Source organism: Succinimonas amylolytica DSM 2873, assembly GCF_000378405.1.
Classification (GTDB): Bacteria; Pseudomonadota; Gammaproteobacteria; order Enterobacterales; family Succinivibrionaceae; genus Succinimonas; species Succinimonas amylolytica.
Map to the genome: position 1 here is coordinate 27957 of NZ_KB899640.1, position 43980 is coordinate 71936.

Below are 43980 nucleotides of genomic sequence, written 5' to 3' on the forward strand. Positions count from 1 at the left end.
AGCAATTTACAACTGTTTTATTTAGCAAAGTACAAAGATAACGGCTCAAGGAAGAATGAGATCCCGATGAATCAGCGTTACACCTTATCACTTAACGAGGCAGGTCAGTATTTCCACATTGGCGTAAAGAGACTGAGACGTCTTGCTGAGTGCAACATCGGTAACTTTTCCGTCAGATGCGGCAACCGTTATCTGATTGTACGTCCTAAGTTTGAAGAGTTTCTCATCAACAATTCCTTTGTTTAACGGAGTTGCTGATGGAGGAACGTAAGCTGGAGGAAAAGGAACTGCTTACCGTTGAGGAGGCCATAATGCTGTTTAATCTCAGCCGGGGGAAATTCAAACGTCTGATCCGGGAGGTTGAACTTAGCTTTGTGGTCCCTTACGGAAAGCAGCAGCGCTTCATTATTCGGGAGGAGCTTATCAGGTATTTAAGTAATGGCGAACAGGAGAATCTAATAAATGCCAAGTTTAAAAATCAGAAGAGACTCGAAGCGTAGAGTTCTCCATACCGGAGAATCTGTCAGAGCAAACGGCAAATACCAGTTTAAATACGTGGTTAACGGTAAGGCCAAATTTCTGTACAGCTGGCGGCTTACCCCGACAGATCCGCAGCCTGCCGGAAAATTGCCGTGTCTATCCCTCCGGGAGCTTGAGAAAAGCATTAACCGGGATTTGGAATCACGGCTTGATCCCTCATGCAGGAATCTCACGGTCAATGAGCTTGTTGAAAGGTATCTTAAGACCAGAACTGGTGTCAGAGAATCGACACGTATCGGTTACAATTTTGTCCGTAATCTGCTTAAGAATGAGGAATTCGGAGACCGGAAGATGTGCGAGGTGAAAACCTCCGATGCCAAGCTTTTCTTAATCAAGCTGCAGTCAGACGGTCGCGGTTCAAGCACGATTAAAACCGTCCGGGGAGTGTTAAGACCTGCTTTTCAGATGGCGGTGGATGACGATTTACTGATGAAGAATCCTTTCGGATTTGAGCTGGTGGGAGTGATTTACAACACTGAAAAAACAAGACTTGCCATCACCAGAGAGCAGATGAACAAGTTTCTTAAATTTATTCATGACGACAACATCTACTGCAAGTACTATGAGGCTATTTACATTCTGTTTCATACCGGAATGCGAATATCGGAATTCTGCGGTCTGACACTAAAGGATATAGATCTGGAAAACCGAATAATCGATATCAATCATCAGGTGCAGAGATTCAGATCCGGCAAATACGACATCTGCCCCACCAAGACCAGTGCCGGAACCCGTAAACTGCCGATGACGGAGGAAGTGTATCAGATGTTTAAGTCCCTGGTGGAAAACCGACCGACAGATCTGCCGGAGGTGATCGTTAAAGGCTATGCCGGATTCCTTATCAGAGACAAGGACGGAATGCCTGAGGTGGCTCTGCACTGGGAGCACAGGTTCCAGCATGCAGTTAAGCGGTATAACGACATCTACAAAATTCAGATGCCGTCAATAACTCCTCATGTATGCCGCCACACTTATTGCAGCAATCAGGCCCGAGCAAGAATGAATCCTAAAACTCTGCAGTACCTCATGGGACATTCTGAAATTTCAGTAACCATGGACGTCTACACTCACCTCGGTCTTGATGATGCCAGGGATGAGATTACTTAAAGAGATGGAGGACGCCAGAAAGGAAATCAATAATATTGAGCGTGATACCATGCGCAGTATGGAGAGTCAGTTCAAGTACATCTAAGGCAATCCGCCACTAATCCTTTTGAGCTCATGACCATTACGGCATGGGCTTTTTTAGTGTCAAACAGAATGGCGTGTTATTCATTAACCTTGTTCTTTTCAATCTTGCCGGTATATTCAATCTGAAATATATTCATTACTCTAGGATCCGGACAGCAGAATGTAACAGCGTTCTCAGGAAGTCCTTCACGGGTAAAGGTCTGCCCATCCTTAAGTTTTGAAATGTACATATTGGCAACAGTCAGCATCCAGGGGCACAGCCTTCCTGCGTCCTTGGCATAATCATAAGTATCACCAACGCGGTGACCATAGTCACACCCACGTTTTCCTCTTTTTTCAACAACAGTGATTTTTATATTTTCATTGTTTTCAGCCATGATTGTTCTCTCAATTCTTTATTTTTGATCTTAAATTCATATCCCTATAAGTCACAGACTATATCAGCAACTTCTACCTAAATCCATCAAAAAAACTCCACTGAAGTTTGGGCTTTTTTCATATCTGCGCATAATTGTGCTAAATCCACATCGATTTAAGGCACTATAAAACTATCAAAAATTAATTTTTAAGCTTAAACTCAATTTTTGCACGAGTCATTTTGGCGCCTAAAATCAACGTTTTTACGACCGATAAGCCTAAAAACTAACCGAGTAGTCAACCTCCGTATTTTGACTACGATTTGACTACTTTTCGTGTACACAAAAGGCAGTATTTTGGATATTTTCGCCATTTCTGTTAATATTGCGAAAGGCAGTTCTGCATAGATTGAGGGCCGGCAAACCTTGCAGACATGGGCAATCTCCGGCAATTCTGGACAAGCAACAATGACAATTCGGGTGCTTTTCGTGTGCTACGGCAATATCTGCCGCAGCACCATGGCTCAGTTTGTTTTTCAGCACCTTGTCAATCAGCTGGGGGGCGGGGCGGATTTCGCTATTGATTCCCGGGCGACAAGCACTGAGGAAACTGGGAACGGCCCGCACAGAGGTACTGTCATGAAAATGAAAGAGCAGGGGATTCCGGTACTTCCTCATGCAGCCAGGCAGATTACCATGGCCGATTATCAGGGGGCGGACATGATTATCGCCATGGATGAAGCCAATGTCAGGAATCTGAACCGGATACTTGGTGGTGATCCTGACGGGAAGGTTTTTAAACTCCTCAGCTTCTGTTCACTTGACAGGGACATCGCGGATCCCTGGTATACCGGGGATTTTGATGCGACCTATGACGATGTTCTCATGGGCTGCCGCGGGCTTGTTTCCCATTTCAAGTCATTGGGGCTTCTTTACTGATCTTTTCGAAGTCTATTGCCGTCATAACGGGGCTCTTTGCTGTAATTTTCCCGGTCAATGCTGGAAATGCGCCGTTGTTTTTTCTGTAAACCGTTATTTTTTCGGAAGTCAGGGGTATTGTTTTTTTTTGTTTCTGCATTCTGAAGAACCGTGTGTGACATATGTCTCTATTTTCTCTTGTTTTCTGTAGTTAAATTTCATATGTGTTTTATTTGGTATACAGGGGCTATTTTCTAATTCTGCGGGCTTAAGCGCTAAGGATCTTGGCAATAACAGTATTTATCAAAATTTCCGGGAGTTTTATGGAAATGTTTTCAGATGTTTGAAAGTATTTTCATTCAAAAATTTGTAAAAATATTTCATCTGCGTGTTGCAAAGTGTGCACAATATCACTATTATGAGAATGTGCTCAGAGAGATGAGCAAAACAAATTTCGGAGGAAAACGAAATGAAAAGACTTTTTAACAGACATTCCGAGACTGAGAATCTCGCTCCGGTTACCCGCAAATACTTCTTCAGCTACATGAAGTAAACAGGGATGGTCAAGTACGGGACCGGTATTTGAAAAGCTCTCGCAGCTTGTGGAACAAAAGCGTTAAGAGGTACCAGATATGAAGAGATTATTTAGCAGAAATATCGCTATTGAAAATTTAGCTCCGGTAACCCGCAGATACTTTTTCAGTTACGCGAAGTAAAAGGGCGGACATAGCTCCGGGGGCTGTAATTCTCCGGATCAGTTTTGAAGGGTTTTGCTAAGAGGTAATCAAAATGAGACTGTTTAGCAGATATGCTGAGGACAAGCGGCTGGCACCAGTAACCTGCAGCTATTGTTTTAGCTACGTCAGGTGGTAATGAGTTCCCGTCAGGAAGTCTTTCAGGTACAGTACACGGAAACCGGTATTCTCAGGAATGCCGGTTTTCGCGTTTAGGGGCCGCCGGGCTTAATAATTGAAAGCTTGTATCAAAATCAGTATGAATATTCCTTGCCCAGGTTTTTCACGGGGTATAATGACGCAGTTTTCTTCTGAATATTGGGAATGCCTCCATGAAAGTTAAATTGATAGCTGCCTGCATTGTTTTTTTAATTCTGTTTGGTTTTATTGTCATTGAATCCTCCATAACTATTGTGGATGAAGGAGAGAAGGGGGTTATTACCACCTTCGGTGAAGTATCCGGAACTGTGGAACCAGGCCTTAATTTTGTGCTGCCGTTTGCCCAGAAGAACCATATTTACAGCACCCGCGTTCAGAAGACCATGTTCGGAGCCGGAAAGGACGTGCTGAGTGCCTATTCCTACGATCAGCAGATTATTGAGTCCTACCGTATTTCAATCACCTGGCAGTATAACGCTGCCAAGATCGTTGATGTGTACAAGCACTTCGGCAAGAATGACGATATCTTCTATACCGTGGTTTCTCCGATAGTGCAGCAGAGCTCCAAGATTCTGTTTGGTCACTATACCTCCCAGACAATCGTGCAGAAGCGCAGTGATCTGAGTCAGGAGCTGGACCACAATATTAAGGATCTTCTGGCCAACTATCCCATTAATGTTCTTTCCGTTCAGATTGAGGATGTGAACTTTTCCAGAGCGTATGAGAGCATAATTGAGCAGACCGCCCAGAAGAAGCAGGAAGTTGAAAAGGCCAAGAACGAGCTTCAGAAGGTGGAAATTGAATCCCAGCAGCTGGTAGCCAAGGCCGAAAGCGAAAACAAGGCCAGAAAGCTTGAGGCTGAAGCCAAGGCCTATGCCATTGAGATTCAGGCCAAGGCCGAGGCTAACGCTATTAAGCTCAAGGCCGAAGCTCTCAAGGCCAATAAGGAACTGGTGGATCTTACTATCGCCGAAAAGTGGAACGGCACTGTGCCGCATACCATTATGGGCGGAAATGATGCATCCAGGGTAGTGCCGATTTTTCGGGTAAATCAGGCTAAGGATTAATAGGCTAGTCCTTTCAGCTGGTATATACGGGCCACCCTTCACGGTGGCCTTGCTGTTTTCGGGCCGGAAATGCAAGAAGATGTCAGGGCGGGAGGAACCTGGCATTGGTATGACAGAAGCTCAGCCGGTAAATATGAACCGGAAAGAACGCTCCACCGGCTTAGTATTCCCCCAGGGTTCCGTGAGGCTGATTCGGAGACTGTCCCTATCTTCGCTGCCGGCCCTCAGTGTTTTTCCGTCTCTTTTTAAAAGCTCCGGATTACGCAGCTCCATTTTCTTCCGGATTTTGCGGAGTGCTGTCTCCGCTGAGTTCGGGAGGAGGTTCTCTGATAATGCCGCAGCTTCTGGCCAGGTTTTCTGCCGCAGTGATACTTGCTGCAACGAAGCCTTTCAGGAACTTTTCAGGACCGATAGCAGCGATGCCGTTTTCCGTTTTCTTCATGACAGCAATGTTTTCGTTATTATGCTCCCGGCCGTTTCTGAGGAGAGAGATTAGCTGGTATAAATGGCCTCTGACGCCGTCCCTGTCATAAATCATGTCCGGATGTCTGTTTGTATACCAGTTGTAAATTATTGTTCCCTTATCATTGTAGGCAAAGTCATTTTCATCCAGATGAAGCTCATTTTCAGCAATGCTCTTGAAGCCTTCGTAAAGGAAGAACAGAGCTCTTACAAGCTCCCGGTGGCTGCCGCGGGAGAGGGCGGTTTTGGCCTTTTCAATGCAGAAGACGGTTCTTTCCTCTGTCAGCCGGTTCTTTTCGATATCGTGGAAGTAGCTTCTGAGATCCCTGTGCAGTAACTGGATGAAGGGGGGACAGGATTCCTCGTTTGCGGGATTCCGGAAGAATTCAATAATGTCCCGGCCGGCCTCGTAGGATTCCCTGAAGCAGCACAGATTCTCATAAAGGGAGCTCTGCCGGGCCTGCTCCGCCAGCTTCGGATGATCTGCGAAGTCGGTTTTTAATATTCTTTCCAAACAGATGGGATCCCGGTTTTCCTTGAACTTGGCAATATCCAGGGCGTCATAGAGCACGGCCGAAACAGCGGAAAGAGATCTCAGATCTCCGGAGAGGAAGCCCTGATCCCCCGGCAGAGACTCCATCATTTTCCGGATTTTACGGAGGATTTCCCCGGCCTTCTCCCGATCCTCCGGAGCTGGCAGATTCTCCAGTTCCTTTTCATTTCTGAAAAGTCTGTTATTGGATAGCAGAACCACTGGGCTGGGATCTCCGGCATCTCCGTACCAGATCTGCCGGAGCCGTACGTTCTTCCGGAGAAATGACAGCATGAAGAGAACAGAGGAAAATATAATGGGAACATAGCGGTAACAGTGGGTGATGTCCAGAAACACGCTGGTGTTTTCGGGAATCTTTTCGCCGATCCTTTCTGCAATCCGCTCCGGTTTTTCCAGAAGATTGTTCAGGAGTACCACCTGAAATTCGAATCCCAGCTCGTTAGCCACAGTCTTTCCTAGTTCGTTGATGGTTTCCTGATCCTCAGGCGGCATTTCAGAAATGGTCTTTTCATTTTCGGAAATTGTATTGCCGTAGCTTCCCAGGATATCCAGAATGTCCTGAAAACTTCCACTAGTGTTTTTAAAGCAGTCCTTCAGGGATTCGGCTGCCAGGTACCAGGCACTGGAGGCCGTACCGGCCAGTACCAGCCGTTTTAGACAGTTCTTGCCTGAAAGGTAACTGGCAAGTCCGGCTCCGGCAAATTTCATGGGCCCGAGAAGAATTTCGGAGCCGTCGTCCTGTTTCATGCGGTATTGCATAAGGTCGTAGCTGTCCCGTCCCACAAAGGATATCAGGGTGCCGGAGCTGGCTGCGGGATCGGTAGCGGAGGCAGTGTCATCGGGAACCACATCAGAAATGAATTCCCTGATGCTGTTCAGAAAGAGAGATCTGTGTTTTTCTGAACTGTTAAGATGATTGACGGAATTAAGCGTGCTCTTGATTCGGGACGCCTTGCTGGGATTTGCGCTGTTCTCCAGAATTCTGACTGTGGTGAGAGAGGCATGAAGATAGTCATTTACGCTGCAGTACATCCTTACCAGCTTTTTCAGATCAGGCTCCTTGCCGCTGCACCATGCCAGTCTTTCCGCTATGAGCCGGCGGAGATCCTGCTGTTCTGTGGTTACGGTCTTCTGAAAATCATGGAATACTTTCCGGGCCCGGCTGTAAAATCCAAGACTTTCGTAGAACATTCCCTCCTCGGCGATGGCGCCTGCCCGGGGGCCGGACATAAGAGAGTTCAGGTTTGAGAGTTCGCCGGAATAGCGGAAGGTGCTCAGCTTTTCGGTGGTTCTGAAGAGTCTGTCGCACAGGGACAGATTCCTCATGTTGAATTTATCAGGAACTATGGATTTTTGCGGTGGCGGCAGTTTTTTGGCCAGCTGTTCAAGAGTGCTGGCCAGCTCTGTCATGGTGTTAAGCATGTCCTTTGCGCTGCTATCGCGTTCTGCAAGATTGCAAAGGGTTCGCAGCCTGAGGGTGGAGAGATCTTTCGGAGTAATTTTCTGAGGCGGGGTGGCAGTTTCCGAGCAGAAGATATTTTTTATAGAAATGCGGACGCCTCCCAGAAGCTGCAGACATTCCAGTGATAAAAATGTAAGTACCGGCAGGAAACGAAGTCCGTTGCTCATGTCGATATGAATGCTGAGCTTTCTTTTGCAGTCATTTTCTCCGATTACCTGGTCCTTGATGGTTCTGATGAACACTGCCTTGTCATGTTCGGTGTTCAGGAATCTGGGAATGACGATGAATTTGACTGTGAGCTTGCCACCGAGTTCCCGGTTAAGGGCGTCTGCCAGTTTTTCAGGATCCTCTGCGGATGAAGATCCGGCCGGAAAGTACCTTCTGGCCTCAGTTTCAGCTGTTTTCAGATCGTCGGAAAACAGCGGTGTATCGGGTATTACTGATTGCAGCCCGGAATTCCGGAACCCCTGTTTGAGATAGTTTCCGGCATATCTCCAGCAGCTCTGCATGGTTCCTGTAAAAACCACGATATCTGGGCAGGATTTCTGTCTGATAAGACGGGCCATAACGGCGCTTCCCGAAAAACTGAAAACCTCCGGGGGCTGGTATTCTGTACAGGCAAGAGTATCGGCATGCGGGTTCCCGCACTCATCAATGAAATTATAGGTGGCAGTGCGGTAGGAGGCGTTTCCCAGAGCGCAAATAAGAATGCTGGTATCCTTCATTGTCTGTCCTTATTTTTGTATGTCAGGCAGTCTGATTAAAAGCTGTATGTACCATAACGGTGACCTGTTCCAAAGTTTCTGAGGGGAACTGGTGCCTGTTCCGCCGGGAGAATGAAAAACGTTCTTAAAATGGAATGACGGTATTTCCAGTGATTGGTGGCAAACTGCAACGCCATACGAAGCCAAGAGTAACTTCAAATCCCAGATAGCGCCATTAGAACCGGGGAGTCACAGCATTAGCCTCCCCGGAAAACAGTATCAGAGAGCTATTTAGATACGTCTGTATGTTTTCAAATTGTAACATTGATATTCTGACTATAACCGGATAAAAGTCTCATTTAAATGAATATGTAGCCTGTTTCAAAATTAAATATCATAACTAATTCATGATTACTAAGATAAGTAATCTGATTTAAAGACTTATATTAAGCCATGAAAATGCGTAAATTTATAGAATAGTTATTAATACCTAAAAAATGAGTCTAAGGATCTTAAATGATGTACCGCATTTCAGTTTTTTGTGATGGAGATCGGGCACCCAGGTAATATTCTCCTTTTTAGGGGATCGGTTTTTTGAAAAAGTGGTAGAATTTTATGTAACAAAGATCTAACTGGAACACTGTCAGGATGTGATGTATTTTTGACACCGGTTGGGCCTTTGTGACATAATGGCCCCCGAACGGAGGAGCCGCAAAGGGGCCAACCCTTTAGCGGTATTGAAACAACTCAAGTACCGGAGCACTTTCCTTTGTAACCAACATCGCCGCAAAGGGGCCAACCCTTTAGCGGTATTGAAACTACAGCAAACTCGGTGATCTCAGGAGGAAGCGGAATTGCCGCAAAGGGGCCAACCCTTTAGCGGTATTGAAACCCTAAAATCGTGAGTGATGTTGAAATTAACCATCTGTCGCCGCAAAGGGGTCAACCCTTTAGCGGTATTGAAACCTAAACCATGAACAGTGTTGAGTTTTGCCGATGAACCGCCGCAAAGGGGTCAACCCTTTAGCGGTATTGAAACCTAAACCATGAACAGTGTTGAGTTTTGCCGATGAACCGCCGCAAAGGGGTCAACCCTTTAGCGGTATTGAAACCTAAACCATGAACAGTGTTGAGTTTTGCCGATGAACCGCCGCAAAGGGGTCAACCCTTTAGCGGTATTGAAACATAGTCGGCAGGATGTTGGAACCGTGATAGAGACGGTGCCGCAAAGCGGCCAACCCTTTAGCGGTATTGAAACCTGGCTGCCCTTTCTAACATAGTCCCGCACGATTTCCGGCCGCAAAGGGGCCACCCCTTAGCGGTAGTGAAACCAGGTTGTCTTGCTTTCGAGCAGATCTGCGGCTTTCGTACGCAATGGGACTACCCCCCTGGCGGTTTAAATGTCTTTAAGGACATGAACGTATGTCAGGTGTTGTATCCTTGTTACTGCCACGTATATCTGCGTAGGGAGACTTGATGTTATACCTGATTTGAAAGCATTAGGCCTGTTCAGGTGCTCCCAGACCTTCTGCATATCAGTCTCAAAGAAGAAATTGGATCTTGCTGCCCTGTCTGTGATTCCTAAAGAATTTCTTCTTTCCTCATCTTTCATGCTAACAGCATCAAAGTAAATGACGGGATCTGTAACCTGTCTGACATAAGAATTGAGTACATTCCCTGAAATCCTGAAATTGATGGCAGTCTGCCGGTTAGCCAGCCCCTGATTCAGCTGGGATCATATGGCGATAATCTTCTCTGCCAGTTTTGGCAAATTTGACAATAAGCTCCAGATATTAAAGATAATCAGTGCATAAAGCATACCCTTCGCGCTTTAATTTAGGATCGGGAAAGACGGTTAAAACAGAAGATGGGAATGCAGTCTGACGGATATGGAGTTTTATTCAGCTGATGTTTGTCTGTTCAGACCGGCAAGGGTACCGGTATCCTTCTGATGAGGAGCTTTCTGCCCATACTGACCGTTATTTTTATGAAATGATGTCAATACCAGAATGAATATTCAATTTTATGCAGAAGCGGAAGGCGAATGCTTTTCCAGAGGAGATGAATTTCCTTTTGTTAAGACAAGGGAAGTTTTCTCTTTATGTTTCAGGAACTTCTGAACTGCAAAAAAATGCAGGGCCTGCATTTTTTTGCAGCAGGGAGAATTTGTCCGGTTCTGATCGGGATCAGTCCTGAATGGGTGTGGACAATGCGGTCTTTTCCACGGTGCAGTTTATTCCGGCCGGGGATCGCCTCCTGGTTTAGATAACACAGCTTTCTGTGCGATAGGTTTTGAGTTTCCCGATTATTTCCAGATTTTCAGGTACAACCTCCGTAATATGCGCCGGCTCGCCGGGAATGAAGATAACCGATTTATCCCGATCCGGAGCGGTGATTTCGGTGATGTCTCTTTTCAGTTCGGCAAGCTCCCGTTCGGTAACCCGGAGACAAAACACCGAGTACTGCACCCGATGCCCGTAGTTTTCCAGATACTTTACAAGACGGCGTCTGATTTTGTCCAGACTGAGGTCATAGGCGACGTAGATGAATCTCTTCATAATCAGTACTCCATTCCGATGTAGCTATTAAGCTCTCCCTTCAGAGTTTTCAGGAGGATCCCTGCCTGCTGATAGATGATTTCCCGCCAGGAGAGCCGTTTTCCCGAATAACGATGTGTGCAGAAGGTGTCCAGGCGACGCTGAAACAGAGTGATAAATTTTTTCCGGGAGCTTTCATTCAGGAGACAGATCTTTTCGTTTCTGTCATTGTATTCTTCGGTGAAATCCGCCACTGTAAACAGCCGGTTTCTGACAATGGAAATTATCAGGGCATCTACCACCGGGGCACGGAATTCTTCCATAAGATCAAGGGCCAGAGCCGGTTTTCCCGAACGTTCGGAATGCAGAAACCCCAGCCATTCGCTGAGTCCGTAAAGCCCTGACGGCGGTGATGACGTTATTAAGCAGAAGGGCATAGCCAAAGGAGAGCAGGGCATTCAGATGATCCCCGGGCGGTCTATGGGATCTGCCGTTCATGATGAGCTCTGTGCCGGTTTCCGAGATTTTCAGGGACAGTGCAGCAAAGTAGAGGCTGGCCGCTTCTCCTTCAATACCCATGAGCTTAGCAGTATTTTCTGCGGTGCTGGAGAGCTTACAGAGCCAGTTCAGACTGATAAGACAGTTTTTTATTTCAGTGGTCTGGCCGTCCCGGCTGATTCTGCGGATCAGTTCCGACTGATTCCGGATTTTGGTTTTGATGAGCGCCCGGGAGATTTCAAGTGCTTTTCCGCATTCTGGGAGACGGTAACCTGATACTTCAGGGCAGTGGCGTTTTTATAGCCGCTGTCGGTTCCGGCGGAGATGGCGTAGCATTTTCCGGTCAGAGATGTCAGGATTACCGGAATGCCGTTTTCGGCCGTAACCTTCAGACAGGGCGTGCTGATACTGATGCCTCCCACTGCAACCAGCATGCTGATTTCAGACAGGGGCTTTTTGGTGTCCGGAAAGGCTTCGCGGCGCACAATCAGACATTTGTCGGAGACGGACACCCGGCTTCCCTGGGTGCAGATAAACAGGGGATACTTTTCATAATCATTTTTGATGTAGAGCCGCCGTTCCTCCGGGGACATATTTTCCAGGCCGGGGATTCCTGGAGTAAGCCCTGCCGGAGCGCACCTTTCCAAAAACTGGCAGCCGGAACAGCGTTCGCAGCATTTTTCCGCCGCCGGAGGGAGCGGTGCCTGCATCATGCTTACGATCCGGGGCGGGAGACTTCGGAATGCAGCCATTTCGCCTGCGGAGAAGCTTTCCAGGTGTGAGAGGCCGGTAAGGGGATCCTGCATGACTCCGGTATGACAGGTTCGGCCATTCTCTTCCATTAGCCAGAGGCAGAATTTCAGAACGGTTTTCTGTTCCTCTGGTGGCACTGTATCCAGGGGAGACAGTCCGGCCACCGGAGTGTCGTTGTAGCTGTGGAGGCGAATCACTCCTTTAAAACGGTGATCAGAGCTTGTAAGTCTGAGTGTTTCGATACAGACCAGGGTATTTCGGGGCCGGGGCCTCATACTGGTGATCCCGGAAATGAGATCTGAAGCCGGATCCAGATTGTCCCCGGGAAAATAAATCACAGGAGGAATCTCCTTTAGCAGCCCGGGGGCCGATCCCCTCCGGAAAGAAGAAAATCCGGCGGCAGCTTTTCCGGTATGCTGTTTCCGGCAAACATCTCCTGGCAGCGGTGCCATAGGATCCGGGGACATTTAACGAAATCGAGAATGGCCCGCCAGGTGAAACGGAAGGAGTTTGCGGGGACAGCAGAGCGGAAGTGGCATTTTCAGTTTGGGGGTGGCTGGAGCTTCAGGCATGTTCATGGCGGGGGACCTCCTGGTTGTTCGGGGAAAAGGCAAATCCGGAAAAAAACAGAACCTCGTATGCTGTTACAGCCGGTCCGGAGTGCTGCCTAAGGATAATTATCGCCGCAAGGCAGCAGCTCCCCGGAATTAATAAGTGCCGGTTCCTGAAATGATAGCAGGCATATCCTGCCCCCGGGGTCTGAGGGGCGGTAATGGCCGCAGCATCTTCCGGCGGAGACTGCTGGCCCCCGGAGGTTTTGAAAAGATAATCCTCCTGGTGTGACTTTCTTAAAGTTATCTTTCCTGAAAATTGGCGACAATCTCCGGAGGGCACTGTCATTCACTTTTTTTCGGCCGCAATGCTGCAGGAAAGCGTAACAGTTCCGCGGAAATTATGCCGGAGGGAGCCAAAAAAGCATGAACAGAGAACAAAAATCCCAAAGAAAGCCTGACAGGAGATTCGTGATCATTTTTATGGCGTTTATGCTGGTGCTGGGCTTCGGAGTCCTGATTGCGGATCGCTGCGACACTGCCAGACTTGTTCCCGGAAAGGGTCTTGAGGAAACGCTGGCCAATATGGGAAACCGGGCTCTTTATAAAAGCGGGCGTTCCGACAAAATTGAGCGGGTAGAGAATATTGTCTGCGAGAAAACCGGTGGCCGTTACCGGAGAGAAAGCTACAGCTGTACTGCCCGGGCCTACCTGGCCGGCGGCAGGATTACGGAAATGTGCATCACGAAGGATTTTGAGTTTGACGCAGTTCCCAAAGGCCGGGGAACCTATAAAAACCGTCTGACACTCAGTGTCAGCATGTGCCGGCTCGGCAGGGCTATCGACGCTGTCAGCACCTTCGAGTATGCCGATTATGACTATGATCTGACCTCCGATACCGTGAAATAGGCCACCGGCCGGCGGGAATATTTTTCCGGCAGGTTTCAGGAAGAGATCCGGAAACAGGCGGCAGGCTCTCTTCCTGCCAGGGAGGAGGCGGTCTTCTTTTATGATAGTGCGGCCCCGTTTCTGCGCGGGGAGAAGCCGCCGGAGCATTTCCCGGGTCATAAGAAAGCCGGAGATACCGTTATGTACCTCCGGCTTTTTCTGGCCTTTAAAGTTTCCGGACGGGGCCCGGAGAACTCAGCGGTCTGCTAGGCCACCCGGTCTCCCGGCTTAACACCGGCATCGGCTGACAGGAGGAAGATATCCTTATTTCCGGAGCCGGCAGAAAGGATCATGCCTTCGGAAATCCCAAAACGCATCTTCCGGGGTGCCAGATTGTAGATCATGATGACAAATCTGCCGATCAGGGCGGCGGGGGCCGGATAGGCGGACTTGATGCCCGAGAATACCTGTCTCTCTTCGCCGTTCCCCAGATCCAGCCGGAACTTCAGCAGCTTGTCGGATTCCGGCACCTCCTCGCAGGAGATTACCCGGGCAGCCCGCAGATCCAGCCTGGCAAAGTCGTCAATGGTTACGGTTTCCGGAGCTGCTTCCCCGGACTGTTCCGCCTTTTTCTCCTTCTTTTCAGACTTCCGGGAAGCGCTGCCCTTGCTTTCCTGGGCACTGAGATCCTTAAGATCCTGAAGAGAGTCGTTAATCATGGCCTCCACGGACTTCATGTCAATGCGTTTGAAGAGAGCCTTGAACGGTGAAATCTCGGTTCCCAGCAAAGCCCGGTCCAGAGAATTCCAGTCCAGATCAGTTTTCAGGAATGCCGCGCTGTCCCGGGCCAGCTTCGGAAGCACCGGAGACAGGTAGGTGATAAGCACCCGGTAGAGGTTCAGGCAGGTGGTGCAGATCCGCTGAAGCTCCGCATCCCGGCCGGCATCCTTGGCCAGTACCCAGGGCTCCTTTTCGTCCACGTAGCGGTTGGCACTGTCGGCCAGGTCCATTACCTTTCTGATAAGGGCGGAGTATTCTCTTGACTGGTATCCGGCGGCGATTTCCTCCTTTGCGGCGGTAAAGGATTCCAGAAGCTCCGGGGCGTCCAGGGTGTCTGCCAGGCGGCCCTGGAACTTCCGGGTAATAAACACGGCAGTACGGGAGGCCAGGTTTACCAGTTTGTTTACCAGGTCGGAGTTGGTGCGGGCCACAAAGTCCGGCAGGTTCAGATCCAGATCGTCGATTTTGCCGTTCATCTTGGAGGCATAGTAGTAGCGGAGACATTCCGGATCAAAATGCTTAAGATAGGTGGCGGCCTTGATGAATGTCCCCTTGGACTTGCTCATCTTGGCTCCGTTGACGGTAACATAGCCGTGCACGTACAGATGATCCGGAACCCGGCAGCCGGCGCCGTGGAGCATGGCCGGCCAGAACAGACTGTGGAAATACAGAATGTCCTTGCCGATAAAGTGCACCATTTCGGAATCGGAATCCTGTTTGAGGAAATCCTCGAAGCAGATGCCCTTTGAGTCCATAAAGTTCTTGAAGGATGCCAGATAGCCTACCGGCGCATCCAGCCAGACGTAGAAGTACTTGTTTTCGGTGCCCGGGATCTGAAACCCGAAATACGGGGCGTCCCGGCTGATATCCCACTGCTGGAGTCCGGAGTCGAACCATTCCTGAAGCTTGTTGGCCATTTCCCGGGGGATGGTGCCGGAGGCGATCCAGTCTTTCAGGAAGGCGTCGAACTGCGGAAGATCAAAGAAATAGTGCTCTGATTCCTGCATTACCGGAGTGGCTCCTGAAATCACCGAGCGGGGATTAATGAGGTCCGCCGGAGAGTAGGTGGCACCGCAGCATTCGCAGTTGTCGCCGTACTGATCCTCTGCGTGGCATTTCGGGCAGGTTCCCTTGACGAAGCGGTCCGGCAGGAACATTTTCTTCTCCGGATCGAAAAGCTGGGAGATTTTCTTAACCTGAATGTACCCCCGATCCCGGAGCGTGGTGTAGAGCTTTTCGGAAATCTCGCGGTTTTCCGGAGAATTGGTGCGGTAGTAATGGTCGTAGCTTATTTCAAAACCGGCGAAATCCCGGCGGTGCTCGTTCTCCATCTCGCCGATAATGTCCTCCGGGGTGCGGCCCAGCTTCTGTGCCTTGATCATAATCGGGGTGCCGTGCTGATCGTCAGCGCAGACAAAATACACCTGGCGTCCCAGCATTCTCTGGAATCTGACATAGATATCCGCCTGGATGTGTTCCAGAATATGACCCAGGTGAATGGACCCGTTGGCATACGGCAATGCGCAGGTTACGAGTAAGGTGTTTGACTGTTCTGTCATTATTTTAAAGCTCCGTTGGCCTTTTCTGTAAAAAGTGTGAGTATTTTAACAGATTGGCCGGAGACAATAAAGGAGAGAAAGGCCGGGAGCCTGAAGACTTCCGGAACCACGGCCCGGTTTTCCCGGCAGCCGGGGATTTCTGGTTTCCTCCGGGGGAAAAGCGGCTGCCGGAGAGGGGAGGGAGCGGCTGATCTAGCGGAATTTGCTCAGGCACTCGTCGAACTGCCGGGCCACGAAGTTCCAGTCTATGTGATTCATAAACCTGGCTACGTAGTCCTGGCGCCGGTTCTGGTAGTCAAGATAGTAGGCATGCTCCCAGATGTCGATGCAGAGCAGGGGGTAGAGAGCTTCATGCAGTGGCGTTCCGGCATTGCTGGTGTTTATGATGCTCATTTTTCTGGTCATGGGATCCATGGCCAGCCAGGTCCATCCGGCGCCGAAGTTTGATACGGCGGATTTCTGGAAGGCATCAAGAAAAATATCTGTGCTCCGGAACTGCCGGGATAGCTCCTCGGATAGCCGGGAGGGGATCAGCGGGGGCTGCGGGATCATGCAGTTGAAGAAAAAATCATGATTGAAGGCCTGGGCGGCGTTGTTGAAGATGGGCCCTACGGCGGTGCTTACGATCTGCCAGATTTCCTTGTCCTGGTAGTAGGTCTTTTCAATAAGCTCGTTGGCGGTTTTGACATAGTTCTGGAAATGCCGGTTGTAGTGAAAATCCATGGTTCTTTCGGAAATGAACGGTTCCAGTGCTGCCAGAGGATACTTGAGTTTCGGAAATGAAAGTGCCATATGTGCCGTTTCCTTATTATAATAATTATTTTGGCTTAATAAGCGGCCCGTATGTCCGGCGGGCCGTAAAGCCGCTTTTTGAGAGAATGCTGCCGCAGCCGGAATATTGCTGTGTGATGACACAGACTGAACCGGGGCTGTTCAGCTGTTTTCAGAATGCACCAGAGTCTTTAATATGGCAAAAGGAGAATTTTCAAAATTTGGATCCGGCTCCGGATTTTTTTGCGGTGTTTCCTCTTTCTTATGTAAGAAACTCATTTTTTTTATCTCATTGGCCACCCGGGCCCGTTCCTGCATATCCGGAGGTAGCGGCCAGCCGCCCAGATCCCGGTAGCGGTTTATGAGCCGGCAGAACAGGTCGGTTTCTATTTCGGCATCGTATTCCGCACCGTGAGCTCTCTTGCCGTCAAATTCCAGTCCCGCGGTTTCCACGGCCACCCGGAGCACGGACTGGCCGGTAAACACCATGGACAGTGTGGCCAGGTCAATGACTGAAAAGGGATGAAAAGGGCATTTTTTGGCGTTGAGCCGTTCCGCGGCCGCCATGATGAAGCCGTGATCAAAGCTGCCGTTCTGTCCTACCAGGATGCAGCGGGTGCAGCCGGCAGTCCGGGCTTTTTTGGAGAGAGTCTTGAACAGAGGCTTCAGAAAGCTTTCCTCGGTAACCGCCTTTCTTTCCGGAGCGTAGGGATCCACCCCCAGAAAATCCAGATTGGACTTTTCCAGGTTTGCTCCCGGAAAGGGCAGGATATTGGCATGATAGCTTTCGTCCCGCACCAGATCTCCGGATTCGGTGAACTTTACGGTACAGGCAGCCACTTCGATCAGGGCATCGGTTTCAGGCCTGAAGCCTGCAGTTTCCACATCCACGATTACGGGATAAAAGCCCCGGAAGCGTTCCGCAAGAGTCATGGAGGATTCGCTGTTTTCTGGGGTTTCCGTGTTATTCTGTGTGCTGGAGGAGTCCATGATGATCCTTAAGAAGTGATGCTGATGACTGGCGCCCGTATGCCCTGGCCGCCAGTTTCCGGCGTGATTTTATCACAGAGACCGGCTTTCATGGTTAATTTTGTTGGAAAAGTGTTCCGGGTTTTCGGCGGCCTTTGGGAAAATGCTTCATTTCTGGCCTGATTTTTGCTTAAATACCGGAAAACAGTATCTGATACTGGTGAATGACGATTTTCCGGCGACGGGGATAATGACAATGAAAACACCTCTGGCATATATTGGCTTTCTCTGCGGGGCTCTGGCAGCCTCTGCCGGTGCTGTGACCTTTGTTAACGGCGATACGGCAAATCCGGTCTGGACTCTGGAAAAGTCTCCGGCAAAATGTCTCCTCTTCCAGAAAATTCCCGGCTGGGGGCGGGTCGAGTTTGCTGTGAGATCCGGCAAGGAGCCCTTTCTGGAGCTTACCCTGTATCCGGTACGGCCATTTTCCCGCAAGGGGATCATGACCTTCCGGGAGGAAGCTCCGGAATGGCGTCCCGGAATCCGGGATCGGGAATACGGTCCGGTGAAGATCTACCGGGATTTTCCGGGCTATCTCCGGGGCGAGCAGGCCTGGTATGCGCTGTCATCCCTGGAAAAGGGGCTTCATGCCGCTTTCGTATACCGGGACGACCGGTATTACCGGGATGAGGACATCCGGGTTCTCCTGAGTCCCTACGAATTCGGAAAGTACAATCTGGAATTTCAGGAATGCCAGACCGGGCTTCTGGACTACGGGCTCCGGGATGTGCGCTACCTTACACTGCACTTTGACGGCAAGTCAGAGAAGCTGACCTCCTACTCGCGGGAGCAGCTTTCCCGGCTCAGGGAATATCTGAAGTCGGATCCCGATATCTGGAAAAGCGTGGTGATTTCGGTATTTACCGACAGCACCGGCACGGATGCGGACAATCAGAAGCTTACCGGGGCCCAGGCCGGGGTGGTTGCGGGATTCCTGAAGGAGGGCGGGATTCCGGCAGAGAAGATTGTTACCCGATCCTTCGGCGAGAGCCATCAGGGGGTTCTTAACGAGATCGAGCCCGACAGGAGAACCAACCGCCGGGTGACTGTAGAGGTCCGGACGGATTACGACAGCTGACTTTTATTCAGGGACTGGCATATAATGCCGGAGCGGGTACCGCTGTTTCCCGTAGGGGGACGGCGGGACTTTTTTCTGGGAATACCCCGGATGAAGCTCCCGCAAAAGCCAGTCAGATAATGATAGTAATGCGGACGCAGACGTCCCGGCCGATGATAACAATATGCTGATAATACTTTTGAAATTCCTGCTGGAGCTGCCGCTCCCGTTCCCTGGCTGTTCCCGGTGCCGCCGAATGCCGTCCCTGCGGAGGATCCCGGCATTCGTTCCGGCGCTCCTGGGGCTGGCTCTCATGCTATTATTTCCAGGTGCGGCCTTTCCGGCCCCGGAGCGGCATTCCCCCGCCGTCTCCGGCAAAACGGTCCGGGATTCCGGCGGTGTCAGCTTTTCTGCTGATGCCAGCGGTTTTGTGCTCCTTTCCAGGGCTGTCCCGGATGCCATTCTGGAAATCCGGTACTATTCCACCTACAACTTTGTCGGCCGCCGTATTGACGGCTATGAGGAGCCGGAAGCTCTCCTGACCCGGGAGGCTGCTGCCAGGCTCCGGGAGGTCAGCGATGAGCTGGTAAAAAAAGGGTACCGGCTGAAGATATTCGATGCCTACCGTCCGCAGAGCGCCGTGGATCATTTTATGAGATGGGCCAAAACCCCGGGGGATGCGGCTATGAAGCCGTATTTTTACCCGGACCTGGACAAGGCGGTGCTGTTCCGGGAGGGGTTTATTGCCGCCCGATCCGGACATACCCGGGGCAGTGCGGTGGATCTGACGCTTTTCGACATGGCGTCCGGGAAAGAGGTGGACATGGGCGGCCGCTTTGACTGGTTCGGAGCGGAAAGCCATCAGGACTTCAGGGGGCTTACCGCAGCCCAGCGTGCCAGCCGGAAGCTGCTTCGTGACGTCATGACTGCCCATGGCTTCAGAGCGATTTCAAAGGAATGGTGGCATTTTTCCCTGCAGAACGAACCCTATCCCCGCACCTACTTTACCTTTCCGGTATCCTCCCGGGCGGTCTCTGCTCCCGGAGGAAGCGCGGAGAATTCCCGAGCATCCTGTGATCCGGATGGCGGCCTCCCGGCAGAAAACAGGGAGCCCCGGCAGTAGCGGCCGTTTCCGGGAGCGTCCTTATTCTGCAGTTTTCGCATACTGTCCCGCACCGCCATATGGTATGATCACTGAAAAGGTCTGTTATGACCGGCAGGGGCGGGAGGCGGCTGTGGGAATCTGGATTGCAATTCTTATTTTTATCATTCTTATAACCCTGGCAGCGCTGTGGCAGATCTGCCGCGGGGTGCTGAGGCTTCTGGCTGCCTTTAAGGGCCGGGAGCGGCTTTCCCGGGGCGCTCTGGCAGGAGCGGTATTTGCCGTGCTCGCAGTATTTGCTGTACTGGCACTTTCTCTCCGTACCATGAATGCGGTCATTATCTTCTGCCATCTGGCGGTGTTCTGGTTTTTGGCAGATCTTCTTTTCGGTCTGGCCGGCACGCTTCTGAAAAGGCGGCCCGGACGTCTTCTCCCGGCAGTCCTGGCCTTTCTGGCTGCTTTTTCGGTGCTGTCCCTTGGCTGGTACCAGGCTCATCATGTGGCGAGAACCGAATACCGTCTGACCACGGACAAGCGGATTCCGGACCTCAGAATGGTGATGCTTGCCGATGTGCACCTGGGAACCACCTTTGACGCCGCAGGGTTTCAGGAGCTTCTTGAGGTCATGGAGCAGGAAAAGCCCGACATGATGCTGATTGTCGGGGATTATGTGGACGAGAGCACTTCCCGGGAGGATATGGAAAAGGCCGCCCAGGCGCTGGGAAAAATCAGGCCGCCCCTGGGGATCTTCTATGTTTTCGGAAATCATGACAGGAGCCCCCGGGCCTTCGGGGCCGCAGAGCTGGCGGCGGGGCTCCGGGAAAACGGGGTAACGGTGCTGGAGGACGAAATTGCGGAACCGGCTCCGGGAGTTCTTATCGCCGGCCGAAAGGATCTTTCGGCAGTACGGCAAAAGGGCGGCTTCAGAATGCCGCTCGGGGATCTCCTTCCGGCGGACAGCCGGGAACGGTATGCTGTGGTCATGGATCATCAGCCGGCCGCCTTTGCCGAAACCGCGGCGGCCGGAGCGGATCTGGCGGTTTCCGGACATACTCACGGCGGACAGCTCTTTCCCTTCAACCGGGCCGGGCTTCTTCTGGGGGTGGTGGATGCGGTTTACGGGCACTCGCGCACTGGCGGGACGGATTTTATTGTGACTTCCGGCATTTCTGACTGGGCGATAAGGTTCAAGACCGGCACGTTTTCGGAATACACGGTAATCAGTGTCTCCGGAAGAAAGGACTGAGTTATTGTGCCATAGAAGAGGAGGCCGGTTTTTGCTGCTGTATTGTTGAAGCCGGTATCAAAAATCGCGGCTCTGATGGTAGCAAAAAGCTATTTTTCTCTTAAAATTTATCCTGAGAATGTAACTGTACATGTCCCGGCGGGCAAGGTCTTTTTTTCCGCCGGAAAACGGAGAATACTATGAGCGGTCCCAAAGACAGTAGAATTTCGCTGGAGGAAATGCGGCGCCGGGAGATGGAGCGCAGAAGACGCGAGGAGCTGGAACGCAAAAGGCGCGAGGCGGAAAGGCGCCGCCTGGAGGAGGAGGCCCGCAGAAAAAGAGTAAAGGATCTCCAGGACAGCATAGCCTGCAGTTCCCGGGAACTGGATACTGCCCTCGGCTGCGGCCGGGAACAGCTTTCCGGGCTTAAGAAAAAAATTGCCGAATTCGGAGTGGCGCCCACTGCGGAATATCAGAAGCTGACCCGGGACGTGGAAGAGGTGGCCCAGGAGATTGTGACGGTCAGGGCCCGGGATGCCGCTACGGAGAACGAACAGCCCCTCCGGGACATTCTGGCGGATTTTCAGAAGGTTTCGGACAAATTCCGCCGGGTCCTGGACGATACGCCCCGGGTGTTGGCCAGCATTACTGCGGCCTATACCGAAAAGCTGACCTCCGAGATTGCCGAACTGGCCGCATCTCTGGCAGAGGAGGAAAAACGGCGCCGGGAGGCCGCAAAGGAGGAACAGATCCGGAAGGCTGAAAGGGAGATCCGGGAACGGGACGAAAAGCTCCGGCAGGAGCGGGAGGCTGCTCTTTCCGAGATTTCTGAAATGGAGACGCTGTTCCGGAAGACCGTATCCGGACGTGAGGCACCGTCAGAGGTTCAGGACGAAATTGATGCCCTGGAAAGCATGCTCCGTGCTGCCGAAAAGGGCGGACACAATGCCGAGTATTTAAGAAGCTTTGCCGCTATCAGCCTGGCGCCCCGGCTCAGCGCCATCGGTAAAAAGCTTGCTGATTACGAGAATCTGAAGCGGGACTACGGCATTCTCAGCGACGAGTACCTGGCAGTCTGTCAGGAAGCCGGAGTGGCGCCGAAGACCTTTCCGGTATCAAAAACCTCCCTGAATTTCATGAAGGCGGAAATTGACGTTATTCAGCAGACGCTGGCCAAGAGGGATGCCGAGCGGTATATCAGCAATGCCATCAACGAGGTGATGGAGGAGATGGGCTACCGCCTCATGGGCGGTCTCCGCGAGCGTCCGGCCGGCATTGTGAAGAGCGGGCTTTACCGCTTCAATGACAGTACTGCGGTAAGTGTAACCTATGATTCCAACGGTGACATGTGCATGGAGCTGGGAGCCCTGGATACGGAGGACCGGGAGCCTGACGTCCAGGAGGCGGCAAGTCTGAAGCGGGATATGGAGAGCTTCTGTGCCGGCTATCGCAGAATCCGGGAGAAGCTGGCCGAGAAGGGGCTTGTTATTCACGAGGGCATCGAGCTCCCTCCGGACACGGAGTATGCTCAGGTATTCAACCTCAGTGACTATGACGTGGCCGATGCGGATTACCGCGAGGCGGAGCAGAACCGGAACCGCAGCATTTCCGTAACCGGCCAGGAAAATGCCCTCAGGCATCTTTCCTATGACGGGGAGCAGTAGCGTATGGCTCGTGTAAAGATTTGTCCCCGGTGCGGCAGGCACAATCCTCCCAGTTCCAGTATCTGTCTCAGCGATGAATGCTCCTGGGATCTTACCGGTATCAGGGCGGAAAATCTCCGGGAGGAGTCTCCCGTACCGGCTCCTGAAACCGGAGCATCCCCTGACAGCGGGGGACAGAAGCCGGAGCCCGCAGTTTCCCGGAATTCCGGACCTGAGGTTTCACCCGCCCCGGAGCCCCGGCCCGCGCCCGGTTCTTCCCTGGCCCCGGAGATCCCCCCGGGAAAGATTTATGTCAGAATCTGTCCCGGCTGCGGTACGGAAAACCGGGCTGTTGCCAAGGTCTGCACTGCCTGCCGCCAGGATATCCGGATGGTCCCGAAAACCCAGGCTGACAGAAAAACGGGGACCGGAACAGCGGACAGCCCCCGGCCCGCCGTGCCGGAAAATACTCTGATAGCCGTCCTGAAATCTCCTGACGGCACCGAGCTTCTGAGAATCGATAGCGATCATCCGGTGCATGTTATCGGCCGCGAGCACACTCTGATGGAGTACCTTGCCGGGCGGGATTACACCAGCAGAAGGCATGCGGAGCTTGTGGTTTCCGGAAAAAGACTGGTCATAAGAGATTTTGGCAAGCCCAACGGCACCTTTATTAACAACGTCAGAATGGCGGCGGAGTCTGCGGAAACCCTGAAGGACGGCGATCGCGTCTCCCTGGGCGGCATCTGGGAGGAGGACTGGAAAAGCTCTCTTGCCGGCTGCTTCACTGTATCCTATCCCGGGAGGAGCTAGGATCTTGTATATCGCCAGACTGCTTTATCCCGTCAGGGTGCTGGGCCCCGGCCGCCGGGTGGGGATCTGGTTTGCCGGCTGCAGCCGGAGGTGCCGGGGCTGCAGCAACCCGGAGCTCTGGGAGCGGGATCCCCGCTTTCTGACCGATAGGGAAACGGTTCTAAGGATGATCGCCGCAGTAAGGGAAATCAGTCCCGTAGACGGCTTTACCCTGACCGGCGGAGATCCCTTTGAGCAGCCGGAGGCCCTCCGGGAACTGCTTCCCGCCCTCCGGGAGATTTCTCCGGACATTCTGGCATATACCGGATACCGCATTTCCGAACTCCGGCGCCGGGGATACCAGGATATTCTGGACAGGATTACGGTGCTTATTGACGGTTCCTACCGGGAGGAGTGGAATACCGGCTGCTTTCTTCGGGGCTCGGACAATCAGGAGATTCATATTCTGGACCGGTCCCGGGCTTCCTTTTACGGGGAATATCTCCGGAACGGCCGGAACGAGGTGCAGAACTTCAGAACCCGGGACGGCTTTATTTCTGTAGGCATTCACCGCCCGGAATATCCCCGGGAGCTTCGGGAGGCTCTCCGGACGCGGGGTGTTACCATTGGAAATCCCGCGGCGGAGGAATCTGCGGCGGGCCGGAAACCGCATTCAGACAACACAAAGGACTAAAAAATGGACAGCAGCGTGCAGCAGTTAGCTTGCCCGAAGTGGCACCGGGAGCTTGGCATCTTCAATCGCATAAAGCCTCTGATAATTCTCGAGGGGAACATTCTGGACAAGTACGTTTACCCGGAAGAGACCGCATACAGCACCAGGGGGGAGATTCTGGACATTAACTCCTATCTCTACGCCTTTTATAAAAATCTGGGCTACCGGCATGTGATTTTCTACAGCCATCTCCGGGGTTTTTTTGCTGATGCCGGTGACAGCGGGAACGCCATGGACGAGTTTGCTGCCCTGATAAGCGCCGATCTGGAAAATGCCGGCAATGTAAAGACTGTTCCGGCGGTGTTTTCCGGACGCTCCCCCACGGCGCCGGAGTACGTCGGACGCGCTCTGGAGCAGGAGGTGGAGTCCGTGGTAATTGTGATGAATTTCGTGTCCCGGTATATCGTGGCTCCGAATTCCATGCAGCAGCCGGACGTGCTCAGCTTTACCCGCCTCCAGGAGGCCGCCCTTATGAGCCGGGACGTGCAGATCGCTGACGGCTCCCGGCTTAAGAATTCCCTGGTGCTTCTGGTGAACAAGGTCAATGATCTTCCGCCCTGGGTCTATCTGGACAATCCTTCGGCCAAGACCATCACCATCAGCACGCCGGACAAGGACGAGCGCTTCAGCTTTATTGACAGCCAGTTCCGCTCCTTCTTCGCGCCGGAGATCTATCGCGAGGATATGGCCGGATACCAGGAGGAGACCGGAGCCGAGGCGCTCAGAAAGCTCAAGCAGCGGTTCACCGGCCTTACCGAAGGCTTTTCGTATACGGCGCTGAACGGTCTTGCGGTGCTGTGCCGCAGGCAGATGTTCCGGATTCCGGATCTCTGCAAGGTTGTGGACCTCTACCGTTTCGGTATTTCCGACAATCCCTGGCAGACCCTGAAGCATGAGGATTTTGCCAATGCGGAGGAGGAATTCCGGAAAAGAGTCAAGGGGCAGGATCTGGCACTTACGAGAACCCTGGATGTGATTAAAAGGGCGATTGTGGGCATGGACGGTCTGCAGCATTCTTCCCACACCAGGCCGAAGGGGGTGCTGTTTTTTGCGGGACCCACCGGTACCGGCAAGACCGAAACCGCCAAAACCCTGGCGCAGAAGCTGTTCGGCGATGAAAGCCGCTGCATCCGGTTTGACATGAGTGAATTCGGCCAGTCCCACAGTGATCAGCGGCTTCTGGGCGCTCCTCCGGGATACGTGGGCTATGAGGCCGGCGGTCAGCTTACCAATGCTGTCAGGGAGAATCCGTTCTCCATTCTGCTTTTTGACGAAATTGAAAAGGCCCATCCTTCGATTCTGGACAAGTTTCTCCAGATACTGGAGGACGGCCGGCTCACCGACGGCCAGGGAAATACGGCGTATTTTTCAGAAAGCGTGATTATCTTCACCAGCAATCTGGGCATCTACGTTCCTGACGGGGAGGGCGGCCGCCGCCAGAATGTTTCTCCCGGGGACTCCTACGAGGAGGTGCAGAAAAAGGTGCGCACGGCTATCGGGAATCATTTCAAGTTTACGCTGAACCGTCCGGAAATTCTGAACCGTATCGGGGAAAATATTGTGGTTTTCGATTTTATAAGACCGGATGTCGCCAGCGATATCCTGGCGGCGCTTCTGGAACGGATTTCTGGAAATCTCAGAAGAAACAGGAAGATAGACCTTGCCATGAGCGAGAAAGCCCTGGCTCAGCTCAATGCCCTGGCGCTGGCCAATCTGGAGAACGGCGGCCGCGGTATCGGCAATGTGGTGGAGTCCTATCTCATTAATCCTCTGTCCCGCTATCTTTTTGACAGCAGGGTTGAGAAAAATGCCGCTATCCGGGTTCTTTCCGTGGCGGAGGGGGCAGTCGGGAGCATTGCGGATACGCCAGCCGTTATTGCCTGCGAGCTTACCAGATACTGATTGAAGGAGTCTTAGAATGAAGGTTTCATGTCAGATAAAAAAGGGGGCCGGCAAGGAGCAGTGCGAGGATCATGCGCTTATTTGCCTGCCTGGCAATATGGAATCCTCCCGGGTTCTGAACGAGTTCCGCGGGGTATTCGAATTTGCCGCACCGTGTCTCCTGGCCGTGGCTGACGGTGTAGGAGGGAATCCCGGGGGCAATGAGGCTTCCGGCTTTGTGCTGCGAGAGCTTCTGCGGCGTTCCGGCGAGGTCAGGGATGACGAAAAGGCGCTGGAGGATCTGGCAAGATCTCTTAACCGGGATCTGGTTTCCCATGCGGCAGGAATTCCGGGAAAGGAGACCATGGCCACCACCTTTACCGCTCTTCTCCTGGATGATACCGGAGCCTGGCACGTTCATACGGGAAACACCCGGCTGGCGGTGATGAGCGGCATGTTTATCCGGCAGATTACCACCGATCATACTACCTGGCAGTGGCTTATGGACTCCGGGAACTTCGAGGCCGCGGATCGCTGCAACCGCTGTGAAATTCAGAGCTGTCTCGGAGCGGGCTCCATAAGATATCTGACACGGCTCAGTATCCGGCATTTCCGGGAGCCTGGCAGCGCCTCCGGGGTCTATATCCTGACATCGGACGGGATTCATGAATATACGGATGCGGATTTTATGGAGGACGTGATGGGGCGGCCGGAAATCTCGGATCTGGAAAGGACGGATCTTATTATGGAGGAAGCCCTGAAAAACGAATCCCCGGATGACAAAACCATACTGATTGTCCGGTGCTAGCGTGGCATAGCAGTACAGACAGGGGGGGCCGGCTCCCTTTTTAATCGCCTGATGTAAAGCAGGTGAAGATGTCCAGAATAAACTCCAGGAGCCCTCCCAGAAAGCACCCGGAGTTGTCATCCAGGGGCTTATGCGGTCTGCGTCTTTTTTTCTGATCCCTTTCCGTACAGTTCATGGAGTCTGTTCCTCCCCTCATTTCCTTTGTAGTGTTTCTGCAGGAGAGTCCGGAGACAGAAAGTCTCAGGGTTCCTGTCCCTGCTTTATCTGTCAGCTAATTCCCGGCGGGTGGTGTTTTTTGCGGGGCCGGAGCTTCCTCCGTTTCGGCTGTGTTCTCCGGGGCCGGCCTGGTCATGCCTTCAATAACCGGGGCATGCAGTCTGAAGCCCAGAAGGTGGCTGATAATCTTCCGCAGGGGGTTCCCGTGGCAGTAGCTGTTGAATTCGGCGGCAGAATCATTGTAAAGCCGGATATTAAAGGCGATTTTGTCCTCCAGGGTTTTTAATTCCCCGGATATTTCGCAGAACGAGGCGGTATTTCTGAGGGCCGGATACCGAACCAGATGCTCATTAAGAACCGTCAGACGGTGCATCACGGTGTTTTCCCGGTTACGGAGCTCGCTGAAGGCTCCGGGATTCCGGAAGTCTCTTTTGAGGTGCTCCACTGCTACTCCGGCCCGGGAGCTTTCCCGTTCAATCTCCTTGAGAAGGCTGTTTTCCTCCGGGGCGTATTCCCGCACCTTTTCTGTCATGGCAGGGATAAGGGTGTAGCGTCTTTTGCTCTGGGCATAAATCTGGGAGAGATGGCTCAGGTATGCGGATTCCAGCCCCTGAAGCCGGGCTTTGACCTTTCTGGTATACCATAGCACCAGGAAGATAATGGCTACGGCCACGGGCAGGGAAATATAGAGATGATTAAACAGGGGCATGCGGCTCTCTCATGATGGGGATTCTGATAAAATCCGGAGTCTTTGCCCCGGGCTTGGCTGTTCGGGGACTCCGGCCGGCATCTTTTGCAAGATCGGGCTGTCAGGGTGCCGACAGGAGCATTATAGGGCTTTATTAATGCCCCCGGGTCCGGATATGGCAAAATTCTGAAGCTTTTCACAAAGTGAGCCGCAAGGAACCGGCAGTACCGGATATTCCCCGAAGCCGGGAAATACCGCCGCTGAGTTCGATAAAATGCCTTGCCGCATAAGGTCTTGAAGCTTGTACAGGCTGGCAGGATTACTTTAATAGTATCAGGTCTTTATTACCGGAAGACATCATGCCGCCTGCAATGCCGTTCTCCTGCGGTTTTTCCCGGCCATTGATCTTGCGGCCATAAACGCCTTTATTGATTGACACGGCAGAACTCTCTCTTCTTCAAAAGGATTTTTACAAAGCCTATATCACGGCACGGTATAACCTCATCTTCTCCCCGGCATACCAGATGCTTGCGGAGTCCTCGGGAAGAAGCGGCGTTTCCTGATCCTGGAAAGGGCATTTTCATAGCCCGGATATTTCGTCAGCTTTTTCAAATAGCACTTTGCTTCCAAAGATCCTGCGGTATAATTCCCGGCGAAATCGGCCAGACTTTGCCTCAGGGATATTTGCGGGGCAGGGGTGTCTCACTGCGTATCCTAAGCCCCCGTTTTAGCTGTCCCCATGAGTCCGGAATTTTCCGATAAAGAAAATATTAAGGCTTGGGGGTAGCCCTGATTTACTGATATGCCCATGGCTTAGTGCGTTTAATATGCAGGGTTGTTTCCTTTTGTGATGTTCAGAATTGCTGTTCGGTTTCTGGCTGTTTTCCTGACGGTTCAGGGCCTTCTGGTTACGCTTTCCGGAGCGGCGGCGGCCGCTCCCCGGCTTCAGGCCGGGGAGAACTCGGAAGAAACCAGCCCCGCTTCCGGCAGTACCCCCGGGGAACGCGAGCCCCGGCCGGAGCTCTCCGCTTCTCAGTTACAGCATACTCCATATCAGGATCTCCCCTCTGATTTCATAACGAAGTGGGAGGCTCTTCTCCACATCAGAAACGGCGTCAATGCTATTGAGTACAGTGATTTCTATCTCACCGGCCGGGGGAATGCCGTTATTGATCCCGAAAGAGAGCTCCGGGCTACGCTGGATTATTTCATTAGAGACCCGGAGGGATCCTGCCGTTACCCCGCCCGCTATTATCTTATCTATCATGATCTTCCGGACAGCCGGGACTGCCCGGATTTTGCGGAATACCGCCGCAATGTCTTTGTTTCGGAGGTGTCGCTGATCCTTGTTTATGAGGACAGCTCAGCCTTTGTGTCCTCCATGGGCCATACCGGGATTTCCATAGCGGGAGATAACGGCGCGGGAAGAACGGTGAAATACGCCGTAACCTTTATGGGGCAGCCCCGGGGGATTGCGGAGATGGTGTTTGAGCCGATGCCGGGGAACTATTTTCTGGCGCCCTTTGCCAAATTCCGGGATTCCTATATTGTCGGAGAAAACCGCTCCGTTAAGGAATACCGGCTTCGGACCACGGAGGAGGAACGGCTCTGGCTTTATCTCCACCTTTTTGAATTAAAGGATCAGAATGTCAGATACCGTTTTACCGTGAATAACTGCGCTAACGGCTCGGAACACCTCCTCCGGGTAATGAGCCGGGATCTTGAGGTGCCGGATTACGGGAGCTTTCTGACTCCGCTGGAATATCTGAGATACCTTAAGGACAGCGGGCTGGTCTCTGAAGAGGAGGCCTATTACACCAGAACGGATCAGTACTATGCGGATCTGGGGCGTCCGGTAAATCCCGAGGAGGCGCCGCCTCTGGTAAGACTGTCCGGAGGCTATGTCTGGTCATCCCTTTACGGGAGCGGCTTCTCTCTTAAACTCATGCCGTTCTTCCGGGAAGTAAGCGAGGATATCTCCGCTTCTCCTGTACTGGAAAACACTGACCTCTTATCGGTAACCCTGAGGAGCTACAGACTGCGGCCTTATATCAGCGAAATAAACTTCACCAATAAGTACCGTTATACGGATATTTTGTCCCCGGCCAGCCTGACTCCGGATCTTATGATCCGCTTTCACGGAGATGTTACTGCCGCCCACGCCGCTCTTTATCCGGATCTGGCCACGGGGCTGGGGGTTTCCGCCGGGAACGGAGGCCTGAGGCCGTTTTACTCCGTAAGAGCTGGTATGCAGATTGATTCCGGAGGTGTTAACCCATATATTCTGAACACCATGGGGGTTCTCTGTACCCATCCGGTTCTGGGCCGCTGGTCGCTTTCCTGGCGTTATGCGCTTTCGGATCACGAGGGCTACCGGGGTTACCGGAGCCGGGTGTCCGGCACGGGGTCAAAACGCCTCACGGACAATCTCTGGCTGGAGCTTTCCGGAAATTACTACCGGCTTTCTGACAATGACAGAAGAGACAAGGGGCGGCGGGGATCCCGAAGGGAGCTTCTGGAGCTTTCGGGAGGAGTAGCTCTGCGGTTTTAATCCGGAAAAGAGCGCCTTCTTTTGAAAATTCCCGGCAGCGCTATTACTCCGCTCCCGCAGCAGTAAAGACTCATCACGAGGGGAAGAAGGAGCACCCCGTTTTCCGAATCATCGGGAATACCGGGAATTGCCGGGGAAGTGTCAGGAAATCCCGGGCCGTGCCTTCTGTTATGCTCCGGGGGACAGGTTTTTAAGCGCTTAAGGGAAAGCCTGACTTTTTCGGAGATACCGGAGGCGGGAGGCCGGACTTCAGCGGCGGGGAGGAAGCCCGGAGGAGAAAATGCCGGAATTCCGGAAGCCTCAAAAAGTCAGGTCTGCAGTGAGCCGCCTTAATGATGAGCTGTGCTGATTAATAACTGATGCACGGCTGTTGACATAACAGAGGCACAGATGGGCAGGGTAATGATGCACAAAACCCCGGCAAAAGCATCTGCCACCGCGTTCGAGCCGCTTTCCCGGGGGGCGGGTTTCTCAGGAACTCTGGTAAGGTAAAGCCGGCAGTTTTTCCTGATGTCTGCTGCGCTCGCCGCTGCGCTGGAGTCCTGATGCGGCGTTATGGCGGGAACCGGACAGTATATTTTTGTCATGTCTAATTCCGGAAGCTCCCTGAGATTTGCAGCGCCGGCAAACATACCCGCCATACTCTGCGCCTCCGCGGTGTCAAGAACCGGCACCTCCGAGACGGAGCTCCCCCGGAACATTTCTGAAAAGTCTCTGACCCGGGCGGTATTATAGGCCGGTACGGTTCTGAGATTCCGGGTGCTTTTGAACATGCACTTCATATCGGTGACTTCGGAGGTATCAAGGTCCGGCGCTGAAACCCCGGAGGCGAAGGAGGCTTCTTCAAACATGCTGATGACTGAAGAAGGGCGGGTTTTCGGAGTAAAGCTGACTTCCCGGCGGAGATCTGCCTTTCTGAACATCTTATCAAGCCTGGCGGCGGCAGGGGCGTCAATGTTCAGGGGAGCATTAATTACCGCCCCCGCAAACATGCCGGTGAGATTCTCCGCTTTTCTGATATCCAGATCCGGGGAGACATTGATAACCGCATCGCTGAAAAAATGGGTGAGATCCAGGTTTTCGGAAACAACTTTGATTTTGCGGTTGATGACGCTCCCCTGAAACATCCTTCCCATGTATGCGAACTCACTGACCGCAAAACCCGGGAGCGGCGTTTCGATAACGCTTTTCGCAAACATCTCCGTCATGACTCTGACCCGGGAGGTGTCCATTTGCGGTAAGGGGGCTTCAATTCTTGCTCCGGCAAACATCCTTTCCATGCTGACGATCCGGGAGGTGTTAAGAGCTTTGGGGAGAGACTTCAGGGTACATCCCTCAAATAACCCGTAAAGAGAGGTAACCTCAGGAGCGAACTCTATGGCAAAGTCTGTCCTCTCGGTAACTCCGCAGATCCGCTGAAAGGGCGAATGATGAGCCTCCGAGCTGTCAAGATTGTAGGCGATGACGAGCTTTTTCAGGGTTCCCTTTTCAACGGAGCGGAGGAGCTCATTATCTGCGTCATTGATGCTGTGAAGCGTCTTTTGGGAAACGGTTGTCTGGGCCGCGTTTTCCATGCGGGCGGCTTTTTCGTAATCCACCATGAATATCCGGTCATTGGGGTACTTCCAGGCATTTCCTGAAATCCTGTCTGCGGAGGCCTGGGTCTTTGCTGTTAAGCTCCGGGGATCCGAAGGATTTACGGCAGGAGATGAACCGTTATTTTCGGAGGTGTCATATTCAAAGGCGCTTGGCTTTTTGTCGGAATGAGCGGAGACAGAACAGGATGAGACCGCTGTCAGCATGAGACCGGACAGGACCGCCAGGGCGAGTTTTTTAACAAGAGGTTTTCTGGTGATGCGTGAGTTAATTGTCATAATCGGTAATTCCTGAAACGGAGTTCTTTAAATGCCGGGTTAACTGCCCCGGCAGAGCTTTGCTGCCAGTATCTCCTGAATGCCCGGGAGAAAAAAAGGGCAAAGCGCAGAAGAGCGTAATGCGGTCAATGAGCATAATGACTGATATCGTATGCTACGGTGGAAACCAGCGGTGCGGCAGTGGTCGATCCCAGAACGCACAGCGGCAGGAGGAGCGCGCAGGGAAGGAATAACAGAATATTCGAGCCCGCGGAACTTTCCTGTTTGATGTTTTCTCCTTCATTTGGCATTTCGGTGAGGAGCTTTCGGCAGCTTTCCTTTTTGCTGTCTCCTGAGCCTTCAGATCCGCTGTCCCCGGGCTGAGAGGTTTCTTCACCGCATTTTACCCCGCTGAGATCAAAATCCGGAAGCTCTCTGATGTTCGGGGCTCCGGCCAGCATCGCCTCCATGTTTGTTGCCTGGGAGGTGCTGAAGAGCGGTATCTCCTTAACGCTGCTTTCCCGGAACATTTCTGAAAAGTCTCTGACCCTGGAGGTGTCGTAAAGAGGAACTCTTTCCAGATCCGCGGTATTCCGGAACATGGCCTGCATGCTGGTAACCCGCGAGGTATTAAGATTCGGTGCTCCCCGGGACATAAAGCTTGCCCCCGCGAACATGGCAGTCATTTTAACGGCATTTCCGGTATCCAGCTCCGGGAACGGGGTCTTTATCTCGGTCCGGGCGAACATCCGGCTCATATCGGTGATCCGGGAGGTGTCCAGATTTTTGGGGAGAGCGCTAAGTCGGCATCCTTCAAAAAGGCCGTAGAGAGAGGTAACCTCCTTCGCAAACACGATTTCAAAATCCATGCGATCCGTTACCTGGCAGATCCGGGCAAAGGGGGAGCGCTTTTCCGGCGCGGGGCCGAGGTCATAGGCAATTACCAGCTTTTTAAGGGTATGCTTTTCGATGGAGTAGAGGAGATCCTTTCCGGTGTCGTTAAAGCCGGTGAGAGTTTTTTCAGAAAGGGCGGCCGGTAGATTCCCCGCCCGGATCTCCCTGAAGTAGCCCAGCATAAAGTCCGTTTCGGAGTCTTTCATGTATTCCGGGGCTTTATTGTCAGATTTGCTCTGAGAGTCGCCTGCGGTATCGTATTGAAAGGCGCTTTTCTGGTTATGATAGTCTTTGGCGGAGGTAGAGCAGGAGCATAGGGCGGCCAGTATCAGACCGGACAGCAGTGCGAGAGACAGCTTTCGCAGAAATATTGGAACAGGCTTCATTTTGAATTGTTAAAACTTTGTTAAAAAGTAATAAAATTGTAAACAAACTTATGCCAAAAACCTTAGGCTGTCAATGCTTTTTGCTGTTTCGGAAAAGCGGCGCAAGCTATCAGCGTTTTGTTTTCGTTACTATTCATCAGCCTGCTTTCAGGTTTTATCTGTTGTACCGTATATGCCATAGATCACCTCTTTTGGGTGTCCAGTTTTTTGTTCGCCTCCCCTTTAACTCCGGGGACTTTTTTGGCCCCTTGCTTATCTAATGGGCGTGAAAGGGCGATTTTGACGAAACGAAAAGAAAAAAAATTTTCCGAAGGCCGAGAAGCGAACAAAATGAGGGGGAGTCTGAAAAGGTCAGGGAATCAGCAACATGAATTCCAGAGAGCGATCTGGTGAAGCGTATATATTTTTGGTGGCTTATGGAAAATTTATGCTTTAATCCATATCAAAGAGTAAGATGCCGGCGGTTGACGATCAAGCAGGTTGTGGGATAATGACGATGACAGAGCCTTTCTGCGCTTAAATCACTCTGTGAACAGCAGACCAGAGAAAGGCCTTTTCAGAGGTGATGGTCAGATTCAAAGGTGGAACGGTATTTTGAAGTATATTGGTATCGGAACTGAATTTTTTCATGAACTTATTGAAAATGACTGCTATTACGTAGATAAGACTCCGCTCATCAGAACCGTGTTTAAGGAATCAGCTACCAATGCCTTTCTCATTATGAGACCAAGACGTTTCGGCAAAACCCTAACCATGTCTACCTTCTATGACTTTCTGTCTCTGAATACCGACAATCCCGGCGATGTATCACTTCAGGAAAAATGGTTCAAAGACACCAAAATCTTTGAGGATAAGGAATTCTGCAGCAAGTACATGGGGAAGTTTCCGGTAATCTTTATTTCCCTGAAGGCAGTTTCCGGTAATGATTTTATCGGAGCCTATGAACAGTTTGGCAGTATTATTTTCAATCTGTACAATTCTTTCAATTATTTGGCAGACAGTCCAAAACTCAGCGATACGGAAATCAGAACTTTTAAAGACGTGGCTGATAATGAGGATTATATCTGTGATATCAAAAACAAAAACAAAATTAAGAATTCATTAAGCAATCTGCTGATGTTTCTTAGCAAGCATCACGGCATTAATCCGATCCTGCTTATTGATGAATATGACGTTCCGATTGCCAAAGCGGCCCATAACGGCTACTACAAGGAAATGATTGACATCATAAGTCCGTTCTTAAGCAATGCCTTAAAAACAAATACGTATTTGGACAGAGCCGTGCTTACCGGCTGTTTAAGAGCAGCCAAGGAAAGCATTTTTACCGGGCTCAATAATCTTCTGGTCTGCTCGGTTCTTGATGCCGGAAAAAAGGATATTTCAGAGGGAATAGGGTTTACCAAGGAGGAAACCCAGAAAGTTCTTTCATACTACGGACTTTCAGACTATTACGAAGATGTGAAAAACAATTATGACGGGTACCATTTTGGAACCACTCATATGTACTGCCCGTGGGATGTCATGAACTTCTGTGATGACAACTACAGAAAACTGAGTAAAGACAGAAATCTCATTCAGACCGGCGACTACTGGATAAATACCAGCGGTAACGATGTTATCGAAGAATTTATGGGTTTTATAGAGCCGGATGACGTTGACAAGATGCAAAGCCTTCTGGACGGGGAATCCATTACCGCGGAGGTAAGAGCGGCGCTGTGCTACGGAGATTTAGAGAAACACGACATCAATGATTTCTGGACTCTGCTGCTTTATACCGGCTATCTCACCTTTGATCCGCAGTACAGATCCGCTAACAAACATGAGTGCCGGCTGTATATTCCGAATGAGGAAATCAGGGATTGCTTCAAGTCGAAAATCATGGATTTCTATAAAAATGACAGCGTTATGAGGAATAGCATCGGTAATCTGATAAAAGGATTTTTCTCGGGGGACGCCGGATCTGTCGAGGACTGCCTTAACGAGCTTCTGGCCAAATATGTGTCCATAAGAGACTTCTCCGTCAATGCTCCGAAGGAAAACTATTACCACGGCTTCATGAACGGATTACTGGCAAACGGCACATCGCTCATTGAAGAGCAGAAATCCAATTTTGAGTCAGGAAACGGCTATATCGATTTGATAATCAAGTCTCTGAAGAACAGAGGCGTTATCGTAATTCTGGAACTTAAACAGACTGCTGATGAAAATGAAGACAAGTTTCTGATTGCCGAGGATGCCATCGCTCAGATAGTCAGAAAGAAATATGCCGACCCGTATGTCAAAAGAAAGGATATTAAAGCAGTTCATTCCTACGGCATCTGTTTCTGTAAAAAGGAATGTACTGTTGCGGGCAAAAAACTGAAATAAAATGTTCAGCCATGGCAACTGAATCAAAGACAACTTGACCGGCAAAAGACCGACCAAGCTGCCGACTGATTCAGTCCTTTTTGTAAAATTCCGTAACGTATCCCGCAGCTTGCAGGATTAGCCCTTTTGCCCATGACAGTGTACGTCCCATCTCTTCGCACAATGCCTCCAGACTTACCCGCGGATCTGCCTCGATAACCAGCTCGTCATGTATGTGCATCACGATGCTGCAATGCCGTAAGGTCTGCATGGCATAGCAGAGAATGTCCCTTGAGATGGCCTGGACGATGTTCTCCACTAATTTGGGGCCGTAGCTCTCAATGCGTTCCCACCTCTTGGCGGTTCCCACTCCTTCGTAGGTAACACTCTCCCCGCCGAACTGGTTCATGCCGATGCGAGGCTTCACGTAGGCAAGATTTCTGCCGGAAGGCAAAGTGATGAAGAGCATGCTGATTCTGCAGGTAAATGCAAGCTCGTGGGTTTCAGCGGTGGTGCGTTCAGTGATGGCCTTCATAACAGCATGGTCTACTGCCCACCAGAACTTCACGATATTGGGATTGGAGTTCCGCCAGGCGGTAACCAGGGGCTGCAGTTCCTTCTCCTTAAGCCCCATCTCAAGAGCCCCCATGGCTGTTAAAGCGCCGGTTCCGCCTTCGTATCCGCAGTTGTGGATAAGGTGTCCTGACACTGAAAACCGGTACCTGGGCCCGGCATTGAGGATGTCGTAAACAGGCATAACCCCGCAGCAGCGGAAAGGAGCAGAGGAAGCCCGGGATCTGCCAACCCGGACGAGGGGCAGATTGTCGTATGCGGCATCACCGAAAAGCATTGGCTCAGTACGCCCTTTGACATACACCGGATGATCTCCGGTGGCGGTGAGACCATCGTAGCTGATGACTTCCTTCAGTCCCCGGAATAGCAGCCCTTCGTGATGCACCCAGGATTCGCCGTCCCAGAGCAGATCATCAGGACAGATTTTCTCAATCGGAACCATGCCTCTCTTGGTATGAACCAGTTCCCCGGCGGCGATACAGCTAAATTCCGCTATCTTGCCTTTCTGCCTTAAGTGCCCGTTCACGCCATGCTTTTCTACCGGAACCTTGAACATCTGGCTCGCGCTCATGCAGTAGATATCGCCGCCGTTTCTGAAGAGCTCCATGCGCCATTTCTCCCGGAAAGCCAGGCAATCATCCGGGCTTCAATGGCTGAAAAGTCCGCTACATAAAAGAGCTTTCCCTGCGGCGGGATAAAGGCCGTGCGCACGAGCTGAGACAATGTATCCGGCACATCCTCATAAAGCATGGAGACCGCGTCCTAATCCCCGGAACGGACGAGAGCGCGGGCCTGGTCTAAATCACTCATACTGTTCCGGCAAAGATTCTGCAATTGGATATTTTTGCTGGAAAATTTGAACATCTCCCACTTGTCGGGAGCGTGCCGAGGAAGATTGCGGGTTCAGCCGCCGTTGCTCTGGGTAGGAGCGCAGGGCTTACAGAAGTAGCGGATGAGATCCTTTCCCTCGGTGAGCTTCTGCTTCTCAAGCCCCAGTACCGCGCCGACGCCCTTCAAGAGACTGGGGGAGTCCCAGTGTTGCCGCCCACACCATGTCGCAGCGCCAGCCTTCCGGGTTGAGATAGGTACCTGAAGGAAGTCCGAGATACCGGGAAAGACAGATTCTCTCAAAGGACGCGTTGTAGCTGTGTTTGATGACCTTCTCGTCGGTGAGCGCCTTAAGAACCGGCACTTTCTCCCGTATCAAAATCTACATAGGCTCCGAAATCCCTATGCTGAGTACGATACAAAGTCTTGCCGCATAAGGCTTTGAAGCTTGTACAGGCTGGCAGGATTACTTCTGCACTTCGGGCTTGTCGGGTACGGAACAATCACATATAAAACTTCAATTCCCTCTTCATAACATACATTTTCATGCACCTTGGCAAGCGGTTGGTGAACAGATGAACGAGGCGCCTATGAAACTACAACTCCTTCCGCCAGCATTATCAGAATCAATTCAACAATCCTTCAATATCCAGTAATACCAGAGTTCTCTGAATTTTGTTCTAACTGAATATTCCTCGCTTCTGTCTTTCCGGCCTTGATATTTTGCCATAATATTTTGGCAACTGACAAAATGAAGCACTACATTTCTCTTGAACGATTACATATCAATCCCTTTGATCGTAGTTTTTCCGGCTTTTTCTGTTTTCTGGCGGGATGTTCAGGATGGCAGCATTCTGTTGCCGTCAAAATTATGACCAGTGTTATTTGAGATAAGTTGGGGTCTTCTTGAGTGCTGAAGCATCCAGGATGCACCGTTAAAATCAACGGCAGCACAATTGATTTTCGGAGATTATGGTGATTGGCATGATTCTTTCATAAATAATGATGTGGGTGAGAATCCCAGGATTATAACGATCTGCCGAAGCAGTGCGAAGCCAGAAAAGCATACACGGAATAGCGGACTCGTAACGAAATGATAGCTCAAGAGATTTAATAATGGCCTTGTATGTAAATACCAACGTTTCATCGCTGAACGCGTGCCGTAATCTTGCAAACGCCACAGGCTCTTTGGATACCGTTTTTAAGCGTCTGGCCTCTGGTCTCAGAATAAATAGTGCCAGGGACGATGCCGCCGGTCTTCAGATTTCGGATCGGCTCACTTCTCAGATTAACGGCCTCAACCAGGGAAACCGTAATGCCCAGGATGGCATTTCCTTCTGTCAGACAGCCGAGGGGGCTCTGGATGAAATGACCAACATGTATCAGCGTATCCGCACGCTGGCCATTCAGTCAGCAAACGGCACCAATTCCGCTGCGGATCGCAAGGCTATTCAGCAGGAGGTCAGTCAGCTTTGCGAGGAAATCACCCGAATCGGAAACGATACTACCTTTGGCGGCACTCATATTCTTGATCAGTCTCTTACCGCTCCTACCGAATTCCAAGTTGGAGCCGATGCCAATGAGACCGTCAGCATCGATCTTACATCAGGGTTCAGAGTTGATGATGTTTTTCAGAAGCTGTACAACGAAGCAGATTCTGCAGAGAGAACCAGTCTTTTGAAAGCAGGTTTTGGTACCGGATTCGAGGTAGACTGGAATGGCGATTCACCGGCTTTTGACGTGGAGCTAGATCCTTCAGCGCCATCAGGTGAATACAACATCAGAGTGGTTAACCAACTGGAACCGACAACGGTGCTTAAACATAATTCATCATTCGATCGGACGGTTACAGATAGTGACGGAAACCAGGTAGTTATTTTGGCTGAAGAAATGACATTTGGTGCTGGTACATTGACGTTTTCGTATGGTTCGGGATCCAACGCTGGGAGTTTTACTATACAGGTGGATAATGGTGATACGATGGAGGATATCCGTAACAAATGTAGGGCTTTACGGAGATCGGGTATAATTCCAATTGAGTGGACAACAGGACATACTGGGACAAGTCGTCATTCACAGATAATATTTAACTCGTTGAGAGGTGATATCAATCGTCCCCTATCAGTCACTTCTACCGGTGATGAAGCACTAAAGGCTTTTGAATTTAATGTTGGGCCTGATTCTGATGTTCATTACAGAGATTATGATTGGAGTATTATGCAAGTCGGACGAGATGCTGTTATTGATATAGACGGTGAAAGATTTTCCAGCGATAGCGGTAACACTATTTACGATCCCTCAAGAGGTCTGCATATCACCGGAAAGCGTGTTTCAGGTCCCTACAGACTTACGGTGGGAGCGGCCACGCCTTTTTCAGTGGAAACCGCCACCGATGCCCAAAACACTCTGGCAGTTGTGGACAAGTTCATTGCTGTCATTGACAGTAAAAGGGCGGAACTGGGGGCGGTACAGAACCGTCTGGAATCCGCCATCAGAAATCAGACCAATGTTTCTGAAAACGTCTCCGCAGCCAGAAGCCGCATCCGCGATGCTGACTTTGCCACCGAGACCGCGGCCATGATTCAGAAGAATATTCTTCAGCAGGCCTCCCGGAGCATTCTGAGCCAGGCAAACCAGAGACCTCAGATTGTGCTGTCCTTGCTCCAGTCTTAACAGAAAAATCATCTGGAACTCTTTTACCAGGGAATCTCTCACAGAATTTTTGATCAGCAGATTTGCCTTCAAAAAGAATCTCCTTTCTTTACCCATCAATCTCAGATCCGTTCTTGAACCGGAAAACCAGTCTCCCGTCAGCGTATGCGGTGGCATAGTCCAGAAGGGCGCACCAGAGGTTTTCGCTGAACTCCGTAACCCGTGTGTTCTGCCCTCTGAGATTTCTGATGAACTGCTCCATGGCTCCCCGGCGCTCACGCATGTTCTGGATCTTCTTGTCCGCGGCATTCTTCTTCGCCTCGGTCTCATTGAACTTCTGGCTCAGCTCTTCAAAGCGGCTCTTGTACAGAGTCTGATCCTGCGGCACGGTGGCGTTCAGGTGAATCATATGCTGCAGCATGCCGTTAAGGTTTTCCATTTCGGAGAGCAGCTCGTCCCGTTTCTGCTCCAGCTCCGAAACATCCAGCGTTTTGAGCAGAGCTTCCTCGCAGGCTCTGATGGCGCTGTCGCTCCCGTCCAGCAGCTTGTTAAGCGCCCGGGTAAAACGCTCCCGGATATCCTTCTCCTCCAGAAACGGTGCGATGCAGACCTTGCCCTTGATTTTGTACTTCTGATTGCACCGCCATACCATCCGGCGGTATTTGTCGTTGGAATGCCAGATCTTGTTGCCGTACCAGCCGCCGCATTCTCCGCATCTGATCTTGTGAGACAGGATATGAATGCCGCTGTGCCGGTTGTTTTCCGCCGTGCGCCGGGCAATCTCGGTCTGCACCATGTCAAAGGTTCCCGGATCGATAATGGCCTCATGGTTGTTCTCCACATAATACTGCGGCACTTCGCCCTGGTTAACCTTCATCTTCTTGGTCAGGAAATCCTCGCAGAACGTCTTCTGGAGAAGGGCGTCGCCTTTGTACTTCTCGTTGGTGAGGATGCTCAGCACCGAGGGAGCGCTCCATTTATCGCACCCGGCGGGAGTCTTGATTTTCTCCTCCGTCAGTTTTTTAGCAATTTTGTAAGGCGTCATGCCTTTCAGGAACAGACCGTAGATCCGCTTTACGGTTTTTGCCTGTTCCCTGTTAACCACCGGATTGCCGTCGGGGCCTTTGTCATAGCCTAAAAAATGCTTGTAGGGGATCGTGACTTTCCCGTCGGCGAATCTCTTCCGATGTCCCCAGGTGCAGTTCTCGGAAATGCTCCGGCTCTCCTCCTGAGCCAGAGAGGACATGATGGTAAGCAGCACCTCGCCCTTGGCATCAAATGTCCAGATATTCTCCTTCTCGAAGTACACCTCCGTGCCGTTTTCCTTAAGCTGTCTGATGGTGGTGAGGCTGTCCACCGTGTTGCGGGCAAACCGGCTCACCGACTTTGTGACGATAAGGTCGATCTTCCCGGCGAGGGCATCAGCGATCATGCTCTTGAAGCCTTCCCGGTGTTTGGTGCTGGTGCCGGTGATGCCCTCATCGGTGTACACGTTCACAAACTTCCAGTCATCGCGGCTCTTGATGTAATTGGTGTAGTAGTCCACCTGAGCCGTGTAGCTGGAGAACTGATCGTCGTGATCCGTGGATACCCGGGCGTAGCCTGCCACCTTGCGTTTACGGAGAGAGGCGATAGGGGCCGAGGTGAATCGTCCCAGGGTGGCCGGGATGGTCTGAACCTTCTTAGTCTTGACTGCTGCTGTCTGGGGTGTCATGATTTTCTGTCTCCTTCTTAAGTCTGCGTTTAACCCAGCTTGCTTTGATTTTTGCTATGAACTGCTCCCGCTGCTCTTCGGTCATGCTGCGGCTGTGAGCTCTTCTTCTGGCGGTATATGCGGTTTCCTCGGTATGCCCGTCCGCAAAGAAGAACCGCAATCTCCCGTTTTCCTCCATCTCAACATGGTCGATCCGGCTCTTGAAGGCTTCGCTGTCGAACTCGGGAAGCCCCATTATCCGGGCTGAGATCTCCCGGAGTTCGCTTTCCCGGACGCTGGCAATGCCGCAGCGGGAGCCGCATTTCCACAGCGGCGGGCCGCCGTGATTGGCGCATCGGATAACAGAGCCGCCGCACCGTCCGCATTTGATCCGGGTGGTGAATGCCGAAAACCGTCCCGTCCCCCGGGCCATGAAGTTCCGCATCCTCTCTCTCAGCCGGCCCTTATGCTCATCCGTCCAGCATTCCTTTTTGGCGTTGGACTTCCACTCTCTGGCGGTCTCGGCGCCGTCGGTCAGACGGAAGACAAGGAGACCGTGAGAGGGGACGGTGATGCCCTGAACCCGTTCCGCAAAGATTTTCTCGTCAAACTCATCAAGCCCGAGAACTTCATCGGAAATCTGCTTCAGTATCTTTTCGGGAATGTCCTTCGCCGCGCAGAGCCCCGAGCGGATCCTGCGGGAGCCGCACCTCTAGGTAACATAACCATCGGTGTAGGTCGTGGTAAACTTGGGCCGGTTGCTCCTCAGATTCCGCATATAGCTTTTGCCGCAGAGCCCGCACTTGATCTTTCCCGTAAAGCAGGTGATGTTCAGGCTCTTATTGGCCAGTACCCCGAGTTCCCGCCGTCTGGCGATCTCTTCCTGCACAAACTGAAAGGTCTTCATGTCTATGATGGCCTCGTGGTTGTTTTCCACATAGTATTGCGGGAGATGGCCCTTGTTCTTCCGGCGTTTTTTAGTAATGGGATCTTCGATGAATTCCTTCTGCAGAAGCAGGTTCCCCGTATAGGTGATGTTGGTGAGCACGCCTCCGATGTTCGAGTCTACCCACGGACAGCCGTTACGGGTTTTAATGCCCTCCGCAGCGAATTCCTTCTCCGTGTCCAGGCGGGATTTGCCGTCAAGGAAGTTCTGAAAGATCCTCTTAACGATTGCCGCCTCTTCGGGAACCGGCACCAGTTCATCTCCCTCCCAGCGGTAGCCGTACACCCGGAATTTGCCGTTGGGCATTCCCTGTTCAAAGCGCTTTCTTGTGCCCCATTTCACATTCTCGGAAATGCTCCGGCTCTCATCCTGGGCGAAGGAGGCCAGCAGGGTAAGCATGAGCTCGCTGTCGCCGGACAGCGACCGAATGCTTTCTTTCTCGAACTGCACCTCGATGCCAAGCTCCTTCAGCCGGCGCACTGTTTTGAGGAGATCCACCGTATTGCGGGCAAATCTGCTGATGGATTTGGTGAGGATAATGTCGATCCTCCCGGCCTCGCAGTCGGCCAGCATTCGCTGAAACTCGGCTCGGCGTTCCGCGCTGGTGCCGGAGACGAATCTGTCCGCGTAAACTCCGGCAAACTCCCATTCCGGATTCTTCTGGATAAGCCCGCTGTAATAGCTTATCTGGGCGGAAAGGGAATGGGCCAGACGATCCGATTCCATGGAGACCCGGGCATAGGCCGCCACCCGTTTTCGCTTCGGAGGGGCCTTCGCCCCCGCGCTGATTCTCCTGACTGTTTTCATAACCGTACCTCGTATCTGATACCCGTATTACTCGCTCTAATCCTCCGGCTTATCAAGTGATACGGTGATAAGTTTTCCGATAAGAGGGGCGAAGGCCGCAATAAGAAGATCGTCGATCTTTCTGAACTCGGTCTTGGTTATTAAGCCCTGTTTCATAAGGGATTCGGCAAGCTGGCGGGCGGCCAGGTAGTTAAGCTCGGACTCAAACTGCTTCGGCGACATAGGTTACTCCTTCATAACGATGTTTGATGTAGCAGGCGTGGGCGCAGAATTTCTTCACTTTGGAGCCGTACCAGGTGAACTCCTTCCCGCAGCACAGGCACTTCACGGTGTGGGGATTGCGGCGCTTCACCTGATCCAGGTGCGAGTTCCACCAGGTTACCCGGCATTCATCAGAGCAGAAGATGCGGGGCTTAATCTTCTCCCGCTGAATAACCTGCTTTCCGCAGCACTTGCAGAAGGTCGGGAGAACCATGGGCTTGTCTGCCTGAAAAGCCTCCTTGCGGTTACCGCCAAGGCCGCATCTTTGGCAGTAGCTTCTGACGGCGCCAAGGGTAAGTTCCAGAATCCTGGAGATGGCTACATAGCTGAAATTCTGCTCACGCAGAACGCGAATTGAGATTTTTTGCTGTTCGGTCATAAATGAACCCTCCTGGTTATCTAATGGGCGTCAAACTGGTGTTTTGACGAAGCACATAGAAAAATAGTATTAGGTCTTAAACCGTCTTTTTAAGGCTTCAGGGATTCTTGACAAAAGTGCTGGTGAATCCGTACCATATCGCACACAAAAATCG

At 51.7% G+C, this 43980-nt stretch carries 34 protein-coding genes, 3 pseudogenes and 1 CRISPR repeat array; of the genes and pseudogenes, 18 read left to right on the top strand and 19 right to left on the bottom strand.

From position 1 onward, the window contains the following. The 3 genes from F557_RS20420 to F557_RS20425 form a co-directional block, all read left to right on the top strand. Positions 1–246 (top strand): excisionase (locus F557_RS20420; protein WP_211209596.1); only part of this gene is annotated, 246 nt, incomplete at its 5' end. Between the two features lie 11 nt (positions 247–257). Next, positions 258–500: a helix-turn-helix domain-containing protein gene (locus F557_RS0115480; RefSeq protein ID WP_019003122.1), complete on the top strand. Its 243-nt coding sequence runs from the start codon at positions 258–260 to the stop codon at positions 498–500. Further along, complete coding sequence (locus tag F557_RS20425) at positions 463–1647, top strand: site-specific integrase (protein ID WP_019003123.1); 1185 nt, start codon at positions 463–465, stop codon at positions 1645–1647. Before F557_RS0115480 ends, F557_RS20425 begins: the two co-directional genes overlap by 38 nt. Before the next feature lie 161 nt (positions 1648–1808). On the opposite strand, the gene F557_RS0115490 is transcribed toward F557_RS20425, so the two are convergent. Next, entirely contained in the window at positions 1809–2108 is a 300-nt protein-coding gene (locus F557_RS0115490) for a TIGR04076 family protein (RefSeq protein ID WP_019003124.1), read from the bottom strand. 447 nt (positions 2109–2555) lie between these two features. On the opposite strand from F557_RS0115490, the gene F557_RS0115495 reads away from it, so the two are divergent. Together F557_RS0115495 and F557_RS0115510 are read left to right on the top strand one after the other, a co-directional pair. Further along, on the top strand, positions 2556–3026 hold the full coding sequence (locus F557_RS0115495) for a low molecular weight protein-tyrosine-phosphatase (protein ID WP_019003125.1): 471 nt from the start codon (positions 2556–2558) through the stop codon (positions 3024–3026). A gap of 1045 nt (positions 3027–4071) precedes the next feature. Then, positions 4072–4965, top strand: coding sequence for a prohibitin family protein (locus F557_RS0115510; RefSeq protein WP_019003127.1), 894 nt, complete (start codon positions 4072–4074; stop codon positions 4963–4965). A 259-nt stretch (positions 4966–5224) separates the two neighbouring features. Here the strand turns inward: F557_RS0115510 and F557_RS0115520 are convergent, their stop codons facing one another. The 4 genes and pseudogenes from F557_RS0115520 to cas1 (F557_RS23710) all read right to left on the bottom strand — a co-directional run bounded on the left by F557_RS0115520 (position 5225) and on the right by cas1 (F557_RS23710) (position 12401). Further along, on the bottom strand, positions 5225–8167 hold the full coding sequence (locus F557_RS0115520) for a TM1812 family CRISPR-associated protein (protein ID WP_019003129.1): 2943 nt from the start codon (positions 8165–8167) through the stop codon (positions 5225–5227). Between the two features lie 687 nt (positions 8168–8854). Then, positions 8855–9404: direct repeats of the CRISPR family, unit length 36 nt; unit sequence GCCGCAAAGGGGCCAACCCTTTAGCGGTATTGAAAC. 1003 nt (positions 9405–10407) lie between these two features. Next, a complete protein-coding gene (cas2, locus tag F557_RS20430) occupies positions 10408–10704 on the bottom strand; it encodes a CRISPR-associated endonuclease Cas2 (RefSeq protein WP_019003132.1) in 297 nt (98 codons plus the stop codon). Between the two features lie 2 nt (positions 10705–10706). Further along, complete coding sequence (cas1, locus tag F557_RS0115540) at positions 10707–11120, bottom strand: CRISPR-associated endonuclease Cas1 (protein ID WP_425425349.1); 414 nt, start codon at positions 11118–11120, stop codon at positions 10707–10709. Further along, positions 11011–12401 (bottom strand): annotated as a pseudogene (cas1, locus tag F557_RS23710) (CRISPR-associated endonuclease Cas1). The gene cas1 (F557_RS0115540) and the pseudogene cas1 (F557_RS23710) overlap by 110 nt, the downstream one beginning before the upstream one ends. A 510-nt stretch (positions 12402–12911) precedes the next feature. Between cas1 (F557_RS23710) and F557_RS0115570 the strand changes: the two are divergent. After that, positions 12912–13394 (top strand): hypothetical protein, encoded by a 483-nt coding sequence (locus F557_RS0115570; RefSeq protein ID WP_019003138.1) that lies wholly within the window; start codon positions 12912–12914, stop codon positions 13392–13394. Positions 13395–13639: 245 nt separating this feature from the next. Here F557_RS0115570 and metG read toward each other — a convergent pair whose 3' ends face one another. From metG to F557_RS20435, 3 genes are all read right to left on the bottom strand, one after another. Beyond that, a complete protein-coding gene (metG, locus tag F557_RS0115575) occupies positions 13640–15712 on the bottom strand; it encodes a methionine--tRNA ligase (protein ID WP_019003139.1) in 2073 nt (690 codons plus the stop codon). A gap of 192 nt (positions 15713–15904) precedes the next feature. Continuing rightward, positions 15905–16504 (bottom strand): superoxide dismutase, encoded by a 600-nt coding sequence (locus F557_RS0115585; RefSeq protein ID WP_019003141.1) that lies wholly within the window; start codon positions 16502–16504, stop codon positions 15905–15907. Positions 16505–16645: 141 nt separating this feature from the next. Then, positions 16646–17473, bottom strand: coding sequence for an exonuclease domain-containing protein (locus F557_RS20435; protein WP_019003142.1), 828 nt, complete (start codon positions 17471–17473; stop codon positions 16646–16648). 229 nt (positions 17474–17702) lie between these two features. Here F557_RS20435 and F557_RS0115600 point away from each other — a divergent pair, with 229 nt between their 5' ends. The 8 genes from F557_RS0115600 (at position 17703) to F557_RS0115645 (ending at position 26753) form a co-directional block, all read left to right on the top strand. Further along, entirely contained in the window at positions 17703–18590 is an 888-nt protein-coding gene (locus F557_RS0115600) for a MotY family protein (protein ID WP_169335220.1), read from the top strand. Positions 18591–18825: 235 nt separating this feature from the next. After that, positions 18826–19692 carry a M15 family metallopeptidase gene (locus F557_RS20445; protein WP_211209597.1) on the top strand — a complete coding sequence of 289 codons (867 nt, stop codon included), beginning with the start codon at positions 18826–18828 and terminating at the stop codon, positions 19690–19692. Between the two features lie 112 nt (positions 19693–19804). Beyond that, entirely contained in the window at positions 19805–20917 is a 1113-nt protein-coding gene (locus tag F557_RS0115615; protein ID WP_026297963.1) for a metallophosphoesterase, read from the top strand. A gap of 179 nt (positions 20918–21096) precedes the next feature. Further along, a complete protein-coding gene (locus F557_RS0115625; protein ID WP_019003149.1) occupies positions 21097–22560 on the top strand; it encodes a hypothetical protein in 1464 nt (487 codons plus the stop codon). A gap of 3 nt (positions 22561–22563) precedes the next feature. Beyond that, positions 22564–23352 (top strand): FHA domain-containing protein, encoded by a 789-nt coding sequence (locus F557_RS0115630; RefSeq protein ID WP_019003150.1) that lies wholly within the window; start codon positions 22564–22566, stop codon positions 23350–23352. 4 nt (positions 23353–23356) lie between these two features. After that, on the top strand, positions 23357–24025 hold the full coding sequence (locus F557_RS0115635) for a 4Fe-4S single cluster domain-containing protein (RefSeq protein ID WP_019003151.1): 669 nt from the start codon (positions 23357–23359) through the stop codon (positions 24023–24025). Between the two features lie 3 nt (positions 24026–24028). Beyond that, complete coding sequence (locus tag F557_RS0115640; protein WP_019003152.1) at positions 24029–25966, top strand: AAA family ATPase; 1938 nt, start codon at positions 24029–24031, stop codon at positions 25964–25966. A 16-nt stretch (positions 25967–25982) separates the two neighbouring features. Next, complete coding sequence (locus tag F557_RS0115645; protein WP_019003153.1) at positions 25983–26753, top strand: PP2C family protein-serine/threonine phosphatase; 771 nt, start codon at positions 25983–25985, stop codon at positions 26751–26753. A 40-nt stretch (positions 26754–26793) separates the two neighbouring features. Here the strand turns inward: F557_RS0115645 and F557_RS23540 are convergent, their stop codons facing one another. Next, positions 26794–26928: a hypothetical protein gene (locus F557_RS23540; protein WP_019003154.1), complete on the bottom strand. Its 135-nt coding sequence runs from the start codon at positions 26926–26928 to the stop codon at positions 26794–26796. A 96-nt stretch (positions 26929–27024) separates the two neighbouring features. Next, the gene (locus F557_RS0115655) at positions 27025–27678 is read right to left on the bottom strand and encodes a LemA family protein (protein ID WP_019003155.1); all 654 of its coding nucleotides are present in this window, start codon (positions 27676–27678) and stop codon (positions 27025–27027) included. 829 nt (positions 27679–28507) lie between these two features. Here F557_RS0115655 and F557_RS0115665 point away from each other — a divergent pair. Then, positions 28508–30208: a lipoprotein N-acyltransferase Lnb domain-containing protein gene (locus F557_RS0115665; protein WP_019003157.1), complete on the top strand. Its 1701-nt coding sequence runs from the start codon at positions 28508–28510 to the stop codon at positions 30206–30208. 329 nt (positions 30209–30537) lie between these two features. Here F557_RS0115665 and F557_RS0115675 read toward each other — a convergent pair whose 3' ends face one another. Together F557_RS0115675 and F557_RS0115685 are read right to left on the bottom strand one after the other, a co-directional pair. After that, complete coding sequence (locus F557_RS0115675; protein WP_019003159.1) at positions 30538–32082, bottom strand: BspA family leucine-rich repeat surface protein; 1545 nt, start codon at positions 32080–32082, stop codon at positions 30538–30540. 125 nt (positions 32083–32207) lie between these two features. Continuing rightward, positions 32208–33341 (bottom strand): BspA family leucine-rich repeat surface protein, encoded by a 1134-nt coding sequence (locus F557_RS0115685; RefSeq protein ID WP_019003161.1) that lies wholly within the window; start codon positions 33339–33341, stop codon positions 32208–32210. A gap of 591 nt (positions 33342–33932) precedes the next feature. Between F557_RS0115685 and F557_RS20450 the strand changes: the two genes are divergently transcribed. After that, positions 33933–35708, top strand: coding sequence for an AAA family ATPase (locus tag F557_RS20450; RefSeq protein ID WP_084761684.1), 1776 nt, complete (start codon positions 33933–33935; stop codon positions 35706–35708). A 70-nt stretch (positions 35709–35778) separates the two neighbouring features. On the opposite strand, the gene F557_RS23375 is transcribed toward F557_RS20450, so the two are convergent. Both F557_RS23375 and F557_RS23120 read right to left on the bottom strand, forming a co-directional pair. Next, entirely contained in the window at positions 35779–36867 is a 1089-nt protein-coding gene (locus F557_RS23375; protein WP_019003163.1) for a hypothetical protein, read from the bottom strand. 378 nt (positions 36868–37245) lie between these two features. Then, complete coding sequence (locus F557_RS23120) at positions 37246–37452, bottom strand: hypothetical protein (protein WP_026297966.1); 207 nt, start codon at positions 37450–37452, stop codon at positions 37246–37248. Positions 37453–38204: 752 nt separating this feature from the next. On the opposite strand from F557_RS23120, the pseudogene F557_RS23380 reads away from it, so the two are divergent. Both F557_RS23380 and F557_RS23385 read left to right on the top strand, forming a co-directional pair. Next, positions 38205–38615: pseudogene (locus F557_RS23380) on the top strand (flagellin N-terminal helical domain-containing protein); the annotation flags it as partial. Positions 38616–39500: 885 nt separating this feature from the next. Further along, positions 39501–39761 (top strand): annotated as a pseudogene (locus F557_RS23385) (flagellin); the annotation flags it as partial. An 88-nt stretch (positions 39762–39849) separates the two neighbouring features. On the opposite strand, the gene F557_RS0115715 reads toward F557_RS23385, so the two are convergent. The 5 genes from F557_RS0115715 to F557_RS0115730 all read right to left on the bottom strand — a co-directional run bounded on the left by F557_RS0115715 (position 39850) and on the right by F557_RS0115730 (position 43826). Beyond that, positions 39850–41454 carry a recombinase family protein gene (locus F557_RS0115715; RefSeq protein ID WP_019003165.1) on the bottom strand — a complete coding sequence of 535 codons (1605 nt, stop codon included), beginning with the start codon at positions 41452–41454 and terminating at the stop codon, positions 39850–39852. After that, the gene (locus F557_RS23125) at positions 41423–41866 is read right to left on the bottom strand and encodes a recombinase zinc ribbon domain-containing protein (RefSeq protein WP_211209598.1); all 444 of its coding nucleotides are present in this window, start codon (positions 41864–41866) and stop codon (positions 41423–41425) included. Before F557_RS23125 ends, F557_RS0115715 begins: the two co-directional genes overlap by 32 nt. A gap of 279 nt (positions 41867–42145) precedes the next feature. Then, the gene (locus F557_RS23130; protein WP_019003167.1) at positions 42146–43186 is read right to left on the bottom strand and encodes a recombinase family protein; all 1041 of its coding nucleotides are present in this window, start codon (positions 43184–43186) and stop codon (positions 42146–42148) included. Positions 43187–43222: 36 nt separating this feature from the next. Further along, positions 43223–43408: an SHOCT domain-containing protein gene (locus tag F557_RS0115725; protein WP_019003168.1), complete on the bottom strand. Its 186-nt coding sequence runs from the start codon at positions 43406–43408 to the stop codon at positions 43223–43225. Further along, positions 43389–43826 carry a hypothetical protein gene (locus tag F557_RS0115730; RefSeq protein ID WP_019003169.1) on the bottom strand — a complete coding sequence of 146 codons (438 nt, stop codon included), beginning with the start codon at positions 43824–43826 and terminating at the stop codon, positions 43389–43391. Before F557_RS0115730 ends, F557_RS0115725 begins: the two co-directional genes overlap by 20 nt. Positions 43827–43980 lie beyond the last annotated feature (154 nt).

Excerpts from the sequence above, each read along its gene's own strand:
- F557_RS0115480 (WP_019003122.1), top strand. The coding sequence starts at position 258 with ATGGAGGAACGTAAGCTGGAGGAAAAGGAACTGCTTACCGTTGAGGAG.
- F557_RS20425 (WP_019003123.1), top strand. The coding sequence starts at position 463 with ATGCCAAGTTTAAAAATCAGAAGAGACTCGAAGCGTAGAGTTCTCCAT.
- F557_RS0115490 (WP_019003124.1), bottom strand. The coding sequence starts at position 2,108 with ATGGCTGAAAACAATGAAAATATAAAAATCACTGTTGTTGAAAAAAGA.
- F557_RS0115495 (WP_019003125.1), top strand. The coding sequence starts at position 2,556 with ATGACAATTCGGGTGCTTTTCGTGTGCTACGGCAATATCTGCCGCAGC.
- F557_RS0115510 (WP_019003127.1), top strand. The coding sequence starts at position 4,072 with ATGAAAGTTAAATTGATAGCTGCCTGCATTGTTTTTTTAATTCTGTTT.
- F557_RS0115520 (WP_019003129.1), bottom strand. The coding sequence starts at position 8,167 with ATGAAGGATACCAGCATTCTTATTTGCGCTCTGGGAAACGCCTCCTAC.
- cas2 (WP_019003132.1), bottom strand. The coding sequence starts at position 10,704 with ATGAAGAGATTCATCTACGTCGCCTATGACCTCAGTCTGGACAAAATC.
- cas1 (WP_425425349.1), bottom strand. The coding sequence starts at position 11,120 with ATGCCCTTCTGCTTAATAACGTCATCACCGCCGTCAGGGCTTTACGGA.
- F557_RS0115570 (WP_019003138.1), top strand. The coding sequence starts at position 12,912 with ATGAACAGAGAACAAAAATCCCAAAGAAAGCCTGACAGGAGATTCGTG.
- metG (WP_019003139.1), bottom strand. The coding sequence starts at position 15,712 with ATGACAGAACAGTCAAACACCTTACTCGTAACCTGCGCATTGCCGTAT.
- F557_RS0115585 (WP_019003141.1), bottom strand. The coding sequence starts at position 16,504 with ATGGCACTTTCATTTCCGAAACTCAAGTATCCTCTGGCAGCACTGGAA.
- F557_RS20435 (WP_019003142.1), bottom strand. The coding sequence starts at position 17,473 with ATGGACTCCTCCAGCACACAGAATAACACGGAAACCCCAGAAAACAGC.
- F557_RS0115600 (WP_169335220.1), top strand. The coding sequence starts at position 17,703 with ATGACAATGAAAACACCTCTGGCATATATTGGCTTTCTCTGCGGGGCT.
- F557_RS20445 (WP_211209597.1), top strand. The coding sequence starts at position 18,826 with ATGCCGTCCCTGCGGAGGATCCCGGCATTCGTTCCGGCGCTCCTGGGG.
- F557_RS0115625 (WP_019003149.1), top strand. The coding sequence starts at position 21,097 with ATGAGCGGTCCCAAAGACAGTAGAATTTCGCTGGAGGAAATGCGGCGC.
- F557_RS0115630 (WP_019003150.1), top strand. The coding sequence starts at position 22,564 with ATGGCTCGTGTAAAGATTTGTCCCCGGTGCGGCAGGCACAATCCTCCC.
- F557_RS0115640 (WP_019003152.1), top strand. The coding sequence starts at position 24,029 with ATGGACAGCAGCGTGCAGCAGTTAGCTTGCCCGAAGTGGCACCGGGAG.
- F557_RS0115645 (WP_019003153.1), top strand. The coding sequence starts at position 25,983 with ATGAAGGTTTCATGTCAGATAAAAAAGGGGGCCGGCAAGGAGCAGTGC.
- F557_RS23540 (WP_019003154.1), bottom strand. The coding sequence starts at position 26,928 with ATGAACTGTACGGAAAGGGATCAGAAAAAAAGACGCAGACCGCATAAG.
- F557_RS0115655 (WP_019003155.1), bottom strand. The coding sequence starts at position 27,678 with ATGCCCCTGTTTAATCATCTCTATATTTCCCTGCCCGTGGCCGTAGCC.
- F557_RS0115665 (WP_019003157.1), top strand. The coding sequence starts at position 28,508 with ATGTTCAGAATTGCTGTTCGGTTTCTGGCTGTTTTCCTGACGGTTCAG.
- F557_RS0115675 (WP_019003159.1), bottom strand. The coding sequence starts at position 32,082 with ATGACAATTAACTCACGCATCACCAGAAAACCTCTTGTTAAAAAACTC.
- F557_RS0115685 (WP_019003161.1), bottom strand. The coding sequence starts at position 33,341 with ATGAAGCCTGTTCCAATATTTCTGCGAAAGCTGTCTCTCGCACTGCTG.
- F557_RS23375 (WP_019003163.1), bottom strand. The coding sequence starts at position 36,867 with ATGGAGCTCTTCAGAAACGGCGGCGATATCTACTGCATGAGCGCGAGC.
- F557_RS0115715 (WP_019003165.1), bottom strand. The coding sequence starts at position 41,454 with ATGACACCCCAGACAGCAGCAGTCAAGACTAAGAAGGTTCAGACCATC.
- F557_RS23125 (WP_211209598.1), bottom strand. The coding sequence starts at position 41,866 with ATGGCCCGGGGGACGGGACGGTTTTCGGCATTCACCACCCGGATCAAA.
- F557_RS23130 (WP_019003167.1), bottom strand. The coding sequence starts at position 43,186 with ATGAAAACAGTCAGGAGAATCAGCGCGGGGGCGAAGGCCCCTCCGAAG.
- F557_RS0115725 (WP_019003168.1), bottom strand. The coding sequence starts at position 43,408 with ATGTCGCCGAAGCAGTTTGAGTCCGAGCTTAACTACCTGGCCGCCCGC.
- F557_RS0115730 (WP_019003169.1), bottom strand. The coding sequence starts at position 43,826 with ATGACCGAACAGCAAAAAATCTCAATTCGCGTTCTGCGTGAGCAGAAT.